This window comes from Brachybacterium sp. ACRRE (genome assembly GCF_022346485.1).
Classification (GTDB): Bacteria; Actinomycetota; Actinomycetes; order Actinomycetales; family Dermabacteraceae; genus Brachybacterium; species Brachybacterium halotolerans.
This window is the reverse complement of sequence record NZ_JAKRMO010000031.1, coordinates 1-46,857: the sequence shown is the minus strand read 5'-3', so window position 1 is coordinate 46,857 and position 46,857 is coordinate 1. Positions and strand designations below refer to the sequence as shown.

The 46,857-nt window shown below is 72.5% G+C and carries 36 protein-coding genes and 6 tRNA genes; 31 read left to right on the top strand and 11 right to left on the bottom strand.

Going from position 1 to position 46,857, the window contains the following annotated elements; all coding sequences use genetic code 11:
- The first annotated feature begins 1,544 nt into the window (after positions 1 to 1,544).
- From MHY49_RS10605 to MHY49_RS10550, 12 genes are all read left to right on the top strand, one after another.
- Positions 1,545 to 2,186 (top strand): hypothetical protein, encoded by a 642-nt coding sequence (locus MHY49_RS10605; protein WP_239203948.1) that lies wholly within the window; start codon positions 1,545 to 1,547, stop codon positions 2,184 to 2,186.
- Positions 2,183 to 3,178, top strand: coding sequence for an HAD-IIA family hydrolase (locus tag MHY49_RS10600; RefSeq protein WP_239203947.1), 996 nt, complete (start codon positions 2,183 to 2,185; stop codon positions 3,176 to 3,178). Before MHY49_RS10605 ends, MHY49_RS10600 begins: the two co-directional genes overlap by 4 nt.
- On the top strand, positions 3,175 to 4,191 hold the full coding sequence (locus MHY49_RS10595; RefSeq protein WP_370646105.1) for a TlyA family RNA methyltransferase: 1,017 nt from the start codon (positions 3,175 to 3,177) through the stop codon (positions 4,189 to 4,191). The genes MHY49_RS10600 and MHY49_RS10595 overlap by 4 nt, the downstream gene beginning before the upstream one ends.
- On the top strand, positions 4,188 to 5,132 hold the full coding sequence (locus MHY49_RS10590; RefSeq protein WP_228358629.1) for an NAD kinase: 945 nt from the start codon (positions 4,188 to 4,190) through the stop codon (positions 5,130 to 5,132). The genes MHY49_RS10595 and MHY49_RS10590 overlap by 4 nt, the downstream gene beginning before the upstream one ends.
- Before the next feature lie 12 nt (positions 5,133 to 5,144).
- The gene (gene recN / locus MHY49_RS10585) at positions 5,145 to 6,875 is read left to right on the top strand and encodes a DNA repair protein RecN (protein ID WP_239203946.1); all 1,731 of its coding nucleotides are present in this window, start codon (positions 5,145 to 5,147) and stop codon (positions 6,873 to 6,875) included.
- Complete coding sequence (gene steA, locus MHY49_RS10580) at positions 6,872 to 8,053, top strand: putative cytokinetic ring protein SteA (protein ID WP_239203945.1); 1,182 nt, start codon at positions 6,872 to 6,874, stop codon at positions 8,051 to 8,053. The genes recN and steA overlap by 4 nt, the downstream gene beginning before the upstream one ends.
- A 12-nt stretch (positions 8,054 to 8,065) precedes the next feature.
- Positions 8,066 to 9,115 (top strand): copper transporter, encoded by a 1,050-nt coding sequence (locus MHY49_RS10575; RefSeq protein WP_239203944.1) that lies wholly within the window; start codon positions 8,066 to 8,068, stop codon positions 9,113 to 9,115.
- Positions 9,112 to 10,035, top strand: coding sequence for a hypothetical protein (locus MHY49_RS10570; RefSeq protein WP_239203943.1), 924 nt, complete (start codon positions 9,112 to 9,114; stop codon positions 10,033 to 10,035). The genes MHY49_RS10575 and MHY49_RS10570 overlap by 4 nt, the downstream gene beginning before the upstream one ends.
- Positions 10,032 to 11,672 (top strand): murein biosynthesis integral membrane protein MurJ, encoded by a 1,641-nt coding sequence (murJ, locus tag MHY49_RS10565; RefSeq protein WP_239203942.1) that lies wholly within the window; start codon positions 10,032 to 10,034, stop codon positions 11,670 to 11,672. Before MHY49_RS10570 ends, murJ begins: the two co-directional genes overlap by 4 nt.
- On the top strand, positions 11,669 to 12,775 hold the full coding sequence (locus tag MHY49_RS10560; protein ID WP_239203941.1) for a glycosyltransferase family 4 protein: 1,107 nt from the start codon (positions 11,669 to 11,671) through the stop codon (positions 12,773 to 12,775). The genes murJ and MHY49_RS10560 overlap by 4 nt, the downstream gene beginning before the upstream one ends.
- Positions 12,776 to 12,986: 211 nt before the next feature.
- Positions 12,987 to 14,705, top strand: a complete 1,719-nt coding sequence (locus MHY49_RS10555) for a CTP synthase (RefSeq protein ID WP_239203951.1) — start codon at positions 12,987 to 12,989, stop codon at positions 14,703 to 14,705.
- 5 nt (positions 14,706 to 14,710) lie between these two features.
- Positions 14,711 to 15,289: an NUDIX domain-containing protein gene (locus MHY49_RS10550; protein WP_239203940.1), complete on the top strand. Its 579-nt coding sequence runs from the start codon at positions 14,711 to 14,713 to the stop codon at positions 15,287 to 15,289.
- 54 nt (positions 15,290 to 15,343) lie between these two features.
- On the opposite strand, the gene MHY49_RS10545 is transcribed toward MHY49_RS10550, so the two are convergent.
- The 3 genes from MHY49_RS10545 to msrB all read right to left on the bottom strand — a co-directional run bounded on the left by MHY49_RS10545 (position 15,344) and on the right by msrB (position 17,848).
- The gene (locus tag MHY49_RS10545; protein ID WP_239203939.1) at positions 15,344 to 16,723 is read right to left on the bottom strand and encodes an HRDC domain-containing protein; all 1,380 of its coding nucleotides are present in this window, start codon (positions 16,721 to 16,723) and stop codon (positions 15,344 to 15,346) included.
- Positions 16,724 to 16,727: 4 nt separating this feature from the next.
- A complete protein-coding gene (locus MHY49_RS10540) occupies positions 16,728 to 17,336 on the bottom strand; it encodes a DUF3000 domain-containing protein (protein WP_200500505.1) in 609 nt (202 codons plus the stop codon).
- 89 nt (positions 17,337 to 17,425) lie between these two features.
- The gene (msrB, locus tag MHY49_RS10535) at positions 17,426 to 17,848 is read right to left on the bottom strand and encodes a peptide-methionine (R)-S-oxide reductase MsrB (protein ID WP_228358621.1); all 423 of its coding nucleotides are present in this window, start codon (positions 17,846 to 17,848) and stop codon (positions 17,426 to 17,428) included.
- A 99-nt stretch (positions 17,849 to 17,947) separates the two neighbouring features.
- On the opposite strand from msrB, the gene MHY49_RS10530 reads away from it, so the two are divergent.
- Complete coding sequence (locus tag MHY49_RS10530; protein WP_239203938.1) at positions 17,948 to 19,345, top strand: S9 family peptidase; 1,398 nt, start codon at positions 17,948 to 17,950, stop codon at positions 19,343 to 19,345.
- Positions 19,346 to 19,409: 64 nt separating this feature from the next.
- Here MHY49_RS10530 and MHY49_RS10525 read toward each other — a convergent pair whose 3' ends face one another.
- Positions 19,410 to 20,156, bottom strand: a complete 747-nt coding sequence (locus MHY49_RS10525) for a dihydrofolate reductase family protein (RefSeq protein WP_239203937.1) — start codon at positions 20,154 to 20,156, stop codon at positions 19,410 to 19,412.
- 206 nt (positions 20,157 to 20,362) lie between these two features.
- Between MHY49_RS10525 and zapE the strand changes: the two genes are divergently transcribed.
- The gene (gene zapE / locus MHY49_RS10520; RefSeq protein WP_239203936.1) at positions 20,363 to 21,409 is read left to right on the top strand and encodes a cell division protein ZapE; all 1,047 of its coding nucleotides are present in this window, start codon (positions 20,363 to 20,365) and stop codon (positions 21,407 to 21,409) included.
- Here the strand turns inward: zapE and treZ are convergent.
- The 6 genes from treZ to MHY49_RS10490 all read right to left on the bottom strand — a co-directional run bounded on the left by treZ (position 21,388) and on the right by MHY49_RS10490 (position 29,446).
- Entirely contained in the window at positions 21,388 to 23,412 is a 2,025-nt protein-coding gene (gene treZ / locus MHY49_RS10515; protein ID WP_239203935.1) for a malto-oligosyltrehalose trehalohydrolase, read from the bottom strand. The two genes, zapE and treZ, sit on opposite strands and share 22 nt — an antisense overlap.
- Positions 23,409 to 26,009 (bottom strand): malto-oligosyltrehalose synthase, encoded by a 2,601-nt coding sequence (treY, locus tag MHY49_RS10510; protein ID WP_239203934.1) that lies wholly within the window; start codon positions 26,007 to 26,009, stop codon positions 23,409 to 23,411. Before treY ends, treZ begins: the two co-directional genes overlap by 4 nt.
- 58 nt (positions 26,010 to 26,067) lie before the next feature.
- Positions 26,068 to 28,338, bottom strand: a complete 2,271-nt coding sequence (gene glgX, locus MHY49_RS10505) for a glycogen debranching protein GlgX (RefSeq protein ID WP_239203933.1) — start codon at positions 28,336 to 28,338, stop codon at positions 26,068 to 26,070.
- A gap of 61 nt (positions 28,339 to 28,399) precedes the next feature.
- A complete protein-coding gene (locus tag MHY49_RS10500; protein WP_239203932.1) occupies positions 28,400 to 29,188 on the bottom strand; it encodes an NAD(P)-dependent oxidoreductase in 789 nt (262 codons plus the stop codon).
- Between the two features lie 88 nt (positions 29,189 to 29,276).
- Positions 29,277 to 29,348, bottom strand: a tRNA-Val gene (locus MHY49_RS10495).
- A gap of 25 nt (positions 29,349 to 29,373) precedes the next feature.
- Positions 29,374 to 29,446, bottom strand: a tRNA-Gly gene (locus MHY49_RS10490).
- Positions 29,447 to 29,718: 272 nt separating this feature from the next.
- On the opposite strand from MHY49_RS10490, the gene MHY49_RS10485 reads away from it, so the two are divergent.
- The 17 genes from MHY49_RS10485 to MHY49_RS10405 all read left to right on the top strand — a co-directional run bounded on the left by MHY49_RS10485 (position 29,719) and on the right by MHY49_RS10405 (position 46,044).
- Positions 29,719 to 29,790: transfer RNA gene (locus tag MHY49_RS10485), tRNA-Val, on the top strand.
- Between the two features lie 26 nt (positions 29,791 to 29,816).
- A tRNA-Gly gene (locus tag MHY49_RS10480) sits at positions 29,817 to 29,889 on the top strand.
- A 76-nt stretch (positions 29,890 to 29,965) separates the two neighbouring features.
- Positions 29,966 to 30,036 (top strand) — tRNA-Cys (locus MHY49_RS10475).
- Positions 30,037 to 30,066: 30 nt separating this feature from the next.
- Positions 30,067 to 30,138, top strand: a tRNA-Val gene (locus MHY49_RS10470).
- A 237-nt stretch (positions 30,139 to 30,375) separates the two neighbouring features.
- On the top strand, positions 30,376 to 31,905 hold the full coding sequence (locus tag MHY49_RS10465) for an OFA family MFS transporter (RefSeq protein WP_239203931.1): 1,530 nt from the start codon (positions 30,376 to 30,378) through the stop codon (positions 31,903 to 31,905).
- A gap of 201 nt (positions 31,906 to 32,106) precedes the next feature.
- A complete protein-coding gene (gene thrS, locus MHY49_RS10460) occupies positions 32,107 to 34,107 on the top strand; it encodes a threonine--tRNA ligase (RefSeq protein ID WP_239203930.1) in 2,001 nt (666 codons plus the stop codon).
- Positions 34,108 to 34,116: 9 nt separating this feature from the next.
- Complete coding sequence (locus MHY49_RS10455; protein ID WP_370646101.1) at positions 34,117 to 34,764, top strand: HIT domain-containing protein; 648 nt, start codon at positions 34,117 to 34,119, stop codon at positions 34,762 to 34,764.
- On the top strand, positions 34,761 to 36,032 hold the full coding sequence (locus MHY49_RS10450) for a PrsW family intramembrane metalloprotease (protein ID WP_239203929.1): 1,272 nt from the start codon (positions 34,761 to 34,763) through the stop codon (positions 36,030 to 36,032). Before MHY49_RS10455 ends, MHY49_RS10450 begins: the two co-directional genes overlap by 4 nt.
- A 62-nt stretch (positions 36,033 to 36,094) precedes the next feature.
- Positions 36,095 to 36,853, top strand: coding sequence for a YebC/PmpR family DNA-binding transcriptional regulator (locus tag MHY49_RS10445; RefSeq protein WP_239203928.1), 759 nt, complete (start codon positions 36,095 to 36,097; stop codon positions 36,851 to 36,853).
- A gap of 52 nt (positions 36,854 to 36,905) precedes the next feature.
- Positions 36,906 to 37,496, top strand: a complete 591-nt coding sequence (ruvC, locus tag MHY49_RS10440) for a crossover junction endodeoxyribonuclease RuvC (RefSeq protein ID WP_228358610.1) — start codon at positions 36,906 to 36,908, stop codon at positions 37,494 to 37,496.
- A 26-nt stretch (positions 37,497 to 37,522) separates the two neighbouring features.
- Positions 37,523 to 38,143 (top strand): Holliday junction branch migration protein RuvA, encoded by a 621-nt coding sequence (gene ruvA / locus MHY49_RS10435; RefSeq protein ID WP_239203927.1) that lies wholly within the window; start codon positions 37,523 to 37,525, stop codon positions 38,141 to 38,143.
- The gene (gene ruvB / locus MHY49_RS10430; protein WP_239203926.1) at positions 38,140 to 39,213 is read left to right on the top strand and encodes a Holliday junction branch migration DNA helicase RuvB; all 1,074 of its coding nucleotides are present in this window, start codon (positions 38,140 to 38,142) and stop codon (positions 39,211 to 39,213) included. The genes ruvA and ruvB overlap by 4 nt, the downstream gene beginning before the upstream one ends.
- A gap of 198 nt (positions 39,214 to 39,411) precedes the next feature.
- Positions 39,412 to 39,912: a preprotein translocase subunit YajC gene (gene yajC / locus MHY49_RS10425; RefSeq protein ID WP_239203925.1), complete on the top strand. Its 501-nt coding sequence runs from the start codon at positions 39,412 to 39,414 to the stop codon at positions 39,910 to 39,912.
- A 42-nt stretch (positions 39,913 to 39,954) separates the two neighbouring features.
- Complete coding sequence (gene secD / locus MHY49_RS10420; RefSeq protein ID WP_239203924.1) at positions 39,955 to 41,850, top strand: protein translocase subunit SecD; 1,896 nt, start codon at positions 39,955 to 39,957, stop codon at positions 41,848 to 41,850.
- Positions 41,847 to 42,914 (top strand): protein translocase subunit SecF, encoded by a 1,068-nt coding sequence (gene secF / locus MHY49_RS10415; RefSeq protein WP_239203923.1) that lies wholly within the window; start codon positions 41,847 to 41,849, stop codon positions 42,912 to 42,914. Before secD ends, secF begins: the two co-directional genes overlap by 4 nt.
- 125 nt (positions 42,915 to 43,039) lie before the next feature.
- Positions 43,040 to 43,552, top strand: a complete 513-nt coding sequence (locus MHY49_RS10410) for an adenine phosphoribosyltransferase (RefSeq protein WP_239203949.1) — start codon at positions 43,040 to 43,042, stop codon at positions 43,550 to 43,552.
- 137 nt (positions 43,553 to 43,689) lie between these two features.
- On the top strand, positions 43,690 to 46,044 hold the full coding sequence (locus MHY49_RS10405) for a bifunctional (p)ppGpp synthetase/guanosine-3',5'-bis(diphosphate) 3'-pyrophosphohydrolase (protein ID WP_239203922.1): 2,355 nt from the start codon (positions 43,690 to 43,692) through the stop codon (positions 46,042 to 46,044).
- Here MHY49_RS10405 and MHY49_RS10400 read toward each other — a convergent pair.
- Positions 45,987 to 46,857 (bottom strand): hypothetical protein (locus MHY49_RS10400; RefSeq protein ID WP_239203921.1); only part of this gene is annotated, 871 nt, incomplete at its 5' end. The two genes, MHY49_RS10405 and MHY49_RS10400, sit on opposite strands and share 58 nt — an antisense overlap.

The window sequence follows — 46,857 nt, the reverse complement described above, 5'->3', positions numbered from 1 at the left end:
AGCTAAGCCCTTCTGCGCCGATGGTACTGCACTCGGGAGGGTGTGGGAGAGTAGGACGCCGCCGGACATTCCTTGGTGAATGAGGGTTGTGGCTCGTCACGAGCAGCTCCCTGGACTCGAGCGATCGGGTTCGGGTGGAGCGCGGTGACGAGCCACAACCCTTTTCCGCGTCCATACCTCGTTCCGGGTGTTTCGGCGGTGAACGTTGCGGCCACGCACGCAGCGCAGGTGCAGTGGCCCGTCCTGGTATCAGCATCGGGTTCCGAGCGCTCGGGGTGCTGTGTCGCTCGATGCTGCGCCGTCGGTGTCGTGGTGAGGGGTTGGGTTTCCTTCAAGGGCGCCACGCCCGCGGCAGCGCTGCATCGGAATGGGGACGGGCTTGGGTCGCCTCCGAGGCGACGTGTACCACGCCGCCCACTCTTCGGCCCGTGGAGTCAGTCACCGCGGCCGGGAGAACTCTCGGTGCTGGTGCCGGCGTCACCTAACCTGTGAGCTCTAGGCAGTACTCATAGAGAACTTCGAGGGTGGAGAACGTGGCGGACGAGAGCACAGGCAGCCGATCGGGCGGCTCGCACGAAGATCGTGGACACTCCGGTCGCGCCCAGCATCAGGGCCGTCCTCCCCGCGGAGCCGGCCGTCCCCGCTCCGGCGGCCAGGACGACGCGCGGCGCTCGCAGCGCCGCGACGATCGCTCCGGCCAACGTCGGCAGGAGGATCGTCGAGGCCCCGCGCGCGAGTCCGACCGGCGCGGTGGGTATCGCGGTCAGCGCGATGATCGGCAGAGCGGCTCCTCCCGGAACAGTGATGAGCGCCGCGGCCCGCGTCGCGACGGCGACCAGCGATCCTTCCGTCGTGAGGGTGAAGGCTCCGCACAGCGCCGGGACGGCGATCGTCGGGGCTACGGCCGCGATGATGGCCGGCGGGGTCCTCGTGGGGACGGCTCGTCCTATGGTGCACGTCGTGATGGTGATCGGGGTCGTCCGCGCCGTGACGATGACCGGCGCGGTCCCCGCAGGGACGACGACAGGCGCAGTTTCCGGCGTGACGACACCCGGGGTGATGGCCGTCCTGACGGGAACCGTCGCCCGCGCCGGGACGATGATCGGCGAGGTCCCTGGAAGGACGATGACCGGCGTGGCCCGCGCAGGGACGATGATCGCCGCGGTCCCCGCTCCGATCGCGACCAGCGCGGCGCCGGGCGCTTCGGCGGTCCGCGGGATTCGTCCTCGCAGAGGCCGGGCGAGGCGCGCCGCAGCACCCGTCCGCCGGAGCCTCCTCTGGACGAAGCGATCACAGGTCGCGAGCTCGACCGGGACATCTCCGACGAGCTCCGCTCCCTCCGCAAGGAGACCGCGGAGCGCACGAGCCGCCACCTCGTCGCAGCCATCGCGGCTCTCGACGAGAACGACCTGCCTCTCGCGCTCGCCCATGCCCAGTTCGCCGCGAGCATCGGGGGACGCGTCGGCATCACCCGCGAGATCTACGGCATCGCCGCGTACCGCAGCGAGGAGTTCCGCACCGCGGCCCGGGAGTTCCGCACCGCGATGCGCATCTCCGGCCGCGTGGACCTGCTGCCCATGCTCGCCGACTGCGAGCGGGGTATCGGCCGTCCCGAGCGCGCCCTGGAGATCGCAGCCTCGGACGATGCGTCCACGCTCGACGTCTCCGGGACGATCGAGCTGATGATCGTCGTGGCCGGCGCCTACGCCGACACCGGCGACATCGAGACCGCCCTCGGGACCCTCGACATCCCCGCCCTGCGCAGCAAGGTCGACGGTCGCTGGCAGGTGCGGCTGTGGGTCGCCTATGCCGACCTGCTCGAGCGCGCGGGTCGCGGCGACGAGGCGCACCGCTGGCTCACGCTGGCCGCCGACGCGGACACCGACCACGAGACCGACGCCGCCGAGCGCCTGGGCCGTCCTGTGCCGGAGCCGGAGGTCGATGATCTGCCCTGGGGCGACTCCGAGGAGCTCAGCGTCCTCGACGCCTTCGAAGACTCCGACGAGTCGGACGACTCCGAGGAGCCCGAGGGGCCCGACGAGCAGGAGGACGCCGCATCCGGGAGCACCGACCTCGAGGAGGACGGACCGGAGCCCGAGGCGGATGCGCAGAGCGAGGCGGAAGAGCCCCGTGACGACGCTGCGGTGAGCGATCAGGCCGACGATCAGCAGGAGCGACAGGCATGAGCGCGCGCGGACACGACCTGAGCATGCTCGAGCGGTACGACGCCCTCCTCCTCGACCTCGACGGCACCCTCATGCACGGCTCGCGGCCCATCCCGCACGCCGCGGAGGCCGTGCGCACCGCGCGCGGTCGGGGCCTGAAGATCGGCTTCGTCACCAACAACGCCTCCCGCACCCCCGAGCAGGCCGTGGCGCACCTCGCCACGGTCGACGTCGAGGCGTCGCCCGAGGAGATCGCCTCCTCCCCGCAGATCGCGGTGCAGCTCCTCGCGGAGCACGCACCGGTCGGGTCCACCATCCTCGTGCTCGGCGCGGACGGACTGATGGAGGCCGTCGCCTCCGCGGGGTTCACCCCCGTGCGCGAGGACGGCGACGAGGTCGCGGCCGTCGTCCAGGGATTCTCTCCGGACCTCGGCTGGGCCCAGCTCGCCGAGGGCGGCTACGCCCTGCGCCGCGGGATCCCCTGGATCGCCACCAACACCGATGCGACCCTGCCCACCGAGCGCGGCATCGCCCCGGGCAACGGCGCGCTCGTGCAGGCTCTCGTGCACGCCACCGGTCGCACGCCGCTCGTGGCGGGCAAGCCCGAGCCGGCCATGTTCTCCCTCGCCGCGAAGGCGCTGGGAGCCCGGCGTCCGCTCGCCGTCGGCGATCGTCTCGACACCGACGTCGAGGGCGGCAACCGCGCCGGGATCGACACCCTCCTCGTGCTCACGGGAGTCGACAGCGTCGAGACCGCGCTGCGCGCCGAGCCCGTCCGTCGGCCGACGTGGATCCTGCCCGACCTCTCCTCGCTCACCGACCCCGCGCCCGAGGCCGTGGTCGACGGAGAGACCGCGCGCTGCGGAGCAGCCTCCGCACGGCTCGAGGGCGAGGACCTCGTCCTGACCGGACGCACGCAGTCCCCGCAGGCACTCACCGCGGGACTCGGGCTGCTCGCGGCGCGTCTGCCCGAGACCGCCCTCTCCGGCGCGGTGCGCATGCAGGACTCGTGACCGGGCGCGCAGGGCTCGTGACCGCGGACGGCGGAGGCCGACGGCTCGACGTGGCCCTGGCCGCCGCGGGCCTCGCCTCCTCCCGCACCCACGCCCGCCGGATCGTCGAGGAGGGCAGGGCCCGCGTCGACGGTCGCCCCGCGCGCAAGCCCTCCCTGGTCGTCGCCGCGGACGCCGTCCTCGAGGTGACCGGCGTGCCCGAGGGAGGGGAGTACGCCTCGCGGGCCGCCCACAAGCTCCTCGGTGCGCTCGACGCGGCGGGACTGGACCCCAGCGGTCTCGTCTGCCTGGACGCGGGCGCGTCCACCGGCGGGTTCACCGACGTCCTGCTGCGCCGCGGAGCACGCGAGGTGCGCGCGGTCGACATCGGCCACGACCAGCTGCACCCGCGCCTGCGCGAGGACCCGCGCGTCGCGGTGCACGAGGGCACCTCGATCCGCGGACTGGACCCCGCGGACGTCGGCGGACCGGCGCAGCTCGTCGTCGGCGACCTCTCCTTCATCTCCCTCGTCACCCTCATGGCGGACCTCGCCGCGCTCACCGTGCCCGGCGGCGACCTGCTGCTCATGGTGAAGCCCCAGTTCGAGGTCGGCCGCCGCAGGCTCCCGCGCTCCGGCGTGGTCGCGGACCCCGCCCTGCGCCGCGACGCCGTGCTCGGGGTGGTCGAGGAGGCCGATGCCCGTGGGCTCGAGCTGCGCGGGGTCGCCGAGAGCCCGCTGCCGGGGCAGGACGGGAACCACGAGTACTTCCTGCATCTGCATCGCGGCGACACCGCCCCGCGCGGAGCGGACGCGCCGGCAGAGGATCCGCGACCCGCCGGAGCGGCGCGCAGGATCCCGCGCGCCGCCTATGACATGATCGAGCAGGTGCTCCCGCGTACGCGCGCAGGCTCCCGCGCCGGGCGTCGGCGCGCTCAGGCCGCGGCGCACGTCACGGAGCATGACCTGGGCCCGCACCGGGCCGATGGACACAGGACCGAGCCGAGGACGAGGGAAGGGGACCGCCGAGCATGAGGCGCTTCCTGCTGTACGCGCACTCGGGGCGCGCCGCCGCCCTCGAGGCGCTGATGACCGTCCTGGCCGAGCTCGGCAACCGCGGCGTGCGCGCCGTCATCACCGACGAGCAGTACGACCAGATCCGCATGTCGCCCCCGGCGAGCCTGCCCGAGGGGCTCCTGGACATCCTCGACTCCGAGGAGGTCGACGTCGTCGACGCCGTCTCCGCGGCGGACCTCGTCGAGCTCGGCATCGTGCTCGGGGGCGACGGCACCATCCTGCGCGCCCTCGAGGTGGTGCGCGAGGCCGAGATCCCCGTGCACGGCGTGAACCTCGGCCACGTGGGCTTCCTCGCCGAGAGCGAGGTCGAGGAGCTCTCGACGACCGTGCGGCGCCTTCTGGACGGCGACTACGACATCGAGGAGCGTGCGACCCTCGACATCGTCATCCGCGGCCCCAAGGACCAGATCCTCCACACCGACTGGGCGCTGAACGACGCGAGCCTCGAGAAGGCCGACCGCCAGAAGATGATCTACGTGGTCATCGAGATCGACGGCCGCCCCGTCTCCTCCTTCGGCTGCGACGGTGTGCTGCTGACCAGCCCCACGGGCTCGACCGCCTACGGCTTCAGCGCCGGGGGCCCCATCATCTGGCCCGAGGTCGACGCCTTCCTCGTCGTCCCGCTCGCCGCCCACGCCCTGTTCTCGCGCCCCCTCGTGCTGGGGCGGTCCTCCGAGGCCGCGATCGAGCTCACCGTCGAGAACCGCGACGAGGGCGTGCTCACCCTCGACGGCCGCCGCACCATCGACATCACCCCCGGCATGCGCGTCGAGGGCCGGCTCTCCCCGCGCTCCGTGCGGCTCGTGCGCCTCACCACCACACCGTTCGCCGACCGCCTCGTGGAGAAGTTCCAGCTGCCGGTCGTGGGCTGGCGCGGACGCGTCGGCCGCGACGTCTGAGCGGGAGCCGCCGTGCTCTCCACCCTCCGCATCCGCCGCATCGGCGTGATCGACGACGCCACCCTCGAGTTCGGGCCCGGCTTCACCGCGCTGACCGGCGAGACCGGTGCCGGCAAGACCATGATCGTCACCGGCCTCTCGATGCTCCTGGGCGCGCGGCTCGACCGCGGCCGCGCGGGCACCGCCGGGACCGTCGACGGCACCCTCGTGCTCGCCGGACACGACGAGCTCGAGACGGCCCTGGACGAGCTCGGCGCCGAGGACGAGGACGGCGAGGTGCTCGTCGTCCGCCGCGTCACCAAGGACGGCCGCTCCCGCGCCCAGATCGGCGGGGTGCCGGTGCCGATCGGCACGCTCGCCCGGCTCGTCGGCTCCGCGGTCACCGTCCACGGCCAGGCCGACCAGGCCCGCCTGCGCGAGGCCGACCAGCAGCGCGAGGCCCTCGACCGCTTCGCCGGCGAGACCGTCGGCCCCCTGCTCCAGCGCCACCGCGAGCTCTGGGACCGCCAGCAGGAGCTGCGCGGGCGCGTCGAGGAGCTCGAGAGCCTCGTCGCCGAGCGCGATCGTCGGGGGGACCAGCTGCGCACGGCCCTCGAGCGCATCGAGGAGGTCGACCCGCAGGACGGTGAGGACGAGAGCCTGCGCGCCCAGCTCGAGAGGCTCAACCACGCCGTGGATCTCCGGGCCGCCGCCGAGCAGGCGTCCACGCTGCTGCTCGGGCAGGACGACGGCCCCGCGGTCGGCTCCCTCCTCGACCTCGCGATCGACCAGGTGCGCACCGCCTCCGGCACCGATCCCGAGCTCGAGGGCACCCTCGGCAGGCTCGAGAGCCTGCGCCTCGAGCTCTCCGACGCGGCCGCCGACCTCTCGCGCTACGCGGACGGCATCGACGCCTCGCCCGGCAGCGTCGAGCAGGCCAACGAGCGCCTGCACGAGGTGACCACGCTGGTGCGGGACCTCGGGCCCTCCCTCGGCGGTGCCGCGACCATCGGGGAGCTGCTCGAGAGCTCGCGCACCGCCGCCGCCGATCTCGACCGCTTCGACGGCGCCGAGACCGAGCTGTCCGCCGCCCGCGAGGAGATGACGGGCCTCGAGACCGCCCTCGACGAGGCCGCGGAGGCGCTCTCGGACGCCCGGCGCGAGGCCGCCTCGCGCCTCGCGCGCGCCGTCGAGTCCGAGCTCGTCCACCTCGAGATGCCCCAGGCGAGCCTCGAGGTCGAGGTCGCCCCGCACGCACCCCGTCCGCACGGCCGCGACCGCGTGGCGTTCCTGCTCGCGCCCCACCCCGGCGCCGACCACCTGCCCGTCGCGACCGCCGCGAGCGGCGGCGAGCTCTCGCGCGTCATGCTCGCCCTCGAGGTCGCGCTCGGCTCCTCCCGCGAGGACCGCACCGCCGCTCCCGTGTTCGTCTTCGACGAGATCGACGCGGGGATCGGCGGCCGCGCCGCCCTCGCCGTGGGCCAGCGCCTCCAGCGGCTCGCCGAGAACGCGCAGGTCATCGTCGTCACGCACCTCCCGCAGGTCGCCTCCCACGCCTCCACGCACCTGCAGATCGTCAAGCACAGCGAAGGCGGCGGAACGAGCTCCACCGTGCAGAGACTGGACCGCGAGGGCCGCATCCACGAGCTCGCCCGCATGCTCTCCGGCGAGACCAGCGAGCTCGCCCTCGCCCACGCCCGCGAGCTGCTCGACGACTCGGCGGACCCGTCGGCATCGGCGTCGACACCGGGGGAGGGGCGATGAGCACGACCATCGGCACCGTCCTGGGGACCGCGCGCATCGGCCGGCGCACGAAGGACCTCACCAAGCGCCTCGAGCCCGGCGACATCGCGGTCATCGACCATGAGGACATCGACCGCGTCGCCGCCGAGGCGCTCGTCGAGAAGGCGCCCGCGGCCGTCCTCAACGCCGCCCGCTCCACCTCCGGTCGCTACCCGAACGCCGGGCCGCAGATCCTCGTCGACCACGGCATTGCGCTCGTCGACGACTGCGGTCCCGAGCTGTTCGAGAAGGTCCGCGAGGGCGCCCGCCTCACCGTCGCCGACGGGGTCGTCCGCGAGGGCGGGAGCACGCTCGCGCGCGGCACCCGCCAGGACCCCGCCACGATCGCCGCCTCCCTCGAGGCCTCCCGCGAGGGCCTCTCCGAGCAGCTCGAGCTGTTCGCCCGCAACACCCTGGAGTACATGCTCCTGGAGAAGGACCTGCTGCTGGACGGCGTGGGCGCGCCCGAGGTGCGCACCGTCATGGACCGCCGCCCCGTGCTGATCGTCGTGCGCGGCTACCACTACAAGGAGGACCTCGCGACGCTCGGTCCGTTCCTGCGCGAGAACCGCCCCGTGGTGATCGGCGTCGACGGCGGCGCCGACGCGGTCCTCGAGGCCGGCTGGAAGCCCGACATGATCATCGGGGACATGGACTCCGTCTCCGACAGGGCGCTGGCATCGGGCGCCGAGCTCGTCGTCCACGCCTATCGCGACGGCCGCGCCCCGGGCATGGAGCGCCTGGCGGAGCTCGATCTCGCCGAGGACGCGGTCGTGTTCCCCGCCGCCGGCACCAGCGAGGACATCGCGATGCTCCTGGCCGACGAGAAGGGCGCGAGCGTGATCGTGGCCGTCGGCACCCACGGCACCCTCGAGGAGTTCCTGGACAAGGGCCGCGCCGGCATGAGCTCGACCTTCCTCACCCGGCTGCGCGTGGGCTCCAAGCTCGTGGACGCCAAGGGCGTGTCCCGGCTCTACCGCCAGCGGATCTCCACCCTCCAGCTCGTGCTGCTGGCCGTCGCCGGCCTGCTCGCCCTCTCCGTGGCCATGTGGGCCACGCCCGGCGGACAGGCGCTCTTCCAGATCCTCGGTGCACGATGGGACGACGCCATCTCATGGTTCACCTCCCTGTTCGCCACCCGACCCGCCACCGGAACCTAGGAGCCTCGGTCCGTGATCGACTTCCGCTACCACCTGGTCTCCCTGATCTCCGTGTTCCTCGCCCTCGCGGTGGGGATCGTGCTCGGGGCCGGACCGCTGCGCGAGAACCTGGGCTCCCAGCTCACCGGCCAGGTCGAGCAGCTGCGCACGGAGAAGGACGACCTGCGCACCGCCAACGATTCGCTGACCTCGCAGAACGACGAGCTCAGCGCGTTCATCTCGCAGACCTCGCCCGAGCTCGTCGCGGGCACTCTGAGCGGACGCAGCACCGCCGTGGTCTCCGACGACGACTCGGTGCGCAACCAGGTCAGCACCCTCGATTCCCTGCTGGACGAGGCCGGTGCGAGCACCCCGCTGAGCGTGCGCCTGGACAGCTCGCTGTGGGACCCCGATCAGGAGGACACCCGCACCAAGGCCCTCGATTCCCTGCGGGACGCGGACGGTGCGCTCGTGGCGGCGGCCGAGTCCGACACCGACTCCAGCTCCGGCGCGCTCTCCACGATCATCGGCCACCTGCTCGTGGACACCTCGATCGGGGCCGAGCAGCGCCAGAAGCTCTGGTCCGTGCTGACCGACGCCCGCCTCGTCGACGTCGACGGCAGCACCGACGCCCCCGTCGACTCCATGATCTTCGCGAGCGCCGCGCCCTCGGACCTCACCGTGGGCGGGGACGACGCCTCGGCCGCCGCCGAGCGCGCCCAGTTGCTGCTCGAGGCCCAGACCGGGCTGCTCGAGCGCATGGTCAGCGCGAAGATCCCCACGGTGGTCTCGGGCTCGACCCCCTCGAACGACGACAGCGCGGGCCTGCTGCGCACGGTGCGCGGGGACTCGCGCTTCGGCGACCTCTCCAGCGGTGACCGCCTGCAGGAGCCCGACGGGCCGACGATCGCCGTGCTCGCCCTCGCCGAGCAGGCGCGCGGCGAGCAGGGGAGCTACGGGACCGCCGCCGACGCCCAGGACCGCGTGCCGCAGGTCCCCGGCGGGACCGGCGGCGGGTCCGGGGATTCGTCAGGATCCGGCTCCGGTTCGGGATCCGGCGCGAGCGACGGAGGCGAGGGATGACCGGCTCGCGCGCGGACGCCGGCGAGCCCGGAGAGATCCCGACGGGTGCGACCCGAGCCGTCTCGGGAGCCCTGCGCCGCACGAACCACGCGGGACGGAGCGTGACCCTCGCCGAGGGCGTCGCCGTGGCCGGGGGAGCGGCGATCGTCCTCGCCGCGCGCGGCCTGCGCGCCGACGCGCTCGCCGTCGCCGCCGTCGGCGGACTGGGCCTCGCCGACGACGTCCTCGAGCCCTGGCTGCGCTCCCGCGGGATCACCCCGACCAAGGGGCTGCGCGGCCACCTCGGTGCCCTGCGCCGGGGACGCCTGACCACCGGCGCCGCGAAGGCCCTGGGGATCCCCGTGGTCTGCCTGCTCGATGCCGCCGCGGCCCGTGCCCGCACGTCGAGCGGCGTCGTCCCGCACACCGCCACGTCCACCGGCGCGGATGCCCTGCCCCCGGGAGCGGGCGACGTGGCCGCTGCCCTGGTCGACACGGGCGTCGCCGCGGGCGCCGCCAACCTCGCGAACCTCCTGGACCTGCGCCCCGGGCGAGCTCTCAAGGCCACCACGGCCTGCGCGCTCGTGCTCGCCGTCCCGCCCGCCCGCAGCCCTCGCGCGCAGGAGGGCAGGACCCTCGCCGTGATCGCCGCGCTCGCGGGGCTCGCCGCCCTGCCCGGAGACCTCGCCGAGCGCGGCATGCTCGGCGACACCGGCGCGAACGCCCTCGGCGCCCTCGTGGGCGCGGCCGCCGCACGCCGACTCCCTGCGGGGCCCCGTCTCCTCGTGCTCGGCGGCCTCGGCGCCCTCACCCTCGCGAGCGAGCGCGTGAGCTTCAGCGCCGTCATCGACGCGACGCCTGCGCTGCGCCGCCTCGACCGCTGGGGCCGGCGCGCAGCCGCTCCCGCGGGAGCCGGCGACGAAGGGAGCACTGGGTCATGAGCGCACCGTCCTCGACCGCACGCGTCATCGTGCGCGGGGCGACGGTGATCCTCGTGGTCACCCTCGTCGCGCGCATCGTCGGCTTCCTGCGGTACCTCGTCTTCGGCGCGAGCGTGGGCGCCGGGGACGTCGGCACCGCCTATTCGAGCGCGAACCTCGTCCCGAACCTGCTGTTCGAGGTCGCCGCCGGCGGCGCGCTCGCCGCGAGCGTGGTCCCGCTGGTGGCCGGCCTGGTCGAGAACGACGAGACCGGCGAGGGCAGGCGACGGGCCGACGGCATCATCTCCGCGATGCTGAGCTGGATGCTCCTGCTCACGATCCCGCTCGCCCTCCTCGTCGGCGTGCTCGCCGGCCCGATCGCCTCGCTCGTCCTCACCAGCGGCGACTCCGACGAGTCCGTCGTCGAGCTCGGCGCGTCGATGCTGCGGATCTTCGCGCTCCAGCTGCCGATGTACGGGGTGACCGTGGTGCTCGGCGCCTACCTCCAGGCCCGCAAGCGGTTCCTGTGGCCCGCCCTGGTGCCGCTGCTGTCCTCGCTCGTCGTGATCATCTCCTACCGCGTGTACGCGGCCGCGGTGCCCGCCGTGGCGACGGCCTCGACAATCTCCCCGTTCGCGCGGGGCGTGCTCGCCTGGGGCACCACCGCCGGGGTCGTGGTGATGGCGCTGTCGGTGCTCGTGCCGGCCGCTCGCGCCGGACTGCGCCTGCGCCCCACCCTGCGGATGCCCGCCGGCATGGGCAGCAGGGCGCTGCGGCTCGCGGGAGCCGGGCTCGGCGCCGTCGGCGCGCAGCAGCTCGCCCTCGCCCTCGTGCTGCTGCTGGCCATGCGCACGGGCGGCACCGGCACCCTGCCCGTGTTCCAGTACGGGCAGGCCATCTACCTGCTGCCCTACGCCGTGCTCGTGGTCCCGCTGATCACGAGCGTGTTCCCGCACCTGTCCGAGCAGCGCCTCGTCGGGGACCTGCGGGGCTTCGCCGTCACCGCCCGCGCATCCCTGCGCTCGGTCGTGGTGATCGGCACCGTGGGCGCGGCGACGCTGTTCGCCGCCGGCCCGGCCCTCGAGGCCTTCTTCCACCACATCGACCGCGCGGGCGCCGTGGGGGTCGGCGCGGTCGTCGCCGCCCTCTCCGTGGGCCTGCTGCCGTACGCGATCACCATGCAGTGCACCCGGGTGCTGTCCGCGGCGATGCGGGCGCGGGACGCGCTGCTCGTGGGCTCCGTCGGCTGGGTCGTGGGCGGGATCCTCATCGTGCTCGTGGCGGTGCTCTCGAACTCCGGCAGCGCGGCCGTGGCCGCGACCGCCTTCGCCTTCGCCCTGAGCGCCGGCATGTGGGTCTCGGGCATCACCGGCCTCGCCCGGGTCGCCGATCTCCTCGAGGGCGTCGAGGGCGGAGCGCCCCTGGTGCGCGTCGTGCCCATCGGGGCCGTGGTCTCCGTGGCCGCAGCCGTCCCGGGGCTGCTCCTGGGCCGGGCGATGGTCACGCAGGGCACCTCCGAGCTGCTGTGCGTGCTGATCGGCCTCCTCACCGGCGGCATCGGCATGGTCCTCGCCCTCGTCGCCATGACCCTCGCCGACCGCCGCACCGCGGCCTCGCTGCTCGCGCGCCTGCGCCGCGGGCGCACGGAGCAGGCGTGAGCTTCGTGCGGGAGGGCGAGCAGCCGACCGTCGGCCCCGCGCCCCGCGTGCTGATCGTCGAACCCGCCGCGAGCGGGGGACTGGCGGCCCACGTGCGGATGGAGCGCGCCGTGCTCTCGGAGGCAGGCGTCGAGCTGCCCGAGGCAGGCGTTCGGATCTCCTCGCGCCCCGCGCCGGCGGACGCCCGCACCGTGCGCACCCTTCGCGAGCGCATGCGCGGGTCCGGAGCCCGCACAGCGGTCGACGCGGTCCATGCGCACGGGCTGCGCGCCGGGGCGCTCGCCGCGCTCGCCCGCGGACCGCGCGGCCGCGGGCCCCGTCTGGTGGTGACGCTGCACAACCGCGTCGTCGGCCCGCGCCCGGTGCGCGCCATGGGGCGCCTGCTGCTGCGGGTCATCCGCTCGCGCGCCGACGCGGTCCTCACCGTGTCCCCGGACCTCGACCCGCTCGTGCACGGCGTCCCGGAGGTCGAGCACGCGATCATCCCCGCGGGACCCGGGAGCGGCGCGACCGCCGCGAGCGGAGCGACCGCCGCGGCGCCCGCGCGTCCCGCCCGGGACGCGCCGGACCTTCTCGAGGTGCTCGTCGTCGCCCGACTCGCTCCGCAGAAGGGGCTCGACGTGCTCCTGGACGCCCTGGGCCTCCTCGTCGCCGGGGCGGCCCCGGCGGATCCCGGACTGCGCGTGCGGATCGCGGGGGACGGTCCCCTGGAGCCGCATCTGCGCGCGTGCATCCGCGCCGAGCGCCTGCCCGTCGAGCTGCTCGGCCGTCGCGAGGACGTGCCCGACCTGCTCGCCGACTGCGACCTCGTGGTCTCCTCGGCGCTCTGGGAGGGGCAGCCGGTGTTCCTGCAGGAGGCCCTGCGCGCCGGCCGCGCGATCGTCGCGACCGACGCCGGCGGCACCCGCCTGGTCACGGGCGGGGCGGCGCGCCTGGTCCCCGTCGGGGATCCGGCCGCGCTCGCCCGGGCGATCACGTCCCTGCGCGGGACGGAGGCGCGGGAGACCGCGGAGCTCGCCTCCCTCGAGCGCTCCCGCGAGCTGAGCGGACCCGACGACCTGCTCGCACAGCTCACCCGGGCCCTGCGGCTCACCCTGCCCTGACGCCACCGTCCGTGGACGACGGCACCTCATCCGCATGGAACACCTCGCACATCCGCGGGTGTCGGGAGCGCCGAGGGGTCTTTCGATGCTAGGTTGAGACTCCGTGGCAGACAGCAGCGTGAACCCCCCGCGAACCCCGTCCGCATCGACCGCCCGCCCCGGCTCCGGCCCGGCAGCGAAGCCCTTCCGGAATCCCGGCACCACGAAGCACATCTTCGTCACCGGCGGCGTCGTCTCGAGCCTCGGCAAGGGGCTGACCGCCTCCTCGCTCGGGATGCTCCTGAAGAACCGCGGCCTGCGGGTGACCATGCAGAAGCTGGACCCGTACCTCAACGTGGACCCGGGCACCATGAACCCGTTCCAGCACGGCGAGGTCTTCGTGACCGAGGACGGCGCGGAGACGGACCTCGACATCGGCCACTACGAGCGGTTCCTCGACGAGAACCTCTCGGCCGACTCCAACGTGACCACCGGCCAGGTCTACTCCGGCGTCATCGCCAAGGAGCGCCGCGGCGAGTACCTCGGCGACACCGTCCAGGTCATCCCGCACATCACGAACGCCATCAAGGAGTCGATGCGCGCTCAGGCGAGCGACGAGGTCGACGTCGTCATCACCGAGATCGGCGGCACGGTCGGCGACATCGAGTCCCAGCCGTTCCTCGAGGCCGCCCGGCAGGTCCGCCAGGACGTGGGCCGCGACAACGTCTTCTTCGTGCACGTCTCCCTGGTGCCCTTCATCGGCCCCAGTCAGGAGCTCAAGACCAAGCCCACGCAGCACTCGATCGCGGCCCTGCGCTCGATCGGCATCCAGCCCGATGCCATCGTGCTGCGCGCCGACCGCGCCCTGCCCGCTTCGGTGAAGGCGAAGATCGCCTCCATGTGCGACGTCGACCTCGACGCCGTCGTCACCTGCCCGGACGCGCCCTCGATCTACGACATCCCGCACGTGCTGCACGACGAGGGCCTGGACGCCTACGCGATCCGTCGCCTCGACCTCCTCAGCCACGACGTCGACTGGTCGCTGTGGGACGGCCTGCTCGAGCGGGTGCACCACCCCGAGTACGAGGTCACCGTGGGCCTCGTCGGCAAGTACATCGACCTCCCGGACGCCTACCTCTCGGTCACCGAGGCGCTGCGCGCCGGAGGCTTCCACCACGACGCCCGCGTGAAGATCTCCTGGGTCGAGTCCGACGCCTGCTCCACCGCCGAGGGCGCCCAGGCGGCCCTCAAGGACGTCGACGCGATCGTGGTGCCCGGCGGCTTCGGCATCCGCGGCGTCGACGGGAAGGTCGGCGCCCTCCGCTTCGCCCGCGAGAAGGGCATCCCCGCCCTCGGCCTGTGCCTGGGCATGCAGTGCATGGTCATCGAGTACGCCCGCACCGAGCTGGGCTGGGCCGATGCGCAGTCCACCGAGTTCGAGGCCGACACGGCGCACCCCGTGATCGCGACCATGGCCGAGCAGGCAGACATCGTCTCCGGCGAGGGCGACCTGGGCGGCACCATGCGCCTGGGCGCCTACGACCACGAGCTCACCCCCGGCAGCCTCGCCGCCCGCACCTACGGGACCACCAAGGTCTCCGAGCGCCACCGGCACCGCTACGAGGTGAACAACGCCTACCGCAAGGACCTCGAGACGGCGGGCCTGGTGATCTCCGGCGTCTCCGCGGACCGCTCCCTCGTCGAGTTCGTCGAGCTGCCCGCGGACGTGCATCCGTACTACATCGGCACCCAGGCGCACCCCGAGCTGAAATCGCGTCCCACCAGGTCCCATCCGCTGTTCGCGGGCCTGATCGGCGCCGCCGTCGACCTGCAGAAGGCCACCCGCCTCCTCGAGGTCCCCGCCGAGCGCGGGGCCGACGAGTCCGGCGAGACGGCATCCGGCGCGGACCCCGCCGGGCAGTCCGACGGGACCGACGAGGCCGGGGAGTGACGGGCATGCTCCGGGACGAGGACGGCGCACGCCCGGTCCTCTCCCGGAGCACAGCCTTCCGCGGCGCGATCTGGGACGTCGTGCGGGACGAGGTCGATTTCGCGCCCGGCGTCCGCTTCACCCGCGAGTACATCGCCCACACGGGCGCCGCCGCCGTGCTCGCTCTCGACGACGCGGACGCGAGCGACGTCCGCGATGCTCGGGTGCTGCTCATCCGCCAGTACCGCCATCCCGCGGGACGCACCTTCTGGGAGCTGCCCGCCGGCCTCCTCGACCACGAGGGCGAGGACCCGATGCAGGCCGCGGGGCGCGAGCTCACCGAGGAGACGGGCCACCGCGCCGAGCACCTGCGGCACCTGCTGGACATCCATCCATCGGCCGGCAGCTCGGCCGAACGGATCCGGATCTTCCTCGCGACCGGCATCAGCGAGGCCGCCACGGACTTCGTGCGCGAGGACGAGGAATCGGAGATCGAGCAGCGCTGGGTGCGCCTGGGCGAGGTGCTCGACGCGATCCGCGACGACCGCCTGACGAACGCGACCCTCGTGGCCGCGGTGCTCGCGGTCGCGGCCTTCGGGGCCTGAGACAGGCCGGCCCGTCGCGGTCGCGCGACGGGCATCGACCGAGGATGCCGGGGTCTACTCGGCGGACCGCGCGGTGGGCGCGTCCGACGGCCCGGACGCGACGGGCGCGGCGGCGAGGACCGGGGCGACGATCTCCGCCTGCCAGTCCCTGGCGCCGAGCCCGGTGAGCTCGGCGCGGATCTCCTCCGCGGCGCCGGGCGCCTCGTGCTCCCAGACCCACTGGCGCAGCAGGCCCGGGGTCAGCAGATTCTCCGAGGGCACGTGCAGCTGCTCGGCGCGCTCGGCCACGGCCTCGCGGATCGGCAGGTAGCGCTCCCACACCTCGGGCCACTTCTTGGACCAGAGCTTGTGGGGCGGCGGATAGCTGGGCTCCGAGCGCGAGGGCAGGTGCGCCTCCGGGAGGTTCACGCCCGCGCGCGCCGCCTGCCACCAGGTCTCCTTGCCGTGCAGGGGCTTGGGCAGAGCCGCGAGGAAGGCCGCGTGCGAGGCGGTCGAGACCTTCGCGGCGTCCACGATCGCGCGGTCCTTGATCACGCGGTGCGGGGAGAGGTCCTGCTCGCGGGCGATCTGGTCGCGCCGCTCCCACATGGCACGGGCGGCCGCGAGCTGGCGCGGGGTGCGCAGGGCGCCCAGCCCGTGCAGCTTCCGCCACGGCTCCGCGCGCGCGGCGGGCAGCGGGTGGGCGACCTCGTGCGCGAACTCCTCGCGCGCCCAGCGGGTCTTGTCCGTCTCCTCGAGGCGGGCGGCGAGGATGTCGCGCACCTCGACGAGCACCTCGACGTCCAGAGCCGCGTACACGAGCCACGGCTCGGGCAGCGGGCGCTTGGACCAGTCCGCGGCGGAGTGCTCCTTGGCCAGGCGCAGGTGCACCGTGTCCTCGACGACCGCGCCGAGACCCACGCGGGGCATGCCCAGGAGTCTCGCCGCGAGCTCGGTGTCGAACAGCGTCGCGGGGTGCAGGCCCAGCTCGCCCAGGCTCGGGAGGTCCTGGGTGGCGGCGTGCAGCACCCACTCGCGGGAGTTCATGAGCTCCACGAAGCTCGTGGGAAGGGTGAAGGCCGTGGGATCGATGAGGGCCGTGCCCGCGGTCTCGGTGCGGATCTGCACGAGATAGGCCTTGGCGCTGTAGCGGTAGGAGGAGGCCCGCTCGGCGTCGACCGCGATCGGCTCCTCGGGTGTGCCCGCGGCGCGCTCGCACCACTCCAGCAGCGGCTGGATGCGATCGATCACGGGCACCAGGCCGTCGCGCGGGGCGCCCAGAGGCGTCGGCTCGATCGCAGGGGAATCGGCGCCGGGCTCGTCGCTGCCGGTCGTGCCAGCGGCGGTCGTGTCCGAGGTCGACGCCCGTGCGGCGCGCGTCGTGCTCGTGCTCTCCGCCGATGCGCCGTCCTCGGTGCGTCGGGCGCGGGCTGCGGAGCGGTTGCGGGTCCTCATCGGGTCAGTCCTCCCCGTTCGCCGAGCCGTGCCGGGGGCGGGCCCGATGGGAGGGGACGAGCGGCGCGACCTGGGCGGGAGCGGGCGGAAGGCCGCCGGCCGCCGCGAGCATCGCCGTCCAGGCGGCGAAGTGCGGGGCCAGGTCGGAGCTCGTCGGCGTCCAGGACACGCGCATCTCGACGTCGACGGTCGAGGGGCGCCCGGCGAGCGCGCCGTAGCTCTGGGACACCACGCGGGTGGCGGTGCACCCGAGCTCGCGGGACTCGGCGTCGAACAGCTCGAGGGACTCGGTGACCCACGACCAGGCCACGTCGCCGAGCATCGCCTCGATCGCGAACTCGGGCTCGAGCTGGGCCTGGACGAGGACCACCATCCGGTACTCGCCCTTCCACGCCTCCTCGCCCGCGGGATCGTGCAGGACGACCAGGCGGCCGCTCGCGACCTCCTCGTCGTGCAGGATCACCTCGCCGTTGGCCGCCCACGTGTGCGGGGCCATCCTGCCGGGAGCGGGGATCGAGGTCCAGTGGACCTCGGGGCGCAGGGGCGCACGGGTCATCTCCTCGATCGCCGTGCTGAAGGCGCGGGCGGCGGCGGGGAACTGGTGGACGGGCACGGCCGCGAGCCTAGCCCGCGACCCGTCACCGCCGACCGAGGCGCGCCGTCGACCCGCCGAGGACCTCCGCAGGTTCCTCCGAGAAGGCCTCAGCCCTCGTGGACGAGGCTCAGGGAGTTGATGCAGTAGCGCTGATCGGTGGGGGTCGCGAAGCCCTCGCCCTCGAAGACGTGGCCCAGGTGGGAGCCGCAGTTCGCGCAGCGCACCTCGGTGCGGACCATTCCCAGCGAGGCGTCCTCGAGCAGCTCCACGGCGTCGTTGTCCTGCGGGGCCCAGAAGGCGGGCCAGCCGCAGTGCGCGTCGAACTGCTCGTCGGCGCGGAACAGGACCGCTCCGCACGCCCGGCACGCGTAGGTCCCCGCCGGACGGACCTCCTCGTACTCCCCGCTGAACGGGCGCTCGGTGCCCGCCTGGCGCAGCACCTGGTACTCCTCCGGCGAGAGCCTCTCCCGCCACGCGGCGTCGTCCAGCTGGATGGCGTAGTCGCCGCTTCCGATGGGCTTGGTGCTCATGGCTCATACCTCCGGGTTCGGGTGCCGACGGGCGGGGCGGGGATCGCCTCGCACCCGCAGCGTCACCTGCGATCCTACGGCGGACGTAGACTGCGCGTCATGATGCGCCTCACCTCCCTCGGCTCCCGCGACACCCGCCCCGAGGAGGCGCCCGACGGGCACGATGCCGCCCGTGAGCTGGGACGATGGGGTCGCGCGCTCGCCATCGGCGGCGTCGGCGCACTCGGGACGTTCGCCCTCAGCGCAGGGGCGCTCGCGGCGGGAGCGAGGCTGCTCGCGCGGGTCCCGCTCACCCCGCAGATGTCCCAGCGCGGGAAGCTCGACCAGGTGGTGCGCGCCGCGTATCCGGACCGCGTCCACCTCGACCGGACGGCGGAGTCCGTCCGGGGAGGCGTGATCGCCCTGCGCCGCTCCGGCGGGGCCGTCCACGTGCGCCTCGGCCCGGTCGACGGCGAGCCGACGCCCACCACCGTGTCCCGACCGATCCTCGCCCGCGACACCGACGAGCCGATCGGGATCGGACCCGTCGGCCTCGACGGGTTCTTCTGGCCCGGCACGCCCGAGACATCGCTGGGCCTGCCCACCCGGGAGGTCGAGGTCTCCTCGCCCGTCGGCCCCATGCCGGCATGGTTGGTGCCGGGGCGCTCCGGCGCGCCAGAGGAGGACCGTGCCGATGCCGGTGCCGATGCCGGTGCCGGCGCAGCGGGGCCGACGGGGGACACCTGGGCCGTGCTCACGCACGGCCACGGCGCCACGCGCGGGGAGACCCTGCGCGCGATGTCCCTGCTGCACGAGCTGGGCCTGACCTGCCTCGCCCTGACCTACCGCAACGACCTCGGATCTCCCGCATCGGCCGATCGGATGCACCATCTGGGCCTGGACGAATGGGAGGACACCGAGGCGGGCATCGAGTACGCCCTCGCCCACGGCGCCCACCGGATCGTGCTGATGGGCTGGTCGATGGGCGGCGGCATCACCCTGCGCACCTCCGTGCGCACCGCGCACCCCGAGGCGATCGCCGGGCTCGTCCTGGACTCGCCGGCCGTGGACTGGCAGGACATCCTCACGTACCACGCGACCGCGCTGCGCGCCCCCGCGCCCATGCGGCGCCTGGCCCTGTGGATGATGACGAGTCCGCTCGGGGCGCGGCTGGTGCGCCTGCACGAGCCGCTCGCGCTCGCCGAGATGCGCGCCGAGCACTATGCGCAGCACCTGCGCCACCGCACCCTGCTCGTGCACGCCCTCGAGGACACGACGGTGCCGCCCGCGCCGAGCGCGCGCCTGGCCGCGCTGCGCCCCGACCTCGTGCGGTTCGTGCCCTTCGCCGGCGCGAGCCACACCCGCGAGTGGAACCGCGATCCCGCGCAGTACGAGCGGCTTCTCGCGGAGCACCTCGTGGACCTCCTGGACCTGGACGTCGACGTCGAGGCCATGCACCTGCCCGTGCGCGACCCCGCGGCCGCGCCACTCGAGGGGTCGATCGGCGCCCGGGTGTGATCCGTGCGCGCGGAGTCGGCTCCCGAGCCGGGGACGGCCCTCGCGCTCGGGCCGAACCTCTCGCTCAGGCCCTGCCGTGCACGTAGCGGGAGAGCGTCGCGTGCGCGCCGACCGTGAGGGAGCCCAGCTCCCACTCGCCCTCCGCTTCGACGCCGCGCATCACCCGGGAGGCGTCCCCTCCGACGCTCCGATGGGTCACCGAGAAGCACAGCTCGTCGAGCGCGCCGGAGCCGGCGAAGCGCGCGAGAGCGCTCGGGCCGCCCTCGAGCTGGATCCCGCGGTACCCGAGGTCGGCGAGAGCGCGCCGGATGCCCTCCGGGTCCTCCGCGAGGACCAGCCGGTCCTCCGGGAGACCGCTCACGGCGAGTGCATGCTCGCCGTGCGCGGCGTCGGTCACGAGGTACGTCGGCCACGCGGGGTCGATGCTCGCGGGCAGCCGACCGGACTGCGACATGATCGCCAGGGCCGGGCGCTCGCCGCCGGCCGGCCGCAGCGACGGTGCCAGCAGGTCCGAGCGGCCCTGGGGACGGCGGTAGTCCTCGACGCGCACGGTCTCCGCGCCCACGAGCACCACGTCGGCGAGGGCCCGCAGCACGCCGAAGGCGAAGGAGTCGGTGGGGTTGCGCAGGGGACCGCTGGTGCCGTCGGCCCCGGTGATCGCGCCGTCGATCGTCGTGTTCATCATCGCCCGCACCCACGTGCGGTCCGCGGGGAGCGCGTAGACCTCGGCGAGAGCCCGTGCCCCGGCGGCGTCCTCGGTGATCTCGCGCGGCGCGACCAGCGCGCGCCCGTCGTCCCACAGCAGCTGCATGGCGTCGATCCTCTCGTCGTGCGGGCCCTCCCTGCTCCCCGGATCATCCCGCACCCGGGACGCTCCCGCGAGTCGGAACGCGCCGGAGCCGCAGCGTGCCGGAGCCGGGGAACGCCGGGTCCCGAGCACGCCGGGGCCGGCGCGCGATCGTGGAGCTGCCCACAGGAGATCTGCCGCGATCGCCCGCGCCCCTAGACTGGGCGGCCGTGACCGAGTCCCTCACCGCGCGCACCCCAGCCCCCTCCCTCGAGCGCCTGGTCGCCGACCTCGTGCCGCCGCCGCGCTTCGCGAAGGCGCGGCTGGACAACTACGTGCCCGATCCGCAGTACCCCTCCCAGCAGGAGGCGAAGGAGCGGATCGCCGAGTTCGCGCACGGCATCGGCCGCAGCGGCGGGTCGAAGGGCCTGCTGGGCATGTTCCGCAAGCGCCCGCAGGCGGCGCGCGGGCTCTACCTCGACGGCGGCTTCGGCGTGGGCAAGACCCACCTGCTGACCTCGCTGTTCCACATCACCGACGGGAACCCCGTCTACGGCACCTTCGTCGAGTACACGAACCTCGTGGGGGCGCTCGGCTTCACCCGCGCCGTGGAGCTGCTGGGCGGCTCCTCGCTCGTGTGCATCGACGAGTTCGAGCTCGACGACCCCGGGGACACGCTGCTGATGACGCGGCTGATCCGTGAGCTGTCCGATCGCGGCGTCGCGATCGTCGCGACCTCGAACACGCTGCCGGAGGCGCTCGGCGAGGGGCGCTTCGCCGCCCAGGACTTCCTGCGCGAGATCCAGTCGATGTCCGAGCGCTTCGACGTGCTGCGGATCGACGGCGAGGACTATCGGCGGCGCGAGGCCGTCGCCGAGGCGCCCGCCCTGCCGGAGGAGACCGTGCGCGAGCACGCCGAGGGCACGCCCGGCGCGACGCTCGACGACCTCCCCGCCCTCCTCGCGCACCTCAAGACCGTGCATCCCTCCCGCTACGGGGCGATGCTCGACGACGTCTCGTTCGCCCATCTCGTCGACGTGTCCACGATCGCCGACCACAACAACGGCCTGCGCTTCGTGGTGCTCGTGGACCGGCTCTACGACCGGGAGATCCCGGTGCTCGCGAGCGGCCAGGACGTGGCGGGCATCTTCACCGAGGAGCTGCTGCGCAGCGGGTACCGCAAGAAGTACTACCGCTCCCTCTCGCGCCTGACCTCGCTCGCGCGCGACGGCGCGAAGGACCTCGAGGGCGCCGCTCAGGACGCCTCGGCCGACTGAGCCGCGGCGTCGCTCCGGCGGACGACGAGCGCGCCGGGGCCTGCGAGCCCGACGACGAGCTCCTGGGCATCGCGGCGCAGCGCGCCGAAGGAGGCGAGGACCTCCCGGTCGGCAGCGGTGCCCGAGGCGGGCATCCCGGCCCCGCCCTCCGCGCGGCTGACGAGCACGTGCACGTCCCCGCGGCGCAGCACGAGCGACTCCTCGTCCAGCACGTCGACCCCGACGTGCCCGAGGTCCGGATCCGTCAGCTCCGGGAGCGCGCGGCGCAGGCCGATGAGCGTGCGGTACCACGCGAGCATCGAGGCGTGCGCGCCCTCGTCCCTCTCCTCCCAGTCCAGGGAGGAGTCGGTGAAGGTGGAGCGGGCCTGCGGGTCCGGCACATCGGATGAGTCCCAGCCCATCTGCGCGAACTCCTCGCGCCGCCCGGCGGTGACCATCGACCCCAGCGGCTCGGCATGATCGGTGAAGTACCGGAACGGGGCGGTGCACGCCCATTCCTCGCCCTGGAAGAGCATCGGCGTGGGCGCGCCCAGCAGGATCAGCGTGATCGCCGCGGCGTGCTCGCCGGGGGAGAGCAGCTGGTGGACGCGGTCCCCGCGGGCGCGATTGCCCACCTGGTCGTGGTCCTCGAGGAAGGCGACGAAGGAGTGCGCGTCATAGGCGTCGGTCGACGGATCGACGGGCGCGCCCCAGACCCGTCCGCGGAAGGTGGAGAGCGTCCCGGCGTGCTCGAAGACGCGGGTGAGGGTCCGGGCGAGCACCTCGGCGCTGCCGAAGTCCACGTAATAGCCCTGGCGCTCGCCGCTGATCCACGCGTGGACGGCGTGATGGACGTCGTCGGCCCACTGCATGTCCATGCCGAGCCCGCCGCGAGCGGTGGGCGTGACGGTCACGGGGTCGTTGCGGTCCGATTCCGCGATCAGGGTCAGCGGCCTCCCGGTCTCGGCCTCCCAGTGGGCGACCGCGTCGGCGAGCTCGGCGAGGAAGTGCCGGGGCGAGTCGTCCTGCAGCTCGTGCACCGCGTCGAGCCGCAGGCCGTCCAATTGCATGTGCACGAGCCAGAACCGGGCGACGCCGCGCAGGAAGGCGCGCACCTGGTCGCTGCCCGCGTCGTCGAGGTTCACGCCCCAGCCCCACGGGGTCTCGTGGCGATCGGTGAAGTAGGGGCCGAAGGCGCCGAGGTGGTTGCCGTCGGGCCCCAGGTGGTTCAGCACCACGTCCAGGACCACCGCGAGGCCGCGCGCATGCGCCGCCTCGACGAAGCGGGCGAGCGCGGCGGGACCGCCGTAGGCGGGGTGCACGGCCATGAGGTCCACCCCGTCGTACCCCCAGCCGCGCTCGCCGGGGAAGGCCGCGAGCGGCATCAGCTCGACCGCGTCGACGCCGAGCGCGACCAGGTGGTCCAGGCGCTCGATCGCGGTGTCCAAGGTGCCGGTGCCGCCGTCGGCGGACGGCGCGAAGGTGCCCACGTGCAGCTCGTAGACGACGCCCCCGCGGAAGGAGCGACCCTCCCACGGCGCATGCGGGAACAGCCGAGGGCGCACGACCTCGCTCGGGCCGTGGACCCCGTCCGGCTGGGCGAGGCTGCGCGGGTCCGGCAGCCAGTCCCCGTCCTCGTCCAGGCGGAACGCATAACGGGTACCCGTGCTCGGCACGGCGACCGGGTCCTCGGCGTCGGTCCCGTCGCCGCGCAGTCGGTGCCAGCCGTCGCCGACGGGCTCGAGTGAGCGCACGACCGCGTCCGCCTCCGCGTGGGTGTGCCACTGCGCGTGCGAGTGCGTGCGCGCCGAGCCGGGAAGGGCCGCGGTCTCCTCGCCGCGGGGTGGGACGGTCAGACGCACCTGCACCGTCCGTGCGCGCGGAGCCCAGACCTCGAGGACGCCGTCCGCATCCCGCACCGGCAGCGGTGCCGGGCCCGACGGAGGTCTCGCCGGGGAGGATGACGACGCCGTGCGCGCCGCCTCGGTCCCGGTCCCGGTCGTGTCGCTCGCGTGCTCGCTCATGCCGCCTCCTCGCCATCGGTCCCGCCGGCTGTCGCGCCTTCGGTCCCGCCGTCGGTCTCGTGCTCGAAGGACCCATGCCCGTCCGTCTCGTCGGCGCGCACCAGCAGCGCCGCCGGCCAGTCCTCGAGCAGCGCCGTCAGGCGCACCTGTCCTCCGTCGGTCTCCCGGCCGCTCAGCAGATCAAGCCAGCGGCCCTCGGGCAGCACGATCACCGCCTCGCCGAAGCCGCCGCGCTGGGCGAGGCCGTGCGCGAGGCGGGTGACGACCGTGACCTCCTCGAGCGGCCCGTCCTCGAGGGCGCGGCCGAAGGCCACCGCATGCGCGGTCGAGGTCGGCACCGGGCGGTAGACGGCGGAGCGCCCGCGGAAGAGCTCGGGACGCTTGCGGCGCAGGCGCAGCGCGCGATGGGTGAGCCAGAGCTTCTCGTCGGCCACGCCGTCGGGCCGCGCGCCCTCGCGCATGCGGGCGAGCCGCGCCGCGTGCCCGGCATGGTCGACCTCGCGGCGGTTGTCGGGATCGACGAGCGAGAGGTCGATGGACTCGCACCCCTGATAGACGTCGGGAACGCCCGGCATCGTGAGCTGGACGAGCTTCTGGCCGAGGATCGCCGCGCGCTGCGCGCCGAGCGTCCTGCGGGTGAGGTCCTCGAGGATCGACGCGACCTCGGGGGAGGCGAGGGCCGCGCGCCCCAGCTCCCGGACCTGGTCCTCGTACTCGATGTCCTGGTCCGTCCAGGTCGTGCGGGTCTTCGCCTCGCGCATGGCCTTCTCGAGGTAGCCGATGAGACGGTCCTCGTCGATGCGGTCGCTGTGCGCGCCCGGCAGGTCCCAGGTCCCCAGCAGCGTCTGCCACAGGAGCAGGCGCAGGGCGCCGTCGACCCGGTCCCCGGTGTGCGCGGCCACCGCCTGCTCGAGGTCGAGCACCGCGAGGCCCCATTCGTGGGGGATCTCGGTGAGCACGGCGAGACGGGCGCGCACGTCCTCGCTGCGCTTGGTGTCGTGCGTGGAGAGGGTCGTCATGGAGTCCGGGCGCGTGTGCACCATCGTCGCGCAGTGGTCGTGGAGGTCGTCGGGCTCGACGCCGATGCGGTCGGGATCCGCGCCCACCTCGGTGACCGGCAGGAACCGCGGATAGCGGTAGAACGCCGTGTCCTCCAGGCCCTTGGCGTGCACGGGTCCGCAGGTCTGGGCGAAGCGGACGATCAGCTCGGCGCGGTCGGCGCTCGCCGTCCGGCCGGCGCTGCCCGCCTCGTCCCCGCACACGAGCGCGAGCACCACCTCGAGAGCCGCGCCCAGGTCCGGGTCCTCGCCCAGGAGACCGCGGGCACGGGCGGCCGCCGCCTCGAGCACCGCGCGCTCGGCGCCGCTCGCGCTCTCCCCGGGGACGATGTAGGCGCGATAGCGGTCCATCGAGGCGAGCATCGCGACCAGCACCTTCTGGATCTGGCGGCGCGTGGTGTCGCGCAGTCGGATGTCCTCGGCGCAGATGCGACGGACGAGGTCCGTGAGGCGCTCGACCTCCGCCCACAGGCTCGTGGAGATGATGAGCGCGGTGGACTCGGCGGCGATCTCCTCGAACGGTCGCAGGTCGCCCGTGGTGCGCTGCCAGACGTGCGTGAGACCCAGGGCCCCGCGCGGGTCGTGGAAGAGGCCGCCCACGCGCCACAGGGCGTCGTACCCGGTGGTGCCGTCGCAGGGGAAGTCGCCGGGCAGCTGCTCGTCGCCCTCGAGGATCTTCTCCACCGCGGTCCAGGCGCCGCCGGAGGCCTCGTGCAGGTCGCGCAGGTATCCGCGCGGATCGGCGAGGCCGTCGGGATGGTCGATCCGGTATCCGTCGACGACGCCCTCGGACTGCAGCTGCAGGAGCAGCGCATGGGTGGCGGTGAACACCTCGGGCAGCTCGACGCGCACGGCCGCGAGGGTGTCGACGTCGAAGAAGCGACGGTAGTTCAGCTCGTCGTCGGCGACCTTCCAGTAGGCCAGTCGGTACCACTGGCGCTCGAGCAGGTCGACGAGGCCCAGGTCCTCGGTGCCCGGGGCGATCGGCAGCACGTGGTCGTAGTAGCGCACCACGCTCTCCTCGCGCGTGCCGCCGTCGCGCTGGGGCACGTCGGCACGGGACACCTCGATCTCGCCGTCGGCGAGGACCTGGCCGATGGGGCGTCCCAGCACGGGCATGAGGATCGAGTTCTGGGCGCTGATGTCCACGTCGAACCAGTCGGCGAAGGGCGAGGCCGGCCCCTCGCGCAGCACCGACCACAGGGCGCGGTTGTGCCAGACGGGCGTGGGGATCGCCATGTGGTTGGGGACGACGTCGACGATCAGCCCCATGCCGTGCGCGTGGACGGCGTCGGCCAGTCTCCGCAGGGCGTCGATCCCGCCGATCTCCTCGCTGATCCGCGTGTGGTCCACGACGTCGTACCCGTGGGTGGAGCCGGGTGCGGCCTGGAGCACGGGGGAGCAGAACACGTGTCCCGCCCCGAGGTCGGCGAGGTAGGGGACGAGCGCGGCGGCGTCGTCGCATGTGAAGCCCGCGTGCAGCTGGAGCCGGTACGTGCTGGTGGGGACGATCCGGGAGGGGGCGGGGAGGGTGACCATGTGCTGCGTGCTCCTTCGCGGGTCGGGACCAGGGCGGGACCGTGGTGGGCCGAAGGGGTCAGCGCCGCGGGTGCGAGGCGCTCGTGATCCGCGGCGCGGCGAGCGGGCCGGGGGACTGCGAGGACGCGCTCGAGTACGCCCGTTCGCGCGGCGGCAGGGCTGCCTGCGAGGAGTCGTCCTGCTCGGCCTGCGCGCCGTCGGCCTCGTCCGCGGCGGGATCCTCGGGGTGGCGCCCCAGGATCAGCACGGAGTAGGCGGGCCGCGTGATCGTCTGCCCCGGCTCGAGCCTCTCGCCGAGATCGAGCTGGTGGGCGGTGCCCGAGGCGACGTACCAGGCGGAGCCGAACTCCTCGGGCGGGACGCGGAAGTCCACGTCGTTGCCCGCCCAGTTGAACATGAGCAGCGCGGAGTCGTCGATGATGCGCTCGCCGCGGGCGTCCGGCTCGGGGATCGCGGAGCCGTTGAGGAACACGTCCACGCACTTGTTCTGCGGGTCGTCCCACTGCTCCTGCGTCATCTCGGTGCCGTCGGTCGCGAGCCAGACCACGTCCGGCAGGGACTCGTCGCCCTCGCAGGGGTTCTGGCCGCCCAGGAAGCGCCGGCGCCGGAAGATCGGGTGCGCCCGGCGCAGGGCGATCATGTGTCGGGTGAAGTCGAGCATGTCCTGCTGGTCCTCGTCGAGGTCCCAGTCGACCCACGAGATCTCGTCGTCCTGGCAGTAGGTGTTGTTGTTGCCCTGCTGGGTGCGGCCCATCTCGTCGCCGTGGAGGATCATCGGCACGCCCTGGCTGACCAGGAGGGTCGCCATGAAGTTCTTCGCGCGGCGCAGACGCAGCGAGGTGATGGCGAGGTCCTCCGTCGGCCCCTCGGCCCCCGAGTTCCAGGAGCGGTTGTGGCTCTCGCCGTCGTTGCCGCCCTCGCCGTTGGCCTCGTTGTGCCGCTCGTTGTAGGAGACGAGGTCGCGCACGGTGAAGCCATCGTGCGCGGTGACGAAGTTGACGGAGGCGATCGGGGTGCGGCCCGTGTGCTGGTAGAGGTCGGAGGAGCCCGCGAGGCGGGAGGAGAAGTCGGGGAGCACGCCCGGCTCGCTGCGGCCCGCGTCGCGCACGGTGTCGCGGTAGCGACCGTTCCACTCCGACCACAGGGGCGGGAAGCCGCCCACCTGGTAGCCGCCCTCGCCGAGGTCCCAGGGCTCGGCGATGAGCTTGACCTGGGAGATGATCGGGTCCTGCTGGATGATGTCGAAGAAGGCGGAGAGCCGGTCCACCTCGTGCAGCTCGCGGGCGAGCGTCGAGGCGAGGTCGAAGCGGAAGCCGTCCACGTGCATCTCGCTGACCCAGTAGCGCAGCGAGTCCATGATCAGTTGCAGCACGTGCGGGGTGCGCATGAGCAGGGAGTTCCCCGTGCCCGTGGTGTCGTAGTAGTGCGCCTTGTCGTCGTCGACGAGCCGGTAGTACGAGGCGTTGTCGATGCCGCGGAAGGAGAGGGTGGGGCCCTTGTCGTTGCCCTCGGCGGTGTGGTTGTAGACGACGTCGAGGATCACCTCGATGCCGGCGGCGTGGAGGTTCTTGACCATGGTCTTGAACTCCTGGACCTGCTGGCCGGCGTCCCCCGCGTAGGAGTACTCGTTGTGCGGGGCGAAGAACCCGATCGTGTTGTAGCCCCAGTAGTTGCGCAGCCCCTTCTCGACGAGGTGGCCGTCCTGGACGAACTGGTGCACGGGCATCAGCTCCACGGCGGTCACCCCGAGCGACTGCAGATGGCGGATGATCTCGGGGTGGCCCATCGCCACGTAGGTGCCGCGGATCGACTCGTCGATCCCCGGGTGCTGCATCGTCAGGCCCTTGACGTGCGCCTCGTAGATGACGGTGTCGTGGTACTCGTGGCCGGGGGAGTGGTCGCTGCCCCAGTCGAAGTAGGGGGAGACCACGATGCCGAGCATCGTGTGCGGGGCCGAGTCCTCCTCGTTGCGCCGCTCGGGGTCCTCGAAGTCGTAGGAGAAGAGCGAGGGATGGTTCGTGGCCATCCCGCTGATCGCCTTCGCGTACGGGTCCAGCAGCAGCTTCGACGGATCGCAGCGCTGGCCGGCGGCGGGGTCGTAGGGGCCGTGGACGCGGTAGCCGTAGCGCTGCCCGGGCTGGACCGCCGGGAGGTAGACGTGCCACACGAACGCGTCGACCTCGGTGACCTGCACGCGGGTCTCGGTGCCGTCCTCGTCGAACAGGCACAGCTCGACCCGCTCGGCCGCCTCGGAGAACAGGGCGAAGTTCGTGCCGCCGCCGTCGAAGGTCGCGCCGAGGGGGTACGGCTGTCCCGTCCAGATCTGCATGTGTGCACAGTACCCGGGCGCACCTGGGGCCGACGGGGCGCGGCGCGGGCCGTCGGCCCCCTCAGGAGCCTTCCGGCCAGTCGCCCGGACTGTCGGCCCCGCCCTCGACGACCTCCTCGTGCGCTCCGGGGAGGGCGGTCCAGTCGTCCTGCGGGCGGTAGCCCAGCTCGAGCATGGTGTCGGTGATGTCCCAGCGGCGATTGGGGTTGGCGGAGATCGCGTAGTAGATGCCGAAGGGGACATCGGCCTCGAGGGCGCTGCGCACGGCCCGGGCCGCGTCGTCCGGGGAGAGCCACATGGCGCGCAGCAGGTCCACGTCCGTGGACAGCGGGTCCTCGCTCATCCATCCGATGCGCAGGGCGATCACCTGGAGTCCGAAGGCGTCGTGGTAGTGGCGGCCCAGGGCCTCGCCGAACACCTTGGAGACCCCGTAGAGGGAGTCCGGCCAGGGCGGCATGCCGCTGTGCACGGGCCACTGCTCGTGGCGGTCGTAGCCGCCCATCGCATGGTTCGACGAGGCGAGCACGACCCGGCGCACGCCGGCGTCCCGCGCCGCCTCCAGCACGTTGCGCTGTCCCACGATGTTCGGACCGAGCACCGACTCCCAGTCGGACTCGGGGGAGGCGGAGCCCGCGAGGTGGACGACCGAGTCGATCCCCTCCATCAGCGCGCGGACCTGGTCGTAGTCGGTCACGTCGGCGACGCGCAGCCGGTCGCGCAGCTCTTCGGTGCGTGCGTGCCGGCCCTGGGGGACGATGTCGTACTCGTCGTCGAGCCGGGCGAGCAGTGCCGTGCCCACGCCGCCCGTCGCCCCTGTCAGCAGGATCCGCTTCTTCGCGTCATCGCTCATGGGGCCATTGTGGGACGTGCTCGGCGACCTGGCCAGAGCCGGGTGCGGACACGGAAAAGGCCCCGGTCGATGACCGGGGCCTTCAGCGTGGGCGATACTGGGATCGAACCAGTGACCTCTTTCGTGTCAGGAAAGCGCGCTACCACTGCGCCAATCGCCCATGCAGCCGAGCTGCGAGGGGACGGAGCGGACGACGGGACTCGAACCCGCGACCCTCACCTTGGCAAGGTGATGCTCTACCAACTGAGCCACGTCCGCGCATCTGCCGGATCCATCGCTCCCGGGTCGCCCCGGAGCAGGTGGTTCCTGCTGACGAGGAGACACATTACGGGTGTGTGCGCGCCGCGTGCAAATGCACGTGATGCGCGGCACCAGCCCTGCGGGACCTCGGCCGGGGTGGCTCACACCACAGCGCGAAGTGGTCTCTGACGTTCGGATCTGCGGCGCTGGTGGTGTAATCTCGTCCAGGTCCGATCGGGAGCCCGGCTCCCGCGGAGGACACCGAAGGGCTCGCTCATGGGCGGCCCGACGGGCGATTGGCGTAGTGGTAGCGCGCTTCCTTCACACGGAAGAGGTCACTGGTTCGATCCCAGTATCGCCCACGACAGGATCCTCGGATCCTCGTCATGCGGACGTGGCTCAGTTGGTAGAGCATCACCTTGCCAAGGTGAGGGTCGCGGGTTCGAGTCCCGTCGTCCGCTCCGGGAGACGGCGCGCCCGACACTGTCGGGAGCGCCGTTCCTCATGAGGGGCCGTCCTCGCGTCGGCCGCTCGTCCGGTGGGTTGGCCGAGAGGCGAGGCAACGGCCTGCAAAGCCGTGTACACGGGTTCGAATCCCGTACCCACCTCCGCTTCCGCCTCCGGGCGGAGGACGATCAGGGCGATTGGCGCAGTGGTAGCGCGCTTTCCTGACACGAAAGAGGTCACTGGTTCGATCCCAGTATCGCCCACACCTGAAGGCCCTGACCGGCGCATCCGGTCAGGGCCTTCGTCATGTCCCGGCTGTTCCCGAGCGTTCCCGACCGTCTCCGGCCGGCCCCGAAGCGGTGTCGCCGCGGCGCGTGCCCGAATGGTCCGTGCGCCGGCGCGGACCGTGTAGCGTCTGCACGTCCGGTCCTCACGATGCTGTGCAGGAGACCGGTATCGCCCCGCCCCTTTCCCCCGAGCTCGATGCTGAGGAGCCCGCCATGTCCGTGCTCGAACGCGACGCGATCGTCGCGCCCGTGAAGTTCAACCGCTGGCTGATCCCGCCCGCGGCCCTCGCCATCCACCTGAGCATCGGCCAGGTCTACGCGTTCTCCGTGTTCAAGGCCCCGCTGATCGACCACTTCGGCTTCGACGAGGGCAGCGGCGAGGTCGCGACCGGGTGGATCTTCTCCCTCGCGATCGCGATGCTCGGCATCTCCTCTGCGATCGCGGGCGCCTGGGTCGAGAAGGTCGGCCCGCGGAAGTCGATGGTGGTCTCCGGCGCCTTCTGGGTGGCGGGATTCCTGGTGGCGACCCTGGGCGTCGCGACCAGCCAGCTCTGGCTCGTGTACGTCGGCTACGGGGTCATCGGAGGCATCGGACTCGGGATCGGCTACATCTCCCCGGTGTCCACGCTCATGAAGTGGTTCCCGGATCGTCCGGGCCTCTCCACGGGCCTCGCGATCATGGGCTTCGGAGGCGGCGCGCTCATCGCGAGCCCCGCCTCCAACGCGCTGATGGCGGTGTACGGCGGCGGCGGCGATCATCTCGGTGACGGGATCACCGGCACCTTCCTCACCCTCGCGGTGATCTACCTGATCGTCATCGCCCTCGGCGCGTACGTCATCCGCCTCCCGCATCCCGACTGGTCGCCGACCGGATTCGACGCCTCGCAGGCCACGGCCAAGCCCATGCAGTCCGCGGGGAACGTCTCCGTCCGGGGAGCCATGCGCACGCCGCAGTTCTGGCTGCTCTGGATCGCGCTGTTCACCAACGTCACCGCCGGCATCGGCATCCTCGAATCCGCCTCGCCGATGATCCAGGGATCCTTCGCCGGGATCACCGCGGTCGCCGCCGGCGGCTTCGTGGGGCTGCTCTCGATCTTCAACATGGGCGGCCGCTTCGTATGGTCCACGGCCTCGGACTACCTGGGCCGCAAGAACACGTACCTGGTGTTCCTCGGCGGCGGGATCCTCCTGTACCTGCTGCTGGTGACCGTCGGCTCCCAGGCGCTCGCGATCTTCGTGCTCTCGGCGCTCGTGATCATCTCCTTCTACGGGGGCGGCTTCGCCACGGCGCCCGCGTACCTCAAGGACCTGTTCGGCGTGTACCAGGTGGGCGCGATCCACGGCCGCCTGCTCACGGCATGGTCCGCCGCCGGCATCGTGGGCCCGCTGATCGTGAACTCGGTGGTCGAGCACCAGAAGAGCGCGGGCCAGGAGGGCTTCGGCCTCTATCGCCTGGCGCTGATCATCATGATCGGCATCCTCGTCGTCGGCTTCGTCGCGAACCTCCTGATCCGCAGGCTCGACCCGCGCCACTTCGAGGACCCGGAGGTCGTCGCGAAGAAGGCCGAGCACGACCGCGAGGCCGCGGCGAAGGCGTCGGACGCCCGGCACGGCGATGGTGCGGCGTCCGCGAGCGGTGCGCACACCGCCGCGGCCAGCGTTCTCGGGCTCATCGTGGTCGCGGCGCTGGCCTACGGCGTCGTGAAGACGCTCATCACCGCCGTCGGACTGTTCACCGGCTGATCCCGCGCGGGCCGGTCGCGAGTCCTGCGGGTCGCGCGTCGTGCCCGGCCCGGGTCATGCCGGTCGCGCGTCGCGACCGTCCCGGGCCGTGCGCGTCTCGCGCCGGTCGAATGCGGTTCTCGGGGGAGGCGGCGGCCGGATACGATCGTCCGCGGAGCCGGCATCGTCGGCCGGCTCGACCCGACCAGCAAGGAGCACCCCGTGGCCCAGATCGCCATCACCCTCGACGGATCCCCCCAGCAGATCGAGGAGGGGACCACGGGCACCGAGCTGTTCGAGGGCCAGGGCACGATCGTCGCCCTGCGGGTCGACGGCGAGCTGCGGGACCTCGCGACCGCCGTGGCCGACGGCCAGGACATCGAGGGCGTCGAGCTCGGCAGCGAGGACGGCCTCTCGATCCTGCGCCACTCCACCGCGCACGTGCTCGCCCAGGCGGTGCAGCGCGTGAACCCCGAGGCGAAGCTGGGCATCGGACCGCCCATCACCGACGGCTTCTACTACGACTTCGACGTCGAGACCCCCTTCACCCCCGAGGACCTCAAGAACCTCGAGAAGCAGATGGGGCGCATCGTCAAGGAGAACCAGCGGTTCGTGCGCCGCGAGGTCAGCGACGACGAGGCCCGCGCCGAGGAGTCCGGCGAGCCCTTCAAGCTCGAGCTGATCGGGCTGAAGTCCTCGGCCGACGACGCCGCCGAGGGCGCGAGCGTCGAGGTCGGCGCCGGCGGACTGACCATGTACGACAACGTCTCGAAGAAGGGGGACGTGGTCTGGACCGACCTCTGCCGCGGCCCCCACCTGCCCTCGACCAAGCACATCGGCAACGGCTTCGCCCTGACCCGCTCCGCCGCCGCGTACTGGCGAGGCAGCGAGAAGAACCCGATGCTGCAGCGCGTCTACGGCACCGCTTGGCCCACCAAGGACGAGCTCAAGGCCTACCAGGAGCGGATCGCCGAGGCCGAGCGCCGCGACCACCGCCGCCTGGGCTCCGAGCTGGACCTGTTCTCGTTCCCCGACGAGATCGGCTCCGGGCTGCCCGTGTTCCACCCCAAGGGCGCGATGATCAAGATGGAGATGGAGGACTACTCCCGCCGGCGCCACATCGAGGCCGGGTACTCCTTCGTCTCCACCCCGCACATCACCAAGAAGAACCTCTTCGAGACCTCCCGCCACCTCGAGTGGTACGCCGACGGCATGTACCCGCCCATGCACCTCGACGAGGAGCAGGACGCGGACGGCAACGTCACCAAGCAGGGCCAGGACTACTACCTCAAGCCCATGAACTGCCCGATGCACAACCTCGTCTACCGCTCCCGGGGCCGCTCCTACCGCGAGCTCCCCCTGCGGCTGTTCGAGTTCGGCAGCGTCTACCGCTACGAGAAGTCCGGCGTGGTCCACGGCCTCACCCGCGCCCGCGGGTTCACCCAGGACGACGCGCACATCTACACCACCCGCGAGCAGATGCGCGACGAGCTCGCGAGCCTGCTGACCTTCGTGCTGGACCTGCTGCGCGACTACGGGCTCGACGACTTCTACCTCGAGCTGTCCACCCGCGACCCCGAGAAGTCCGTGGGCGACGAGGCGACCTGGGAGGAGGCGACCCGCACCCTCGAGGAGGTCGCCCGGGAGTCGGGCCTCGACCTGGTGCCCGACCCGGGCGGCGCCGCCTTCTACGGCCCGAAGATCTCGGTGCAGGCCAAGGACGCCATCGGCCGCACCTGGCAGCTCTCGACCATCCAGCTCGACTTCTTCGAGCCCGAGCTGTTCGAGCTCGAGTACACCGCGTCCGACGGCTCCCGCCAGCGCCCGGTGATGATCCACCGCGCGCTCTTCGGGTCGATCGAGCGCTTCTTCGGCGTGCTGCTCGAGCACTACGCGGGCGCCTTCCCGGTCTGGCTCGCCCCCGTGCAGGTCGTCGGCATCCCCGTGGCCGCCGAGTACGCGCCCTACCTCGACCAGGTCGCGCAGAGGCTGCGCGAGCGGGGAGTGCGCGTGGAGGTCGACGCCTCGGACGACCGGATGCAGAAGAAGATCCGCACGCACACCAAGGAGAAGGTGCCCTACCTCCTCATCGCCGGCGGCGAGGACCAGGAGAACGGCGCGGTCTCCTTCCGCTTCCGCGACGGCAGCCAGGACAACGGCATCCCCGTGGACGAGGCCGTCGAGCGCATCGTCGAGTCGATCCGCACCCGCGCGCAGGTCTGAGGAGGTCCGATGGGCACGCCCGAGCAGCACGGCTCCGCGGAGCAGAGGGCCGAGGACGAGCACGCCGACGAGCAGCGGACCGATGAGTCCGTGCGCGTCGAGTCCCCGAGCGCCTTCGCGGGCGAGGACGACGGCATGGACCGGCTGTGGACGCCCCATCGGATGGTGTACATCCAGGGCGAGGGCAAGCCCGAGGACCCCGACGACGGCGAGCAGTGCCCCTTCTGCGCGGGCCCCGCGAAGAGCGACGAGGACGCGCTCATCGTCCATCGCGGGTCCCTCGCCTTCGTGATCCTCAACCTCTTCCCCTACAACAGCGGCCACCTCATGGTGTGCCCGTACCGCCACGTCGCCGACTACACGGACCTCACCGAGGACGAGGTCGTCGAGGTCGCGGACCTCACCCGAACCGCGATGAGGGTGGTGCGCGAGGTCTCCCGTCCCGACGGCTTCAACCTGGGCATGAACCAGGGCGAGGCGGGAGGGGCCGGCATCGCCGCCCACCTGCACCAGCACGTCGTCCCGCGCTGGATCGGGGACGCGAACTTCCTGCCGATCGTCGGACGCACCAAGGCGCTGCCGATCCTGCTCGCCGACACCCGTGCCCAGTACGCCGCGGCCTGGCCCGGCGGGGCGGGGGAGGGCGAGCGCGCATGAGCGCCCCGGGGACCACCGCCGACTACGGGTACGACGTCGACCGCACGGACCCGCAGGCGCCCGGGCACCTGCGCCCGGGCTCGGCCCGGCGCACCCGCAGGCGGCGCCCCTGGGTGCAGTTGCTCGTCTGGGGCGGCGCGATCGCGGCCCTGATCCTGGTCGCCGCCGGGGTGTGGTTCTTCACGATCCGGCCGCTCGGCACGGGCACGGCCCTGGTCGCGTTCACCGCCGCGCTCGTGCCCGTGAGCCTCGTGATCGCCGCCGTGTGGTGGCTGGACCGGTACACGCCGCAGCCACGGATCACCCTCGTCTACTCCTTCGTGTGGGGCGCGGCCGGCTCGGTCGCGCTGACCTTCGTCATCGGCGGCGCCGTGACCTGGTGGATCACCCCGCAGGACGCGGGCGAGAACACCGCGAACTTCCTCGCCGCCGTGGTCCAGGCGCCTCTCGTCGAGGAATCGATGAAGTCCTCCGGGCTCATCGCCCTGCTGATCTGGGGCCGGCGCTTCATCGGCGGGCCGATCGACGGCGTCGTCTACGCCATGCTCATCGCCGGCGGCTTCGCCTTCACCGAGAACGTGCTCTACTTCGGGCGCGCCTTCCAGCAGGCGCAGGCCTCCGGCACCGTCGACGCGTTCTGGCAGACCTTCCTGCTGCGAGGCCTGCTCTCCCCGTTCGCCCATGCGAGCTTCACCTCGCTGTGCGGGCTGGGGCTGGGGATCGCCGCCGAGCGCCGCTCCCTGATGCTCTACTTCGGACTGGGAGTGGGCGGGCTCTCGCTGGGCATGTGCCTGCACGCCCTGTGGAACGGCTCCACCTTCTTCATCCAGGTCGACCAGGCGGCGCCGATGGCGGGCTTCCTGCGCTACTACCTCACGATCCAGCTCCCGCTGTTCCTCCTGCTCGCGGGCATCATGACCTTCCTGCGGCTGCGCGAGAAGCGGATCGTGCGCACCCAGCTCTCCGCCTACGGGCGCGCGGGATGGTTCGCGCCCCGCGAGGTGGACATGCTGGTCTCGATCCGCGCCCGCCGCCGCGCCGAGAAGTGGGCGTCCGCCCACGGGGCCGTGCCGCGGATGGCGATGCACGACCTCATCCTCGCCGCGGTGGACCTCGCCATCACCCGGCACGGCGTGCTCCACGGGAAGCCGACGGCCAAGACCCGTGAGCGCGAGCGGGAGCTGCTCGAGCGCATCACCGCGGACCGTCGGCTGATCGGGGCGCTCAGCCGGCCTGTCGTCCCCTCCGCGTCCGCCGCGGACGGCTGAGGGCCGCGCCGGCCGTAGACTGTCGGGGTCCAGACCGAAGGATCGACCAGCCGAGGAGACACATGTCGGGTCACTCCAAGTGGGCGACGACCAAGCACAAGAAGGCCGCGATCGACGCCAAGCGCGGCAAGCTGTTCGCCAAGCTCATCAAGAACATCGAGGTGGCGGCGCGTACGGGCGGGCCGGACCCCGCGGGGAACCCGACCCTGTACGACGCGATCCAGAAGGCCAAGAAGACCTCGGTCCCCAACGACAACATCGACCGCGCCGTCAAGCGCGGAGGCGGTCTGGACGGCGGCGGCGTCGACTACCAGACGCTCATGTACGAGGGGTACGCCCCCGGCGGCGTCGCCCTGCTCGTCGAGTGCCTCACGGACAACAAGAACCGTGCGGTCTCCGAGGTGCGCCTGGCCTTCACCCGCAGCGGCGGCAACATGGCCGACTCCGGCTCGGTCGCCTACATGTTCAACCGCAAGGGCGTCGTCGCCGTCCCCAAGGAGGGGAACACCGAGGACGACCTGCTCGAGGTCGTGCTCGACGCCGGGGCGGAGGAGATCAACGACGAGGGCGACACCTTCGAGATCATCTCCGAGGCCGGCGACGTGGTCGCCGTGCGCACCGCTCTCCAGGAGGCGGGCGTCGACTACGACAGCGCCGAGGCGCAGTTCGTGCCGAACATCCGCACCGAGGTCGATCTCGACGGCGCCCAGAAGGTGCTCCGCCTGATCGACGCGCTCGAGGACAGCGACGACGTGCAGAACGTCTACTCGAACCTCGACATCCCCGAGGACGTCGCCGCGCAGCTCGAGGACGAGGACTGATCCTGCTGCCCCCGCGCCGGGAGTCCCCGTCCGCACCCGGAGCGTCGCAGCGATGACGCTCCGGGTGCTCGGCGTGGACCCCGGGCTCACGCGCTGCGGCTACGGCGTCCTCGACGCCGGGCGCGGCCGCTCGGCGACCCTCGTCGACGTGGGCGTCGTGCGCTCGAGCCCCGAGGAGGGGATCGACCAGCGCCTGCTGGTGATCTCCCGGGGCCTCGAGGAGAAGATCGAGGAGCACGCTCCGGACGTCGTCGCCATCGAGCGGGTCTTCAGCCAGAACAACACCTCGACCGTGATGGGCACCGCCCAGGTCTCCGGCGTCGCGATCCTGCTCGCCGCGCAGCGCGGCATCCGGATCGCCATGCACACGCCCTCCGAGGTCAAGGCCGCCGTCACGGGAAGCGGGCGCGCCGACAAGAAGCAGATCCAGACCATGCTGGTCAAGCTGCTGCACCTCGAGGCGCCTCCGAAGCCGGCCGACGCCGCCGACGCCGTCGCGATCGCCCTCACCCAGCTCTGGCGCGGGCCCGGGCCGGTGAGGCTCGACTCCAGCGGCCGCGCGCGCACGAGCGCGCAGTCCGTCTGGGCCGAGGCGGAGCGCAGCGCGCGGCGCGCCCGGGAGTCCTCGACCTCCCGCTTCTGATCGAACACGTGTTCTAGGGTGGTGCCGTGATCGCTTCTCTCACCGGGACGGTGGCCTCGATCGGCCTCGACTCCCTGGTCCTCGACGTCCACGGCGTGGGCTACCTCGTGTGCACCACGCCCGCCGCCCTCGCCCAGACCCGGCACGGCGCACCGCTGACCCTGCACACCGAGCTCGTCGTGCGCGAGGACTCGCTGACGCTGTTCGGGTTCCCCTCCGCGGAGGACACGGAGACCTTCCGGATCGTGCAGTCGGTGAGCGGCATCGGCCCGCGCCTCGCCCTCGCCGTGCTCGCGGTCCTGTCCCCGGAGGATCTGCGCCGCGCGGTCGCCGCGCAGGACGTCAAGGCCATCACCCGCACGCCCGGGATCGGCCCCAAGGTCGCCAGCCGCATGATCCTCGAGCTCGGCGGCAAGCTCGCACCGCCCGCCGATCAGCAGGGGGAGCAGCAGGTCGACGACGCCGGCGCCCCCGTCGCCGGCGCGCACCCGCTGGACGACCAGGTGGTCACGGCCCTCATCGGCCTCGGCTGGCCCGACAAGGCCGCGGCCGACGCCGTCTCCGGCGTCCACGAGGAGCCCGATGCCCCGCAGGACGCCGCCGGTCTGCTGCGCGCCGCCCTGCGCCGCCTCGGAGGCAGCCGGTGAGCGCGTCGACGGAGGACTTCGACGAGGCCGACGACGGCGGGCGCGCCCTCACGAGCGCGGAGTCCGGGGCGCTCGAACGGGCCGCCGAGGCGGCTCTGCGTCCGAAGAGCCTCGCGGACTTCGTCGGACAGGAGGTCGTGCGCGAGCAGCTCTCCCTGGTGCTCGACGCCGCCAAGGGCCGCGGGCGCCCGCCCGAGCACATGCTCCTCTCGGGTCCGCCGGGACTCGGCAAGACCACCCTGGCGATGATCATCGCCACCGAGCTGTCCGTGCCGCTGCGCATCACCTCCGGGCCCGCCGTGCAGCACGCGGGGGACCTCGCCGCGATCCTCTCCGCCCTCGAGGAGGGGGAGGTGCTGTTCATCGATGAGATCCACCGGCTCGCGCGTCCCGCCGAGGAGATGCTCTACATCGCCATGGAGGACTTCCGGGTCGACGTGGTGGTCGGCAAGGGAGTCGGCGCGACCTCGATCCCGCTCGAGCTGCCGCCCTTCACCGTCGTCGGCGCGACCACGCGGGCGGGGCTGCTCCCCGCGCCGCTGCGCGACCGCTTCGGGTTCACCGGCCATCTCGACTACTACCGGGCCGAGGAGCTGCATCGCGTGGTCACGCGATCGGCCGGGCAGCTCGCGGTCGAGATCGAGGACGCGGCCGCCGGCGAGATCTCCTCCCGCTCCCGCGGCACGCCCCGCATCGCCAACCGTCTGCTGCGACGCGTGCGCGACTGGGCGCAGGTGCGCGGCGACGGTCGGCTCGACCTCGACGCCGCTCGTCGTGCCCTGGACGTCTACGAGGTCGACGAGCGGGGCCTGGACCGCCTCGACCGCGCCGTGATCTCGGCGCTGTGCACGCGCTTCGCCGGGGGACCGGTGGGGCTGTCGACCCTCGCCGTGTCCGTGGGCGAGGAGACGGAGACCGTCGAGACGGTCGTCGAGCCCTACCTGGTGCGCGAGGGCTTCCTCACCCGCACCCCGCGCGGCCGCATCGCGACGCCGCTCGCCTGGTCGCACCTGGGGCTCGCCGCCCCCGAGCCCGCATCGGGCACGACCCCGCCGCTCGGTCGGTTCTGAGGCGTCGGGCGGTCGCCGGCAGAGGTGCTCGCGCCGCCGCGAGGATGTTCCGAGGGGACGTTCGGGGTCGGCAGGTAGAGTGGTGCGGGTGCGCGTGCGGCCGAGCCGCTCAGCGCCCGCCCGTGCGGCCGCGCCGCACCCGTCGATCAGCTCGCGCCCCGCGCCCCTCGGTGCCAGGCGGCGCTCGAAAGGACCCCCATGCAGTCCATGATCCCCCTCATCGTGATGTTCGGTGCGATGATCCTGCTGATGGTCTGGATGTCCAGCCGTCAGCGCAAGGCCCAGGCCGCCCAGCAGGAGAAGGTCAAGGCGCTCGGCGTCGGGGACGAGGTCCGCACCCACTCCGGCTTCTTCGGCCTCATCGTCGAGGAGTACGACGACGTCGTCATCCTCGAGACCGAGTCCGGCGCGCACACCAAGTGGGCCCGTCAGGCGATCGCCGGCCCTGCGGACCCGAGCGCCGCGCACGCCGACGCCGCCCCGCTCGAGGGCGAGACGGTCGAGAGGTCGGAGGGCTCCGAGACGTCGCGCACCGCGCAGGACGCCACCGCGCTCGACGCGAGCGCGAGCGGCACCGAGGACCGCGCGGAGTCCCTCCCGGACTTCGGCGACGAGTCGCCGGCGTCGGCCGACGCCTCCCGCGAGGGCGAGATCCCCGGCGTCACCGCCCGGGGCGACGAGCCCGGCACCGCACGCTGAAGCACCCCTGACACGTCGCCCCGCTGAGGAATCGCATATCGCATGAGCGCACGTCGCACGTCCCTGGGAGGGCTCGTCCTCCTGATCGTGGTCCTGATCGGCATCGTCGGTGCCGGGGTCTGGAAGGGCGGCTGGCAGGCCTCCCCGAAGCTCGCCCTCGATCTCGAGGGAGGCACGCAGATCATCCTCCAGGCGAGCACGACCGACGGCTCCGCCATCGACGCGGACTCGATGGATCAGGCCCGCGAGATCATCTCCCAGCGCGTGAACGCGATGGGTGTCGCCGAGACGGAGATCAGCGTCCAGGGTGGCACCAACATCGTCGTGGACGTCCCGGGGAATCTCGACTCGGAGACCCGCGAGGCGCTCGGGGCGACGGCGGCGCTGTCGTTCCGGCCCGTGCTCGCCACCCTCGACCCCTCGGGGACCGGCAGCGCCAAGGCCAGTGACGACGGGGGATCGGGCCCCTCCGACGAGGTGTTCTCCGGCGCGATCACCTTGGACGACCCGTATGCGCCGAACTCGACCGCGCAGGCGACCGGCGCCTCCGATGCGTCCGACGGCGCATCCGACGGGGGCGGCGACGGCTCGTCCTCCGACGTGCCCGCCGCCTGGTCCTCCGACTGGGCGACCACGGCGCTGCAATCGCAGGCCGCGGCCGTGGACTGCACCGATCCCAAGGCGCAGCAGGAGATCGCCTCCTCGGCGCCGAACTCCCAGCCCGTCGTGGCCTGCAGCGACGACGGCTCGGCCAAGTACCTGCTGGGCCCGGAGGTCCTGCCCGGCACCGTGGTGACCAACGCGAGCGTGGGCAGCGACACGAACTCCTCGGGCCAGGCGACCGGCTCCTACCTGGTGAACATGCAGTTCACCTCCGAGGGCAGCAAGACCTTCGGCACCATGACCAACGCGCTCTACAACAAGAAGGGCGCGACCGACTCCTTCGCGATCGTCCTGGACGGCCAGGTCGTCTCCGCGCCCTACGTGCAGACGCCCTCCTCCAACGGCGCGTCGATCAGCGGCAACTTCGATCAGGACACCGCGAAGCAGCTCGCCGACCAGCTGAAGTTCGGCGCGCTCCCGCTGCAGTTCGACATCCAGTCCGAGCAGCAGATCTCCGCGACGCTCGGCGGCGACCAGCTCGAGAAGGGCCTCATCGCGGGCATCATCGGGCTGATCCTCGTGGTCGCCTACGCGGCCCTGCAGTACCGGGTGCTCTCGATCGTGACGACCTCGAGCCTCGTGGTCACCGGCGTGCTCACCTACCTCACGCTCACCGTGCTCTCGCACATCCCGGAGATCGGCTACCGCCTCTCGCTCGCGGGCGTGACCGGCCTGATCGTCGCGATCGCCTTCACGGCCGACTCGTTCATCGTCTACTTCGAACGCGTGCGCGACGAGATACGCGACGGCCGCGGCATCGTCGCGGCCGTGGACCATGGCTGGAACCGCGCCAAGCGCACCATCCTCGCCTCGGACACGGTGAACCTCATCGCCTCGATCGTGCTGTACGTCCTGTCCACGGGCAGCGTCCGCGGCTTCGCGTTCACGCTGGGGCTCACCACGATCATGGATCTCGTGGTGGTGTTCCTCTTCACCCACCCGCTGCTGCAGACCCTCGTGCGCTCCCGCTTCTTCGGCAAGGGCCATCCCATGAGCGGGCTCGATCCCGCCCAGCTCGGCCGCCAGGTCCCCACCTACGCGGGCCGCGGGCGCGTCCGCTCGGCCGCTGAGCGCGGCCCGGTCGACGGCGCGGACGACGAGGCACCCGTCCGCGAGACCCTCGCGCAGCGCAAGGCTCGCCTGGCCCGGGAGGCCCGGGAGGGGGCGTCGACAGGGGAGACGGACCAGAAGGGGACGAGCGCGGACCCCGGCCCGGATCCCGGGGGCGAGGACAGCGGATCGCAGGGCGACGAGGACGGGAGTGACGCACGATGAGGCTCAGCACGGCGAATCTCGGCAACGACCTGCACACCGGCGCGGTCTCCGTCCCGATCGTGCGCCGCCGGCGCACCTGGTACCTGATCAGCGTCATCGTCGTCGTCATCCTCGGCAGCATCGCGCTGGTGCGCGGGGTGAACCTGGGCATCGAGTTCACCGGCGGCTCCGAGTTCCAGGTCTCGGGCGTCAGCTCGTCCCAGGAGTCGCAGGCCCGCGACGTCGTGCGCGAGGTCGTCAGCGACAACGAGCCGAAGGTGACGATGATCGGCGGGAGCACGCTGCGCGTGCAGACCGCGCAGCTCGACACCCAGCAGACCCAGCAGGTCGCCCAGGATCTGGCGGACACCTACGACGTGCGCGTCTCCGACGTCTCGACCTCCTACATCGGCCCGGTGTGGGGCGGCGACGTCACCACGAAGATGGCCCGCGGCGTGGTCGTGTTCATCCTCCTGGTCGCCGCCGTGATGGCGCTCTACTTCCGCAACGTGAAGACCTCGCTCGCCGCGATGATCACGCTCGTGCACGACATGCTCTTCACCGCCGCGGTGTACGGCGTCGTCGGCTTCGAGATCACCCCGGCCACTGTGATCGGCTTCCTCACGATCCTCGGCTACTCGCTGTACGACACGATCGTCGTGTTCGACAAGATGCGCGAGAACACCGCCCACCTGACCGATCAGAACCGCAGGACGTACTCGGAGGCCGTCGAGCTCGCGGCGAACCAGACGCTCATGCGCTCGCTGAACACCTCGATCGTCGCCCTGCTGCCCGTGGGCTCCATCCTCGCGATCGGAGCCTTCGTGCTCGGCGCCGGCACGCTCAAGGACATCTCCCTGGCCCTGTTCATCGGCATCTTCGTGGGCACCTACTCCTCGGTGTTCCTCGCTCCCGGCCTCGTGGTGACCCTGCGCGGACGCGAGAAGGACATCGCAGCCCACAGCAGGCGCGTCCTCGAGGCCCGCAGCGCCGGGACCGAGGGAGCCGGCGCGGACGACGACTCCGACGGGGCCCTCGAGAGCGCAGCGGGCGCCACGACCACCACGACCAGGAGGCGCCGATGACCCCCGCCCTCGCGAGCCCCGCAGGCTCGACGCCCGCCGGCCCCACGACCGTCGGCGCCACGACCGCCGCCGGTGCCGGCACCGGACCCACCGGCAGGCTCGACCCCGAGCAGGTGCGGGAGCTCATGGCCTCGCACATCGACACCTATCAGGACTTCCCCGAGCCCGGTGTGCTGTTCCGCGACATCACCCCGCTGCTGCGCGACCCCGAGTCCTTCCACGCCGTGATCGGCCACTGGAGCGCGATCCTGCCCGAGCAGGTGGACCTCGTGGTCGGCGTCGAGGCGCGCGGCTTCGTGCTGGGCGCGCCGCTGGCCTTCGAGATGGGCGCCGGCTTCGTCCCCGCGCGCAAGGCCGGCAAGCTCCCCGGCACGCCGCGCTCGATCAGCTACGACCTCGAGTACGGCAGCGCCCAGATCGAGATCGCGGTCGACGCGCTCCCGCGCGGGGCCCGCGTGATGGTGGTCGACGACCTGCTGGCCACCGGCGGCACCGCCGCGGCCACGATCGAGCTCGTGCGCCGCTTCGACGTGGAGCTGCTGGGCGTCTCCTTCCTCCTCGAGCTCGAGGGCCTGGGCGGACGCGATCGACTCCCCGCGGACGTCCCCGTCGTGACCGTCGAGTCCGTCCAGAACTGAGACGCAGGCCCGCTCCGGGCCCTCGGCCGCACGGGGCCCGGACGCTTCCGGATCCGGAGCTCTCCGCCGTCGGCGGACGCCGGACACCACCACTCCCTACGGGGTCGTAGACTCGGGTGACTGCGCAGGAGGTTCGGATGAGTGAACACGGGACCACCCCCCGGTCGGAGTCGCGCCCGGCGCCCGTCCATCGGCGCTCGCGGTCTCCGTTCTCGTTCCTGGTCGGACGCACGTCGCCGACCAGTCCGAACCCCTCGTCGGCCTATTTCGAACCGCTCGTCCAGGCGGTGACCGCGGTCCATCCCAAGGAGGACCTGGGACTGCTGGAGCGCGCCTTCGCCGTCGCCGAGAGGGCCCATCAGGGGCAGTTCCGCAAGAGCGGGGACCCGTACATCACGCACCCGGTGTCGGTCGCGATGATCCTCGCGGAGCTCGGCAGCCCGCAGGAGGTGCTCGCGGCCGCTCTGCTCCACGACACCGTCGAGGACACCGACTACTCGCTGGACCAGCTGCGGAAGGACTTCGGCGACGAGATCGCCCTGCTCGTCGACGGCGTGACCAAGCTCGACAAGGTGACCTACGGCGACGCGGCCCAGGCCGAGACCGTGCGCAAGATGATCGTGGCGATGAGCCGCGACATCCGCGTGCTGCTCATCAAGCTCGCCGATCGCCTGCACAACGCCCGCACCTGGCGGTACGTGCCCGCCGCGTCGGCCGAGCGCAAGGCGCGCGAGACCCTCGAGATCTACGCCCCTCTCGCGCACCGCCTGGGTCTGAACACCATGAAGTGGGAGCTCGAGGACCGCTCGTTCCAGGTGCTCTACCCGAAGGTGTACGCGGAGATCGTCTCCCTGGTCGCCCAGCACGCGCCCGCCCGCGAGCAGTACCTCGCGAGCGTGTCCGGTCAGATCCAGGATGACCTGCGCAAGGCGAAGATCAAGGCCTCCGTCACCGGCCGCCCCAAGCACTACTACTCGATCTACCAGAAGATGATCGTGCGCGGGCGCGACTTCGCGGACATCTACGACCTGGTGGGCATCCGCGTGCTCGTGGACACCGTGCGCGACTGCTACGGCGTGCTGGGCATCCTGCACGCCCGGTGGTCGCCCATCCCGGGGCGCTTCAAGGACTACATCGCCCTGCCCAAGTTCAACCTGTACCAGTCGCTGCACACCACCGTCATCGGTCCCACCGGCAAGCCCGTCGAGGTGCAGATCCGCACCCGTGAGATGCACCGCCGCGCCGAGTACGGCGTCGCCGCGCACTGGAAGTACAAGGCGATGGCGGGCCCCGACCCGGCGCCGACGGCGAAGTCGGGGGAGATGGCCTGGCTGCGCCAGCTCATGGACTGGCAGAAGGACACCTCCGACTCGGGCGACTTCCTGGACTCCCTGCGCTTCGAGATCAACAGCCAGGAGGTCTACGTCTTCACGCCGAAGGGCGACGTGATCGCGCTTCCCCAGGGGGCGACACCCGTCGACTTCGCCTACACGGTGCACACCGAGGTGGGTCACCGCACCATCGGGGCACGTGTCAACGGCAAGCTCGTGCCGCTGGACTCGGCGCTGAGCACGGGCGACGTGGTCGAGGTGTTCACCTCGAAGGCCGACGGCGCCGGGCCCAGCCAGGACTGGCTGGGCTTCGTGAAGACCCCGCGCGCCCGCACCAAGATCCGTCAGTGGTTCTCCAAGGAGCGCCGCGAGGAGGCGCTCGAGAAGGGCAAGGACGAGCTGTCCAAGGCGCTGCGCCGCCAGGACCTTCCGATGCGCCGCCTGCTCACCCACGAGACCCTGCAGTCGGTCGCGCTGGACCTCGACCAGAACTCCGTGGACGCCCTCTACACCGCGATCGGCGAGGGGCACGTCGGGGCCCAGAACGTCGTCGAGAAGCTCCGGGCGACCTTCGGCGGGACCGCCGGGGCCGAGGAGGACGTGGTCGAGACGACCCTGCCCTCGAAGGTGCTCGCCCGCCCCTCCGAGGCGCAGCGCCACACCAGCGAGACCGACCAGGGTGTGATCGTCGACGGGCAGAAGGACCTGTGGGTCAAGCTCGCCAAGTGCTGCGCACCCGTGCCGGGCGATCCGATCATCGGCTTCGTGACCCGCGGGTCGGGCATCTCGGTGCACCATCGACAGTGCTTCAACGCCACGCAGCTGGAGGAGGAGCAGCCCGATCGGATCGTGGATGTCCACTGGTCCGGCCGCATGGGCTCGGTCTACCTCGTGCACATCAAGGTCGAGGCGCTGGATCGGGATCGACTGCTCACGGACCTCGCCCTGGTGATCGCCGACCAGCAGGTGAGCCTGCAGTCCGCCTCATGCCAGTCGCATCGGGACCGACTGGCCACGGCGTACTTCTCCTTCGAGCTCGCCGACCCCTCGCACCTGCAGGCCGTCCTCGCACAGGTCCGCAAGGTCGAGGGCGTCTACGACGCCTACCGCGTCACGGCGGACGGCAAGGTCGTCGAGGGTCGAGGAATGGTCGAGGCCTGACCCCCGTGACCTCGGCGCGCCCAGCGCTCCACCTCCCGCACCCGCAGCACGGCCCGCTCGCGCGTGTCGGCGTCCTCCGCCCCCTCGGGAGCTGACGCGCAGCGCCGCACGATCTGCTCGAGGAGCCTGCGGGCGACCCTGCTCCCCGAGCCCCCTCGCGCCGCTGCGAGCCGCTCCCCGATCTGCTCTCCCGTGCACAGCCCGGTGCGCACGAGCGCTTCCACTCCCTCGATCGCGGCCTCTCCGTCGAAGCGCAGCAGATCGGCGCCCGTCCTGGCGGGGGTGGTGACCGGCGTGCCCGCGATCTGCTCGATGTCGGTGATCGTGACGCCGGAATGGTGGACGCGCACCCCGGGGATCACGCTGCGGTGGGAGAAGGTCACGAGGTCGATGGGGTCGGGGAACGCCGCGCCCGTGTGCACCCAGTGCGCCGACCAGAGGGCGATCACGTGATCGCTGCGCAGCCTCGCGCCGACGGCGCCGCCCACCAGCAGAGCCCGGTCCGAGGCGTGCTCGGCGAGATAGAAGGGGACCAGCCGACCCTCGCCGACGGGCACCAGAGCCCCCGTGCGCACATCGTCGTAGTGGGAGAGCGTCGCCGGCCAGCGGGCGACCTCCTGCTCGAGGGCGGCCGCGAGCTCGGCCGCCTGCTGCGACCATGCCGCGCACGGGGCGTCGGCCGACGGCAGGGACGGGTGCTCCTCGGCGGAAGCCGTGGGGGAGGCGCCGGTCGGGCCGAACGCGCCGACTGCGCCGACCGAACCGACTGCGCCGGGCGGTGCAGGCGATGCGGGCGGGGCGACGGCGGGGGAG

Bases quoted from the DNA above. Each gene is read 5' to 3' on its own strand.
- MHY49_RS10525 (WP_239203937.1), bottom strand. From the start codon at position 20,156: ATGCAGCTGCTGTGGGACGACGGGCGCGCGCTGGTCGCGCCGCGCGAG.
- steA (WP_239203945.1), top strand. From the start codon at position 6,872: ATGAGCACGACCATCGGCACCGTCCTGGGGACCGCGCGCATCGGCCGG.
- MHY49_RS10545 (WP_239203939.1), bottom strand. From the start codon at position 16,723: ATGAGGACCCGCAACCGCTCCGCAGCCCGCGCCCGACGCACCGAGGAC.
- MHY49_RS10410 (WP_239203949.1), top strand. From the start codon at position 43,040: ATGGCCTCGCACATCGACACCTATCAGGACTTCCCCGAGCCCGGTGTG.
- MHY49_RS10405 (WP_239203922.1), top strand. From the start codon at position 43,690: ATGAGTGAACACGGGACCACCCCCCGGTCGGAGTCGCGCCCGGCGCCC.
- yajC (WP_239203925.1), top strand. From the start codon at position 39,412: ATGCAGTCCATGATCCCCCTCATCGTGATGTTCGGTGCGATGATCCTG.
- MHY49_RS10600 (WP_239203947.1), top strand. From the start codon at position 2,183: ATGAGCGCGCGCGGACACGACCTGAGCATGCTCGAGCGGTACGACGCC.
- ruvC (WP_228358610.1), top strand. From the start codon at position 36,906: ATGACGCTCCGGGTGCTCGGCGTGGACCCCGGGCTCACGCGCTGCGGC.
- MHY49_RS10530 (WP_239203938.1), top strand. From the start codon at position 17,948: ATGATGCGCCTCACCTCCCTCGGCTCCCGCGACACCCGCCCCGAGGAG.
- MHY49_RS10465 (WP_239203931.1), top strand. From the start codon at position 30,376: ATGTCCGTGCTCGAACGCGACGCGATCGTCGCGCCCGTGAAGTTCAAC.
- murJ (WP_239203942.1), top strand. From the start codon at position 10,032: ATGAGCGCACCGTCCTCGACCGCACGCGTCATCGTGCGCGGGGCGACG.
- secF (WP_239203923.1), top strand. From the start codon at position 41,847: ATGAGGCTCAGCACGGCGAATCTCGGCAACGACCTGCACACCGGCGCG.
- treY (WP_239203934.1), bottom strand. From the start codon at position 26,009: ATGGTCACCCTCCCCGCCCCCTCCCGGATCGTCCCCACCAGCACGTAC.
- MHY49_RS10455 (WP_370646101.1), top strand. From the start codon at position 34,117: ATGGGCACGCCCGAGCAGCACGGCTCCGCGGAGCAGAGGGCCGAGGAC.
- msrB (WP_228358621.1), bottom strand. From the start codon at position 17,848: ATGAGCACCAAGCCCATCGGAAGCGGCGACTACGCCATCCAGCTGGAC.
- MHY49_RS10500 (WP_239203932.1), bottom strand. From the start codon at position 29,188: ATGAGCGATGACGCGAAGAAGCGGATCCTGCTGACAGGGGCGACGGGC.
- MHY49_RS10605 (WP_239203948.1), top strand. From the start codon at position 1,545: ATGCGCATCTCCGGCCGCGTGGACCTGCTGCCCATGCTCGCCGACTGC.
- MHY49_RS10445 (WP_239203928.1), top strand. From the start codon at position 36,095: ATGTCGGGTCACTCCAAGTGGGCGACGACCAAGCACAAGAAGGCCGCG.
- treZ (WP_239203935.1), bottom strand. From the start codon at position 23,412: ATGAGCGAGCACGCGAGCGACACGACCGGGACCGGGACCGAGGCGGCG.
- MHY49_RS10570 (WP_239203943.1), top strand. From the start codon at position 9,112: ATGACCGGCTCGCGCGCGGACGCCGGCGAGCCCGGAGAGATCCCGACG.
- glgX (WP_239203933.1), bottom strand. From the start codon at position 28,338: ATGCAGATCTGGACGGGACAGCCGTACCCCCTCGGCGCGACCTTCGAC.
- secD (WP_239203924.1), top strand. From the start codon at position 39,955: ATGAGCGCACGTCGCACGTCCCTGGGAGGGCTCGTCCTCCTGATCGTG.
- MHY49_RS10450 (WP_239203929.1), top strand. From the start codon at position 34,761: ATGAGCGCCCCGGGGACCACCGCCGACTACGGGTACGACGTCGACCGC.
- MHY49_RS10550 (WP_239203940.1), top strand. From the start codon at position 14,711: ATGCTCCGGGACGAGGACGGCGCACGCCCGGTCCTCTCCCGGAGCACA.
- MHY49_RS10590 (WP_228358629.1), top strand. From the start codon at position 4,188: ATGAGGCGCTTCCTGCTGTACGCGCACTCGGGGCGCGCCGCCGCCCTC.